Origin of the sequence: Nocardia sp. NPDC049737, assembly GCF_040674755.1 — a bacterium.
Taxonomy (GTDB): domain Bacteria; phylum Actinomycetota; class Actinomycetes; order Mycobacteriales; family Mycobacteriaceae; genus Nocardia.
In genome coordinates this window covers 1-57,671 of record NZ_JBFANH010000037.1, presented here as the reverse complement: position 1 = coordinate 57,671, position 57,671 = coordinate 1, and the positions used below count along the sequence as shown (strand labels likewise).

Annotated in this window: 47 protein-coding genes, 1 tRNA gene and 1 pseudogene (1 of these 49 running past the window's edge); 20 read left to right on the top strand and 29 right to left on the bottom strand. The window is 66.1% G+C overall.

Annotated features, from left to right (window positions below; all coding sequences use genetic code 11):
- From nirB to AB0J47_RS36000, 4 genes are all read left to right on the top strand, one after another.
- Positions 1 to 54, top strand: partial view of a nitrite reductase large subunit NirB gene (nirB, locus tag AB0J47_RS36015; RefSeq protein ID WP_364356876.1) — the end only. Its footprint begins 2,496 nt before the window's first position; only the last 54 of its 2,550 coding nucleotides appear in the window; its start codon lies beyond the left edge, outside the window; the stop codon is at positions 52 to 54.
- Positions 55 to 118: 64 nt separating this feature from the next.
- Positions 119 to 565 (top strand): nitrite reductase small subunit NirD, encoded by a 447-nt coding sequence (gene nirD, locus AB0J47_RS36010; RefSeq protein WP_364356873.1) that lies wholly within the window; start codon positions 119 to 121, stop codon positions 563 to 565.
- Between the two features lie 2 nt (positions 566 to 567).
- Positions 568 to 1,809, top strand: a complete 1,242-nt coding sequence (locus AB0J47_RS36005) for a uroporphyrinogen-III synthase (RefSeq protein WP_364356870.1) — start codon at positions 568 to 570, stop codon at positions 1,807 to 1,809.
- Positions 1,806 to 2,648, top strand: a complete 843-nt coding sequence (locus tag AB0J47_RS36000) for a CbiX/SirB N-terminal domain-containing protein (RefSeq protein WP_364356867.1) — start codon at positions 1,806 to 1,808, stop codon at positions 2,646 to 2,648. The genes AB0J47_RS36005 and AB0J47_RS36000 overlap by 4 nt, the downstream gene beginning before the upstream one ends.
- A 151-nt stretch (positions 2,649 to 2,799) precedes the next feature.
- Here the strand turns inward: AB0J47_RS36000 and AB0J47_RS35995 are convergent, their stop codons facing one another.
- Together AB0J47_RS35995 and AB0J47_RS35990 are read right to left on the bottom strand one after the other, a co-directional pair.
- Positions 2,800 to 3,144, bottom strand: a complete 345-nt coding sequence (locus tag AB0J47_RS35995; protein WP_364356864.1) for a hypothetical protein — start codon at positions 3,142 to 3,144, stop codon at positions 2,800 to 2,802.
- Positions 3,145 to 3,343: 199 nt separating this feature from the next.
- Positions 3,344 to 4,303 carry a helix-turn-helix domain-containing protein gene (locus AB0J47_RS35990; RefSeq protein WP_364356861.1) on the bottom strand — a complete coding sequence of 320 codons (960 nt, stop codon included), beginning with the start codon at positions 4,301 to 4,303 and terminating at the stop codon, positions 3,344 to 3,346.
- 128 nt (positions 4,304 to 4,431) lie between these two features.
- Between AB0J47_RS35990 and AB0J47_RS35985 the strand changes: the two genes are divergently transcribed.
- A complete protein-coding gene (locus tag AB0J47_RS35985; protein WP_364356858.1) occupies positions 4,432 to 5,343 on the top strand; it encodes an NAD-dependent epimerase in 912 nt (303 codons plus the stop codon).
- Between the two features lie 80 nt (positions 5,344 to 5,423).
- Here AB0J47_RS35985 and AB0J47_RS35980 read toward each other — a convergent pair whose 3' ends face one another.
- From AB0J47_RS35980 to AB0J47_RS35965, 4 genes are all read right to left on the bottom strand, one after another.
- Positions 5,424 to 5,693: a Txe/YoeB family addiction module toxin gene (locus tag AB0J47_RS35980; protein ID WP_364356855.1), complete on the bottom strand. Its 270-nt coding sequence runs from the start codon at positions 5,691 to 5,693 to the stop codon at positions 5,424 to 5,426.
- Between the two features lie 261 nt (positions 5,694 to 5,954).
- A complete protein-coding gene (locus AB0J47_RS35975; protein ID WP_364356852.1) occupies positions 5,955 to 6,407 on the bottom strand; it encodes a VOC family protein in 453 nt (150 codons plus the stop codon).
- A 107-nt stretch (positions 6,408 to 6,514) separates the two neighbouring features.
- Positions 6,515 to 6,934 carry a pyridoxamine 5'-phosphate oxidase family protein gene (locus AB0J47_RS35970; RefSeq protein ID WP_364356849.1) on the bottom strand — a complete coding sequence of 140 codons (420 nt, stop codon included), beginning with the start codon at positions 6,932 to 6,934 and terminating at the stop codon, positions 6,515 to 6,517.
- 422 nt (positions 6,935 to 7,356) lie between these two features.
- Entirely contained in the window at positions 7,357 to 7,803 is a 447-nt protein-coding gene (locus AB0J47_RS35965) for a cupin domain-containing protein (protein WP_364356846.1), read from the bottom strand.
- A 307-nt stretch (positions 7,804 to 8,110) separates the two neighbouring features.
- Between AB0J47_RS35965 and AB0J47_RS35960 the strand changes: the two genes are divergently transcribed.
- The gene (locus tag AB0J47_RS35960; RefSeq protein WP_364356843.1) at positions 8,111 to 9,811 is read left to right on the top strand and encodes a metallophosphoesterase; all 1,701 of its coding nucleotides are present in this window, start codon (positions 8,111 to 8,113) and stop codon (positions 9,809 to 9,811) included.
- A 3-nt stretch (positions 9,812 to 9,814) separates the two neighbouring features.
- Here AB0J47_RS35960 and AB0J47_RS35955 read toward each other — a convergent pair whose 3' ends face one another.
- The 6 genes from AB0J47_RS35955 to AB0J47_RS35930 form a co-directional block, all read right to left on the bottom strand.
- Positions 9,815 to 10,153, bottom strand: a complete 339-nt coding sequence (locus tag AB0J47_RS35955) for a TfoX/Sxy family protein (RefSeq protein WP_364356840.1) — start codon at positions 10,151 to 10,153, stop codon at positions 9,815 to 9,817.
- Positions 10,154 to 10,200: 47 nt separating this feature from the next.
- On the bottom strand, positions 10,201 to 11,187 hold the full coding sequence (locus tag AB0J47_RS35950; RefSeq protein WP_364356837.1) for an alpha/beta hydrolase family protein: 987 nt from the start codon (positions 11,185 to 11,187) through the stop codon (positions 10,201 to 10,203).
- A gap of 187 nt (positions 11,188 to 11,374) precedes the next feature.
- Complete coding sequence (gene narI / locus AB0J47_RS35945; protein WP_364356834.1) at positions 11,375 to 12,115, bottom strand: respiratory nitrate reductase subunit gamma; 741 nt, start codon at positions 12,113 to 12,115, stop codon at positions 11,375 to 11,377.
- Positions 12,112 to 12,792 carry a nitrate reductase molybdenum cofactor assembly chaperone gene (gene narJ / locus AB0J47_RS35940; RefSeq protein ID WP_364356831.1) on the bottom strand — a complete coding sequence of 227 codons (681 nt, stop codon included), beginning with the start codon at positions 12,790 to 12,792 and terminating at the stop codon, positions 12,112 to 12,114. Before narJ ends, narI begins: the two co-directional genes overlap by 4 nt.
- The gene (gene narH / locus AB0J47_RS35935; RefSeq protein WP_364356828.1) at positions 12,780 to 14,558 is read right to left on the bottom strand and encodes a nitrate reductase subunit beta; all 1,779 of its coding nucleotides are present in this window, start codon (positions 14,556 to 14,558) and stop codon (positions 12,780 to 12,782) included. Before narH ends, narJ begins: the two co-directional genes overlap by 13 nt.
- A 62-nt stretch (positions 14,559 to 14,620) precedes the next feature.
- Complete coding sequence (locus AB0J47_RS35930; protein ID WP_364356825.1) at positions 14,621 to 18,400, bottom strand: nitrate reductase subunit alpha; 3,780 nt, start codon at positions 18,398 to 18,400, stop codon at positions 14,621 to 14,623.
- Positions 18,401 to 19,337: 937 nt separating this feature from the next.
- Here AB0J47_RS35930 and AB0J47_RS35925 point away from each other — a divergent pair.
- Positions 19,338 to 20,132, top strand: coding sequence for a helix-turn-helix transcriptional regulator (locus AB0J47_RS35925; protein ID WP_364356822.1), 795 nt, complete (start codon positions 19,338 to 19,340; stop codon positions 20,130 to 20,132).
- Positions 20,133 to 20,181: 49 nt separating this feature from the next.
- On the opposite strand, the gene mtnC is transcribed toward AB0J47_RS35925, so the two are convergent.
- The 4 genes from mtnC to AB0J47_RS35905 form a co-directional block, all read right to left on the bottom strand.
- On the bottom strand, positions 20,182 to 20,865 hold the full coding sequence (gene mtnC / locus AB0J47_RS35920; protein ID WP_364356819.1) for an acireductone synthase: 684 nt from the start codon (positions 20,863 to 20,865) through the stop codon (positions 20,182 to 20,184).
- A complete protein-coding gene (locus tag AB0J47_RS35915) occupies positions 20,862 to 21,437 on the bottom strand; it encodes a cupin (RefSeq protein ID WP_364356816.1) in 576 nt (191 codons plus the stop codon). The genes mtnC and AB0J47_RS35915 overlap by 4 nt, the downstream gene beginning before the upstream one ends.
- 4 nt (positions 21,438 to 21,441) lie before the next feature.
- A complete protein-coding gene (gene mtnA, locus AB0J47_RS35910) occupies positions 21,442 to 23,136 on the bottom strand; it encodes an S-methyl-5-thioribose-1-phosphate isomerase (RefSeq protein WP_364356813.1) in 1,695 nt (564 codons plus the stop codon).
- A gap of 99 nt (positions 23,137 to 23,235) precedes the next feature.
- Positions 23,236 to 25,548, bottom strand: coding sequence for an arylsulfatase (locus tag AB0J47_RS35905; protein WP_364356810.1), 2,313 nt, complete (start codon positions 25,546 to 25,548; stop codon positions 23,236 to 23,238).
- Between the two features lie 100 nt (positions 25,549 to 25,648).
- Here AB0J47_RS35905 and AB0J47_RS35900 point away from each other — a divergent pair, with 100 nt between their 5' ends.
- Positions 25,649 to 25,879, top strand: coding sequence for a hypothetical protein (locus tag AB0J47_RS35900; protein ID WP_364356807.1), 231 nt, complete (start codon positions 25,649 to 25,651; stop codon positions 25,877 to 25,879).
- 316 nt (positions 25,880 to 26,195) lie between these two features.
- On the opposite strand, the gene AB0J47_RS35895 is transcribed toward AB0J47_RS35900, so the two are convergent.
- The 5 genes from AB0J47_RS35895 to AB0J47_RS35875 all read right to left on the bottom strand — a co-directional run bounded on the left by AB0J47_RS35895 (position 26,196) and on the right by AB0J47_RS35875 (position 30,213).
- The gene (locus AB0J47_RS35895; protein ID WP_364356804.1) at positions 26,196 to 26,378 is read right to left on the bottom strand and encodes a hypothetical protein; all 183 of its coding nucleotides are present in this window, start codon (positions 26,376 to 26,378) and stop codon (positions 26,196 to 26,198) included.
- 92 nt (positions 26,379 to 26,470) lie between these two features.
- Complete coding sequence (locus AB0J47_RS35890) at positions 26,471 to 28,255, bottom strand: NTP transferase domain-containing protein (protein WP_364356801.1); 1,785 nt, start codon at positions 28,253 to 28,255, stop codon at positions 26,471 to 26,473.
- Positions 28,256 to 28,351: 96 nt separating this feature from the next.
- Positions 28,352 to 29,092 carry a VOC family protein gene (locus AB0J47_RS35885; RefSeq protein WP_364356798.1) on the bottom strand — a complete coding sequence of 247 codons (741 nt, stop codon included), beginning with the start codon at positions 29,090 to 29,092 and terminating at the stop codon, positions 28,352 to 28,354.
- A gap of 39 nt (positions 29,093 to 29,131) precedes the next feature.
- Positions 29,132 to 29,428 (bottom strand): MGMT family protein, encoded by a 297-nt coding sequence (locus tag AB0J47_RS35880; protein WP_364356795.1) that lies wholly within the window; start codon positions 29,426 to 29,428, stop codon positions 29,132 to 29,134.
- Positions 29,428 to 30,213, bottom strand: a complete 786-nt coding sequence (locus AB0J47_RS35875) for an alpha/beta hydrolase (RefSeq protein ID WP_364356792.1) — start codon at positions 30,211 to 30,213, stop codon at positions 29,428 to 29,430. Before AB0J47_RS35875 ends, AB0J47_RS35880 begins: the two co-directional genes overlap by 1 nt.
- A 109-nt stretch (positions 30,214 to 30,322) precedes the next feature.
- Here AB0J47_RS35875 and AB0J47_RS35870 point away from each other — a divergent pair, with 109 nt between their 5' ends.
- The 4 genes from AB0J47_RS35870 (at position 30,323) to nudC (ending at position 40,923) form a co-directional block, all read left to right on the top strand.
- Positions 30,323 to 34,450, top strand: coding sequence for a PD-(D/E)XK nuclease family protein (locus tag AB0J47_RS35870; protein WP_364356915.1), 4,128 nt, complete (start codon positions 30,323 to 30,325; stop codon positions 34,448 to 34,450).
- Positions 34,447 to 38,805, top strand: a complete 4,359-nt coding sequence (locus tag AB0J47_RS35865; RefSeq protein ID WP_364356789.1) for a UvrD-helicase domain-containing protein — start codon at positions 34,447 to 34,449, stop codon at positions 38,803 to 38,805. Before AB0J47_RS35870 ends, AB0J47_RS35865 begins: the two co-directional genes overlap by 4 nt.
- 136 nt (positions 38,806 to 38,941) lie before the next feature.
- The gene (locus tag AB0J47_RS35860; protein ID WP_364356786.1) at positions 38,942 to 39,997 is read left to right on the top strand and encodes a potassium channel family protein; all 1,056 of its coding nucleotides are present in this window, start codon (positions 38,942 to 38,944) and stop codon (positions 39,995 to 39,997) included.
- 23 nt (positions 39,998 to 40,020) lie between these two features.
- Complete coding sequence (nudC, locus tag AB0J47_RS35855; protein WP_364356783.1) at positions 40,021 to 40,923, top strand: NAD(+) diphosphatase; 903 nt, start codon at positions 40,021 to 40,023, stop codon at positions 40,921 to 40,923.
- Between the two features lie 61 nt (positions 40,924 to 40,984).
- Here nudC and AB0J47_RS35850 read toward each other — a convergent pair whose 3' ends face one another.
- Positions 40,985 to 41,215, bottom strand: a complete 231-nt coding sequence (locus tag AB0J47_RS35850) for a mycoredoxin (protein WP_364356912.1) — start codon at positions 41,213 to 41,215, stop codon at positions 40,985 to 40,987.
- 117 nt (positions 41,216 to 41,332) lie between these two features.
- Between AB0J47_RS35850 and AB0J47_RS35845 the strand changes: the two genes are divergently transcribed.
- The 5 genes from AB0J47_RS35845 to AB0J47_RS35825 all read left to right on the top strand — a co-directional run bounded on the left by AB0J47_RS35845 (position 41,333) and on the right by AB0J47_RS35825 (position 45,822).
- Entirely contained in the window at positions 41,333 to 41,755 is a 423-nt protein-coding gene (locus AB0J47_RS35845) for a hypothetical protein (RefSeq protein WP_364356780.1), read from the top strand.
- A complete protein-coding gene (locus AB0J47_RS35840; protein ID WP_364356777.1) occupies positions 41,752 to 42,198 on the top strand; it encodes an EVE domain-containing protein in 447 nt (148 codons plus the stop codon). Before AB0J47_RS35845 ends, AB0J47_RS35840 begins: the two co-directional genes overlap by 4 nt.
- The gene (locus tag AB0J47_RS35835) at positions 42,191 to 42,649 is read left to right on the top strand and encodes a MarR family transcriptional regulator (protein ID WP_364356774.1); all 459 of its coding nucleotides are present in this window, start codon (positions 42,191 to 42,193) and stop codon (positions 42,647 to 42,649) included. Before AB0J47_RS35840 ends, AB0J47_RS35835 begins: the two co-directional genes overlap by 8 nt.
- 83 nt (positions 42,650 to 42,732) lie before the next feature.
- A complete protein-coding gene (locus AB0J47_RS35830) occupies positions 42,733 to 44,907 on the top strand; it encodes an ATP-dependent DNA helicase UvrD2 (RefSeq protein ID WP_364356771.1) in 2,175 nt (724 codons plus the stop codon).
- Positions 44,908 to 45,552: 645 nt separating this feature from the next.
- On the top strand, positions 45,553 to 45,822 hold the full coding sequence (locus AB0J47_RS35825; RefSeq protein WP_364356909.1) for a WhiB family transcriptional regulator: 270 nt from the start codon (positions 45,553 to 45,555) through the stop codon (positions 45,820 to 45,822).
- Positions 45,823 to 45,962: 140 nt separating this feature from the next.
- Here the strand turns inward: AB0J47_RS35825 and AB0J47_RS35820 are convergent, their stop codons facing one another.
- The 3 genes from AB0J47_RS35820 to AB0J47_RS35810 form a co-directional block, all read right to left on the bottom strand.
- Entirely contained in the window at positions 45,963 to 47,318 is a 1,356-nt protein-coding gene (locus tag AB0J47_RS35820; protein ID WP_364356768.1) for an AarF/UbiB family protein, read from the bottom strand.
- 72 nt (positions 47,319 to 47,390) lie between these two features.
- On the bottom strand, positions 47,391 to 48,254 hold the full coding sequence (locus tag AB0J47_RS35815; RefSeq protein ID WP_364356765.1) for a hypothetical protein: 864 nt from the start codon (positions 48,252 to 48,254) through the stop codon (positions 47,391 to 47,393).
- A gap of 88 nt (positions 48,255 to 48,342) precedes the next feature.
- Positions 48,343 to 49,752 carry a zinc-dependent metalloprotease gene (locus tag AB0J47_RS35810; RefSeq protein ID WP_364356762.1) on the bottom strand — a complete coding sequence of 470 codons (1,410 nt, stop codon included), beginning with the start codon at positions 49,750 to 49,752 and terminating at the stop codon, positions 48,343 to 48,345.
- 127 nt (positions 49,753 to 49,879) lie between these two features.
- Between AB0J47_RS35810 and AB0J47_RS35805 the strand changes: the two genes are divergently transcribed.
- Complete coding sequence (locus AB0J47_RS35805; protein WP_364356759.1) at positions 49,880 to 50,905, top strand: PDZ domain-containing protein; 1,026 nt, start codon at positions 49,880 to 49,882, stop codon at positions 50,903 to 50,905.
- Here the strand turns inward: AB0J47_RS35805 and AB0J47_RS35800 are convergent, their stop codons facing one another.
- A complete protein-coding gene (locus AB0J47_RS35800; protein WP_364356756.1) occupies positions 50,906 to 51,487 on the bottom strand; it encodes a PPA1309 family protein in 582 nt (193 codons plus the stop codon).
- Between the two features lie 201 nt (positions 51,488 to 51,688).
- On the opposite strand from AB0J47_RS35800, the gene AB0J47_RS35795 reads away from it, so the two are divergent.
- On the top strand, positions 51,689 to 54,691 hold the full coding sequence (locus AB0J47_RS35795; RefSeq protein WP_364356753.1) for a UPF0182 family protein: 3,003 nt from the start codon (positions 51,689 to 51,691) through the stop codon (positions 54,689 to 54,691).
- Positions 54,692 to 54,802: 111 nt separating this feature from the next.
- On the opposite strand, the gene AB0J47_RS35790 is transcribed toward AB0J47_RS35795, so the two are convergent.
- The gene (locus tag AB0J47_RS35790; protein WP_364356750.1) at positions 54,803 to 55,354 is read right to left on the bottom strand and encodes a transglycosylase family protein; all 552 of its coding nucleotides are present in this window, start codon (positions 55,352 to 55,354) and stop codon (positions 54,803 to 54,805) included.
- A 568-nt stretch (positions 55,355 to 55,922) separates the two neighbouring features.
- On the opposite strand from AB0J47_RS35790, the gene AB0J47_RS35785 reads away from it, so the two are divergent.
- Positions 55,923 to 55,996 (top strand) — tRNA-Met (locus AB0J47_RS35785).
- Here AB0J47_RS35785 and AB0J47_RS35780 read toward each other — a convergent pair.
- Complete coding sequence (locus AB0J47_RS35780) at positions 55,997 to 57,328, bottom strand: MAB_1171c family putative transporter (protein WP_364356747.1); 1,332 nt, start codon at positions 57,326 to 57,328, stop codon at positions 55,997 to 55,999.
- A 1-nt stretch (position 57,329) separates the two neighbouring features.
- Positions 57,330 to 57,671, bottom strand: a pseudogene (locus tag AB0J47_RS35775) (hypothetical protein); the annotation flags it as partial.

Below are 57,671 nucleotides of genomic sequence, written 5' to 3'. Positions count from 1 at the left end.
GTCCCTGTGTTGCTCGGCATGCCGGAAATCCCGGTTGCCACACGCGGGCAATAGCCGCTTAACCCCGAAGAAACAGGGCGCCTGTACCAATGAGTAAGGCGTTTGGAGGATGACACCGATGACCGTGATGGATACCCCCGGCATTGCCGCAACTACCACTGTGTTCACTCACCCCGTCGGCTCCGCCGACTTGCCATCCCCTTCGGGTTGGACGCAGGCGTGCCGACTCGACTACCTGATTCCCGGCCGCGGCGTCGCGGTGTTGCTGAAGGGGGGCCGCCAGGCCGCCCTGTTCCTGATGACCGACGGCACGCTCGCCGCCGTCGGCAATATCGATCCGATCGGCCGCGCGGCAGTGATGTCGCGCGGGATCGTCGGTGACCGCGGCGGTATTCCGGTCGTGGCCTCACCGCTGCTGAAGCAGGCGTTCTCGCTGCTGGACGGGCACTGCCTGGACGACAATTCGGCGACGCTGCCGGTATACGCGGTGCGTGTCGAGGACGGCATCGTTTCGGTTTCCAATGAGCCGGTCGATGCCGCTCTCGTCGCCGCGGACGGTGGATAAGCATGACGACAATCGATACGGGCGCCTGTCTGGCCGGTTTCACAGTCGGCGTCACGGCCGCCAGGCGGGCCGATGAGTTCGCCACGCTGCTCACCCGACGGGGCGCCGGTATCGTCGCCGCTCCCGCCATCCGGATCATTCCGCTGGCCGATGACACCGAACTGGAGCGGGTGACCCGCGAACTCGTGGCCGATCCGCCGCAGATCGTGGTGGCCACCACCGGCATCGGATTTCGCGGCTGGATGGAAGCGGCCGAGGGCTGGGGCATTGCCGAGGACCTGCGGATGACGCTGGCATCCACCAGGATGCTGGCGCGTGGGCCGAAGGCCAAGGGCGCTATCCGCGCCGCCGAACTGCGCGAGGAATGGTCGCCCGCGTCGGAGTCCTCCGCCGAGGTGCTCGACCACCTGCTCGCCGAAGGCGTGGAGGGTGTGCGTATCGCGGTCCAATTGCACGGCGCGACAACCGAATGGGAACCCGTACCCGACTTCTGCGAGGTATTGCGTTGTGCCGGTGCGGATGTCGTTCCGGTACCGGTGTACCGCTGGGTGCCGCCGGATGATCAGGGTCCGATGGACAATCTGATCGAGGCCATCATCACCTCCAGCCTGGACTGTGTCACCTTCACCAGCGCGCCCGCCGTGGCCTCGATGTTGATGCGCGCCAAGGAAACCGGGCTGCTGGAGGGTGTGCTGCACGCGCTGCGCGGACGGGTGCTGCCCGCCTGTGTCGGACCGATCACCGCGGCTCCGCTGGAGGAGCTGGGTGTGGCGACCTCGATGCCCGGACGGGCGCGCCTCGGTGCGCTGGCCCGGCACGTCGCCGAGGAATTGCCGCGGCGAGCCAATCGAATTCAGGCCGCCGGACACACCATCAGTGTGCGCGGGGCGTGCGTGGTGGTAGACGGTTCGGTGCGCCAGCTCGCTCCCGCGCCGATGGCCCTGATGCGATCGCTGGCGCGGCAGCCCGGCCGGGTGGTGTCCCGGGAGGATCTGCTCGCGGCGCTGCCCGGCGGCGGTGACGACACCCATGCCGTGGAGACCGCGATCGCGCGGCTGCGCGCCGGGCTCGGCACGCCGAAAGCCATTCAGACCGTGGTCAAACGGGGTTACCGGCTGGCGCTGGACGCCGCGGATTGCGCCGATGACTTTCCGCGCACCGTCGCTACCGGCCGTGCGCCGGTAGCGGGTATCGGTACCCCGGCCCGCGCGCCGAGGTACGCACAGCCTGCGGGGAGCTGGTGACGGCTCCGGCCCTGGTCCTGGTCGCACACGGCACCAGAAGTACCAGGGGTGTGCAGATGATCGCCGCGCTCGCGGAGGCGGTAGTGCAGGAGTTCACGGGGATCGCAGCCAGCGGGGCGGGTGAAATCGGCGCCGCGGTTTCGGGGCGCGACGCCGATACTTCCGCAGCTCCGGTCTGTGAACACCGCACCGTTATTCGCGGGCCGGAGACCGCCGAGAAGCCCTGGGTGCGTACCGCTTTCGTGGACGTGCTGGGTCCATCGCCGTCCGAGGTATTGCGCGATCTGACCGATGCCGAGGGGGAATCGGTTCCCGCCGTTGTGGTTCCGGCCTTCCTCGCCTCCGGATATCACGTGTATCAGGATGTGCCCCGCGAGGTCGCCGAGAGCGGCCATCCCGAGGTCGCGGTGACACCCGCGATGGGACCGGATCCGGCATTAGCCCGGATCATGGCCATGCGACTGCGCGCCGCGGGCTGGCGTCCCGGTGACGCGGTGGTCTTCGCGGCAGCCGGATCATCGGATGCCCGTGCGCGCCAGGATGTTCGACGTGCGGCAGGTATGCTGGCCGAGCATCTCGGTGTCCCGGTTCGCATCGGCTACGTCGCGACCGGAGCCCCGCGCGTCACGGAAGTCGTTGCCGAACTTCGTGAGTCGGGTGCGCAGCGTGTCTTCGTCGCCTCGTACCTGCTGGCCCACGGTCTGTTCCAGCAGCGCCTGCACGAGGCGGGAGCGGACGGTGTCGCCGAGCCGATCGGCGTCCACCCGGCGGTCGTCCGTCTGATCGCCGACCGTTACCGCGCCGCCGCACGCGAGCTGCTCCGTGCGCGTGCCATTTGACTCGGACTTTTGCTCTCGCGCACCGATTCGCACGCCGCGCACGTTTTCGCCCTGCGAATTCGTGCGTGGCGTGCGAAAAGCTGCGCAGCAGCCAGCGTCGGGTTGCCAGATGATCTTCGCCAGTGGCGTTGGGGGAGGGGGTACGGGGTGATCAGTGCGAATCGTCCAGGCGAACACGCACCGTGACTCGCCCGCGCTCGTCACGATGTGCGAGCGCGTGACCGTGACGGTCGCCGCCCTCGAGGTGTAGCGTGATCGGGGCGCCTTCATCGGTGAAGTTGCGCCACCACTTCTTTCGATCCGGGAGTGCAACTCCGATGACGATCGAATCGCCGGAACGGCGGTAGTTCACGGGCGTGCTGAAGGTTTTGCCGGAACGGCGGCCCACATAACTGATCTCGACGAAGCTCTTGCGCATGAGCGAGCCCACCAGGGGTGCATTCGTCAAGGTCAGCGTCACCGAGTTGAAGCCGTTCACGAAAGATTTCGCATTCACCGAATGCCTCCTGGTACAGCCTGGATAGCGGTCGAGCTCACTTTACCGACCATCCATGACACCGGCACTCGGCGGCGGTTGGTATATCGAGGCGGGGCCCCATCGACCGGATTCGGCTGAGCCCCAGCGCGGTTCAGCGGCATTCGCCGACGCGGGCCTGATTCGCTGATCTGGCATTCGCCGATGCCGGATGGCGGGTTCATCTCGCCGATGATGGGGTGCGGGTGAAGGAGGCGCGGTAGGCGCTCGGGGGTAGGCCTACATGGCGGATCATGTGTTGGCGCAGGGATTCCGCGGAGCCGATGCCGCTGTGGCGGGCCACCTGGTCCATGGGCAGTGTGGTGGATTCGAGGAGTTCGCGGGCGCGTTGAATGCGTTGGTGCAGTAGCCATTTCTGGGGGCTGAGGCCGGTTTCCTCGTGGAAGCGACGGGTGAGGGTGCGCACGCTGGTGCGGGCGTGGGTGGCCAGATCGTCCAGGGATAGGGGAGTGTCGAGGCGTTCCAAGGCCCAGGTGCGGGTGGCTGAGAGCGTCAGTCCGTTCTCGGGCGGCAGTGGCGAGTCGACGAATTGGGCTTGGCCGCCTGGGCGTACCGGGGTTACGACGGCGGCGCGGGCCGCGGCATTGGCGACCGTCGCACCGTAGTCGGTGCGAATCAGGTGCAGGCACAGGTCGATGCCGGCGGCGGCACCGGCGGCTGTGGTCACCGGTCCGTCCTCGATGAACAATGCGTCGGTGCGCACGGTCACCTGCGGGTACATCTCGGCGAGTTCGTCGGCCAACGCCCAGTGCGTGGTCGCGGTGCGTCCGGATAACAGCCCGGCCTGGGCCAATACGAATGCACCGCTACAGATCGACGTGACGCGCTTGCCTTGATCGACGGCCCTGCGCAGTGCGGCGATGGTGGCCGCGTCGGCGGTGCCACGACTGCCGGTGCTCGGCACGATGACAGTGTCCGCCTCGTCGAGCGCATCCAGTCCGCGCGGCACCACGACATCGAAACCGCCCAGCGCACCGGGAACAACGCCCGGTTCGGCGGTGCACACCACCATCCGGTAACCAGGCTCGCCATCGACCGTCACCCCGCCGAGCATGGTTCCGGGCATGGCGAGTTCGAAGGGCTTCACCGGCGCGACGGCGACAACGGCCACGGTCTTCATGGCTGGATCCTTGGGATAGCTGGCTGATCGGCCACTAGTCTAGCGCTCCCGCAGCGGGCAATGTTGACGGCACGCGATCGGCGACCCGCCGTTGATGCGTGAAACCTCTTGTCTCAGAAGGGAATAGCATGCCTTCGCATGTCATCATCGGTCGTGGCGCCACCGCCGCGGCAACCGCGATCCGGTTGGCCGAATCCGGCGACCAGGTGCGGATGATCAGCCGCAGCGGCACCGGCCCGCGGCATCCCGATATCGAGCTGATCGCCACCGATGCTGTGGACGCGGCCGCGCTCACTGATCTCGTCAAGGGCGCGGACACCGTATTCAATACCGCGATGCCCGCCTATCACACCTGGCCGGAGGCGGTACCGCCGCTGTTCGGGGCCATACTGTCGGCGGCGGAGCAGTCCGGTGCGAACTACGTGATGCTCGGCAATCTGTACGGCTACGGCCCGGTGGACGGTGTGGTCACCGACGACACACCGCTGGCCGCCACCGGGCCCAAGGGGCGGGTGCGCGCGCAGATGTGGCTCGATGCCAAGGCCGCGCACGATGCGGGCCGGGTGCGGGTCACCGAGGTCAGGGCGGGCCAATTCCTCGGCCGCGGTGCGGTATCGCTGTTCTCGCTGCTGGTGCAGCCGAAAGTGGTTGCGGACCAACTCGCTCTGGTACCGCAGGACCTGGACCTGCCGCACTCCTACACCGCGATCGGTGACGCGGCCGCCGCACTCGTAGCGGTCGCGCGTAGCGAAAACGCTTGGGGACGTGCCTGGCTCGCCCCGACGATCACCAGCACCCTGCGTGCCGCGGCCGAGCGCTTCGCCGCCGCAGCGGATGCCCCCCATCCGCGACTCGAGGTGATGAGCGACCGCGAATTGACTCTGCTCGGCCACACCGACCCGTTCTGGGCCGAATTGTTCGAGACCTACCACATGTCGCATCGCGAGTTCACCGTCGACGACACCACCACCCGGGAGATCTTCGGACTCACCGCGAGCAACCTCGACGATGTGTTCGCGGAGGTGGTTTCGGCATCCTGATCGGGCCTACGACGGCGGTCGGCGGCGACATTCCGGAGTGCGTCGAATGCGGCGGGCTTCGAAGCCTTGTGGTTCAGCCATCAGTCTTCGTAGTGTGAACCGACTTGTACCACAACGATTTCGGTGTCTGTCACGTAGTAGATCAACCGATGCTCTTGGGTAATTCGCCGTGACCAGTGCCCAGCAAGGAGATGGCGTAGCGGCTCGGGTTTGCCGATCCCCTCGAACGGGTCGCGGAGTGTGGCGTCGATGATTTTGTTCGCGCCGTTCAGCATGGCCCGGTTGGTGGTCAGCCAGTCCGTGTAGGACTTACAGCCTCGAGCGGTGAACGTGAGTTTCCGGTCGGCCATAGGCTCAGTCCTGGTCGGGGTCGATGAGTTCGTGTGCCTCGGTGCGTCCCGCGCGGGCATCCTCGGCGGACTGGAATAGCTTCACGCCGCCATGGGTGCGCAGAACGTATAGCGTTTCCATCAGCGAGTTGTAGTCGCTTTCGGCTATGAGTACGGCGTTCTCGCCGCTCTCGAGTGCGCAGGCGCGGCACACCCCATCCCCTTGCCTTAGCCGGGCACCCCGTATGTTGGGTGCCCGGCTGTCAGACGGGGTGCCCGGTCTCAGGCGTTGTCGTACGCGTCCTGCAGAACCTTGATATCGAGCTTGGACATGGACTGCAGCGCCGCGGCGGCGGCGCCGGTCTTGGTGGGGTTCGCACCGTCCATGAGGGTGAGCAGGGTTGCGGGGACGACCTGCCAGGACAGGCCGTAGCGGTCGGTGAGCCAGCCGCACGGCCCTGGCGCGCCGCCATCGATCAGGGCGTCCCACAGGCGATCGACCTCGGCCTGGGTATCCACGATCACCTGGATCGATGCGGCATCCGTGAATGGATGTCCGGGACCGCCGTTCATCAGGGTGTACGGGTGACCGTCGAGTTCGATCGAGACAATGAACGCCGAGCCATCGGGGTGGCGATTGACATCCACGATGCGAGAGTTGGGGATCAGCGCGGTGTAGCGGGTGGCGGCTTCCTCGGCGTCGCTGTCGAACCAGAAGAAAGTGTTGACCGACATGATGGGCTCCTTGGCTTGGTTATGACCTGCTGTCACCCTTCGGTCGGAGCTGCCTCGACGTCTTCGACATATCTTCGCGAAATTTCTGAAGAAATTTTTCGCGCGGGTCAAACGCTCGCGACGGCGATGAACCGATCGGGCGTGATCGTGATCAGCACCCGCGCGCGTTCCACCTCACCCAGCACCGGCCCACTGCCGTACTTCTCCCAGATGCGCTGGGTCCACACGCGATCCGCGTCGATGGTGAGTTCGGCATCCCCGATCACCCGTACCTGGCGATTCGGCCGCTGCCCACCATCGCGCGACCCCACAACCTCCCGATCGATCACCAAACCGACCCTCGGATTCGCCCGGATCCGCCGCAAATGCGGCCGTTCCGCCCAACTGGTCAGCCGAAAGGCCCGCTGATCCCACAGGAACCACATCGGCGTGACATGCGGATATCCGGCCGCATCGATGGTGGCCAGGTGCGCGACGATATCGCTGGCCAGCAACCCGGCAATCTCGGCTCGACGTAACGACCGCATCCGGTTCCCCTCGATTCGAACTTATGTTCGATTCTACCTCGCGGCCCCGGGTGCGGGCGACTCAGTCGTTTCAGTACTCTCGGTAGAAATCGGCCAGGGTGTGGAACGCGGCCTTCGGTTCCCATGGCAGGTCCGGATAGATAGCGCCGCCACGGGTCGCCACCGTGGCAATCGTGTTGTTGCGCAACGAATTCGTGCTGCGCGGGGTCCCGCCGCACCCGATGATGTGCTCATCGAAATCGTCGACGAGGTGTACCTGCCGCTAGTGCGGCAGCGGTCGCCGAGCTGACCAGGTCTTGTCTCGAAGTGGCGGGGCATGCATCGAGCCGAGTCGAATGGCGGTACCGCACACTGTCCGGAACCACCTTCCGGCTCGGCTCGACGCCGGATGGTGGCCTCGGAGAGTGACTTCGAGACAGGCCCTAGGCGCAATCGGGGGCGTCGGCGTCTTCGAAGAGCGGCTTGCCGGTGGGCGGGGCGTAAACGACGTCGAGGACGAGCGGGTCGGGGCCGAGATTGCGGCCGATGTGCACGTTCCAGGCGCCCTCGGGTTCATAGATGAAATCGCCGGTGTGGAAGACCGGAGCCACGCAGTCGGGGCCTGGGTGGGTGAGGGTGCCTGAGCGGACGAAGCCGAAGACCGGACCGTAGTGATAGTGCCAGCCGGTGGAACCGCCTGGGGCGATGGTGATTTCGCGGACAACGAGGTCGGTGCCCGCGACGAACGGCAGCAGGCCCGCGGGGATCTGTGCCTGGGCGAGGGTGACCGCGGTGATATCGGTACCGGGCGTCGCATGTGCGGTCGCGGCACCGAATACAGAACCGCCCAGGACGACCGCCGCGACCGCCGCACGCGTATATGGCGTCATCGCCGCAGCTTAGTCCCCGAAGAAGCCGTCAGAAAGGGCGAGATGACCACTGTCGCTGGGGCATTCGTTCGTTTTGTGTGAATTGCCCGGCTATCGTGTCGCACGGGCCGGGGCTCGACCGGCGCTGCGCCGACACATCCGGGCGCCCTTTGTCGTAGCCAGGCACCCTTAGTGTTGGGTGCCTGGCTATCCGGCGGGGTGCCGGTCTCGGGCGTTGCCGTACTCCAGACCAGAGTTCATGAACTGTTCGTAGGTGGGAAGCGGTGTCGGGTTGCGTGATATGCCGGGGCCGTAGAGCATCGGTGCCGTGCCGTCGAATCCGATGAACCCCGCTGGCGATCTGCCGGATACCGGAATTCCCGCTGCCAAGGCCGCCCATATGACCATGGACGAGCAGCACGAGTGGCATCGGAACTATCTACGGCGACACACGGTTTCCCGGCGCAATGTGCTGCGTGGTACTGCAGCGGCCGCCGCGGTCGCGGCGGTGGGTACCTCACCGTTCGGTAGGCGCGCCTACGCCGAGGACGTGCAACTCGCGGTCGGCGGTCGACGTGTCGGATACGGGCCGGATGCGACGAGTCAGCTCCGCTTCGCCGGTCAGCTCTCCCGGCCACCGGCCGGTACCAAGGTCTTCCTGGACCACGGCCCGACGCCCGCGCTCGGCGGCACCGTCGAGGCCGAGGTGCGCAATCTGCTCACCCAGGTCCCTTCCGCCGACGGCGGTGTCCTCGCGGCCGAACAGTTCTACGTGCACGCCCCGGTCGACGGCCTACCCGGACGCGTGCCGCATTTCTATCGCTGGCGCACCTCCGACGGGTTCACCGGCGATATCCGTGCCGCCGCGCCCGCGATGCCGAGTGCGCGCAGTGCGATCCTGCCTTTCCGTTTCACCATGATGGGCGATCAGGGCACCGACGAGACTCCGGCGCTGCCGCAGGGCACCGTGCCCGGCGATTACGACGACAAGTACTACAAGTCCGATAACGATCCGAACGCACCACACGCGAGCAATGTGCTGCGCCAAATCGCCGCCGCCAAACCGGATTTCCACATTCTCGCCGGTGATATCGCCTATGCCGACCCGTCCGGCGGCGGCAGGCCGAACGAATTCGTCGCCAACGGTGCGAAGCTCGAAACCGGTTTCGACAAGTACAACCCCTACGTCTGGGATGTCTACTTCGGGGCCATCGAACGCAGTGCCGCCGAGACGCCGTGGATGTTCGCCACCGGCAACCACGATATGGAAGCGACCTACGGGCAGCACGGCTACGGCGGACATCTGGCGCGGCTGGACTTTCCGGGCAACGGTCCGGCGGGCTGCCCGTCGGCGTACTCGTTCACCTACGGCAATGTCGCGGTGCTCTCGCTCGACGCCAATGACGTCAGCTATGAGATCAAGGCCAATACCGGGTATTCCGGTGGGGCGCAGACGAGTTGGGTGGAGCGCACTCTCGCCGCCTACCGCGCGGACCCGAATATCGACTTCCTGGTGTGCTTCTTCCACCACTGCGCGTACTCGACCACCGACTCCCATGCCAGCGACGGCGGCGTGCGCGACGCATGGGCCGGGCTGTTCGACCGGTATCAGGTGGATCTGGTGCTGCAGGGCCACAATCATGTCTACGAACGCACCGATCCGATCCGCGGTGGCGCCGCGACCAGGATCGCCGGGGACAATTCGATCGTCTATCCCGACACCGACGGCACGGTCTACTACACCGTCGGCGGTGGCGGTCGCCCACGCTACGACTTCCAACCCGGTTCGCAGGAAACCTTCCGCGGCCACGAATTACCGGACACCACGGTCCCGAACAGCTATGTCTGGACCACATCGGGCGGCAAACAGGACGAGGCGGCCCCCTGGTCGCGGGTGCGGTTCCGCAACTACTCATTCCTGCGCGTGGACGTCCGCCCCGGCATCTTCGCCAGCGAAATGGATGTGGTCGCGGTGGATGAATACGGTCGGGAATTCGACAAACTCACCTTCCGCCGCCTGGTCCACTGACCGCTATTTCCCCTTCGGCGGAAGCGAACGCGCGTAGCTGACGCCGCGGTCGACCCATTCATCGAGCGCTTCGTCGTCGGCGACGGCCGCGCCGTCGACCCGCAGCCAGTTGTTCATTTCGCGACCGCCCATCACCATCGCGCCGACGTATTCGCGGGCGAGCAGGGTGGTGCTCTCCTGCGGGTCGACGCGGACGAGCAGACCGCCCTGCCTGCTCGCCGCGACCGCCATATTGCCGTTGATCAGGAAGGCGAGGCCGCCGAACATCTTCTTCTCGCTCACCTCCGGCGTCGGGTCGATCAGCTCCCGTATCCGGTCGGCGAGCACCTTGTCATATGCCATACCGCATTGTCGACCGGGGCACCGACAAGTTCGTGACGAAACGTTTATTACGCGCCCAAGGCGGCGGCGAACAGCGGCCATGACTGGTGGACGTCGTCCTGCCAGTACGCCCAAGCGTGTGTAGCCGCTGGACGCAGATTCAGGGTGGCGGGAACACCTGCCGCGGCCAGCCGGTCCACGAAGGGGCGAGTGCAGCCGTCGATGACGGTCTCCATGCCACCGCCGACCAGCATGCGATCGAGCAGGCGGATCGGATTACCGTCGATGCCGACATCGCCGAGGTTTTCGTGCGGTCCGGGTGCGCCAGTGCCCGACGAGACGTAGAGCGCCAAGCCGCGCAGCCGATCGACGTGCAGCATGGGATCGTTCTCGGTCCAGGCCGGATTGTCCGGGGCGCCCCACATGTTGTCCGCATTCGCGCCGAAGACCGCGAGTTCGGCGTGCACATAGGCATTGGCGGCGGGGTCACTGGTGCGCGGGCAGCCGCTGTAGGCACCTACCGCCTGATACAGGCCGGGTGCGTTGATGGCCAGATTCAGTGCCGAGGTCGCCGACATCGACACGCCCGCAATGGCATTGCGTCCGGTCATTCCGAATCGCGAACCCAGCAGCGGCGGCAATTCCTGGGTCAGGAAGGTCGTCCATTTATTGCGGCCAAGGACCGGATCGTCGTTGAGCCAATCGGTGTAGTAGCTCGCGCGCCCACTCATCGGCACGATCACATTGACGTTCTTGTCCGCGAAGAAGTCGGCGACATCCGTGCGGGTCGTCCACGGGCCGCCGTCCTCGCCGCCATCGACCGCATTGAGCAGGTACAGCGCGGGCGCACCCGGACCGGGATGCGACATCCACAGCGTGATAGGCCGATTCATCGCCGCCGAATGGACTACGACCTCGAGCTGTCGGCCGCCCAGCGGCCGGACATCGAGAATCTGGGAGTCGGAATCGGCTCCGGCGGTTACGGGGATGGTCGCGGCGCAGACCGCTAGCAGGAAAACCAAGCATCGCGTAAGGGAGCGAAGCGAGCGAACCATCGGCACAGCGGAGCGAAGCGAGCGAACCATCGGCACAGGGCGGTACATGGGTCGAATTCCTATCACGGCTGGTGGCGCGTCCTTGGTATTCGCCGGGTGTGTTTGCTGGCAAATAACACAGCCCCGCTCGCCCGATGAGGGCGGACGGGGCTGTGGGGCATCGGGTGAGAGGACCCGAACTCGTGGGTCAGCGCCAGGTTTCGGGCGTGACGGGGGCGTCCCAGGCGCGCGCGTAGCGACGCTTGTCCGGTGCGTTGGATTCCTTGGCGCGGTACACAATGTACGGCCGGGTCAGGTAGCCGACGGGCGCACTGAACATATGGACCAAGCGGGTGTAGGGCCAGATGGCGATGAGTGTCAACACGACGAGACCGTGCAGCTGGAAGGTCCACGGAGTGCCGACCATCAGCTCGGGCTGCGGATGAACCGTGAAAAGGCTACGGAACCACGGGGATACGGTCTCCCGATAATTGTAGGTGCCCCACAGCAGATTGCTGCCCCAGGTATTGAGCAGACCGGTGACCAGGGCGGCCGCCAGCAGCGCATACATGAGCTGGTCATTGCGTGTGGTGGCCTTGCGCACGGCGGGGACAGTGATCCGGCGGTAGAGCAGGATGCCGACGCCGAGGATGACCGCGAGTCCGGCGACCGAACCCGCCGCGACCGCGACCACGTGGTAGGTGTGCTCGGAGATGCCGACGGCATCGGTCCAGGATTCCGGAATCAGCACACCGAGTACATGTCCGCCGATGACGCCGAGCATGCCGAAGTGGAACAGCGGGCTGCCCAAGCGCAGCAGTCGGCTCTCGTAGATCTGGGACGACCGTGTGGTCCAACCAAATTGGTCGTTGCGGTAGCGCCACAGGTGGCCCAGCACGAACGAGGTGAAGGCCACATAGGGCAGCGTCATCCAGAAGGCAGTGGTCATCGGCGGGCTTCCGATCCGTCGAACAGCGATGGGTCCATGGCGAAGGGGTCGAGACCAACCTCTTCCTCGGGCGGTCCCTGGGCGGCGAGTTCGGCTATGCGACGCCGATCGGCAGTGGTCAGCGGCGGCAGGGTGCCAACGACCGCCGCCAGCACCGCGGCGTGCGGGGATTGGTTGTCCAGCAGGGAAAGTCGCAGGAGTTCGATCACCGGAACGTGTTCGCCGAGTAGGCGTTCACCGCCGATCGGGTCGACGGTCGCGGCGAATTCCAGCAGCACCGGCAGGTGGTCGGGCAATTCCTCGTCACCGAGTTCGACACCGGCGTGCCGGTAGGCGTGCTTGAACCGCAACAGCGCCATACCGCGTTTGCGGGTGTCACCGTAGGCGTAGAACGTCAGGTGCATGCTGGAACGGCGGCGCATATCGAAGGTTTCGACGTACTGCTGGGCCAGCGTGAGCGGTGGGGTGGCGCGCAGATGGTGGATGAACTCCAGCAGCGGCGCACCTACCGCATCCGGCAATTGCGTTGCGGCATCATCGATCTGGTCGACGGTCGCCAACATCTGCTCACTCGGATAGTCGAGCAGCAGCGCGGCGATCCGCCACACCAGACGGCAATCGCGCTCGGATAGCTGAGCGACGGGTTCGGGCCTGCGGCGCACCTTCAGTAGTGCCATCGTGCGCCTCCGGGTGTCAGCGGATTCATTTGGTCGCTCCGGTCGGCGTCGACCGAACCGTTCGTCGAGCCATTCGTGGTCAGTGCCGAATCTTTTGTGGCCGAACCATTTGTGGCCGCACCGCTTTTCGCCGAACCATTGGTGCCGTGCCCGTTGGCCCCGTTGCCGTTGCGCGTGGTGGGCAGCAGGCCGTCGGTGCTGCGCCCATCCCAGTTCAACAGGTTGATCCGATTCGACTTCTCCTCCGGCGTAGCGCCATTGGTATCGGTCAGATGGAACTTCTCCACCATCGTGTCGAATGCCGTCATACCCGGCCCGCCATCGGTATCCAGGCTGCATCCGGTCGCCAGCGAATCCAGTTCGTGTGCCTGCGAAGTCGCGCCGTGCGGAATCACATACCGGTGTTCGTATTTCGCGATGGCCAGCAGCCGGTACATCGCCTCGATCTCCTCCGGCTCCAACCGCACCGACGGTGCGATCGACGGATCCGGCTCCACACCGAGATTCACCGACCGCATGAACGACCGCATGGCCGCGAGCCGCTGCAGTGCGGCCCGCACCGGCCCGATCTCACCGGCGGTGAACAATTCGGCCAGGTATTCGACCGGAATGCGCAGCGCGTCGATGGCGCCGAACAGATTCGACGCGTCCTCGGCATCGTGGCCGGTCTCGGACAGCACATCCACCACCGGCGACAGTGGCGGCACGTACCAAACCATCGGCATGGTCCGGTATTCCGGATGCAACGGCAACGCGATCTGGTAATCGACGATCAATTTATAGACCGGCGAATTCTGCGCGGCGTCGATCCATTCCGGCGAGATCCCGGCCCGCTCGGCCTCCGCGATAACCCGCGGATCATGCGGATTGAGGAACACTCCGAGCTGCGAGGGATACAGATCCTTGGTTTCGGTGACCGAGGCCGCCGCCTCCACGGCATCCGCGTCGTACAGCATGACGCCGATGTAGCGCAGCCGACCGACGCAGGTCTCCGAACAGACCGTCGGAATACCGACTTCCACGCGCGGGTAGCAGAACGTGCACTTCTCCGCCTTGCCCGTCTTGTGGTTGAAGTAGATCTTCTTGTACGGGCAGCCGCTGACGCACTGTCGCCAGCCACGGCATTTGTCCTGGTCGACGAGCACAATGCCGTCCTCGGACCGTTTGTAGATCGCACCCGACGGGCACGAGGCCACACATGACGGATTGAGGCAGTGCTCGCAGATCCGCGGCAGGTAGAACATGAAGGTCTGTTCGAACTCCAGCTTCACCTGGTCCGACAGCTTGGCCAGCAGCGGGTCCTTACCGACCTGCTCCGGTCCGGAGCCCAGGTCGTCATCCCAGTTGGCGCCCCAGGTGATCTTCGTATCCTGGCCGGTGATCAGCGATTTCGGCCGCGCGACCGGACTGGTGTCCATGGCGGGCGCGGACAGCAGGTTGTCGTAGTCGTAGCTCCACGGCTCGTAATAGTCCGAAACCGTGGGCAGATCCGGATTGGCGAAGATATTGAGCAGCCGCTTCAGGCGGGAACCGGACTTGAGGGTCAGCTTGCCGCGCTTGTTGAGCGTCCAGCCGCCCTTCCACTTCTCCTGGTCCTGGTACTGCCGTGGATAACCCTGTCCGGGACGGGTTTCCACATTGTTGAACCACATGTACTCGGTGCCACCGCGGTTGGTCCACGCCTGCTTGCAGGTGACGCTGCAGGTGTGACAACCGATGCACTTGTCCAGGTTCATCACCATGGCCATCTGTGCCATGACACGCATGTCAGTACTCCACTTCTTGGTTGCGCCCATCGAGCGGAGCGTCGTGACCTCGTCGGATCATGTCAGTACTCCACCTCTTGGTTGCGCCGTCGAATGGTCGTAACCTCGTCGCGCTGATTTCCGGTGGGCCCGTGGTAGTTCAGCGCGAAGGACTGCTGCGCATAACCGCCGATGAGATGCGATGGCTTGATCATGATGCGAGTCAGCGCGTTGTGAATGCCGCCGCGCTTACCCTTGCCCGGCTGCTTATCCGGTGCGCCCCAATCGAATCCGCCCGGCGCACCCTCGATGCGCGGCACATCCACCGCCCGGTCCTGGGCGTGGTACATGAACACCGTGCCCTCGGGCATCCGGTGGCTGACAATGGCTCGCGCGACAACCACGCCATTGCGGTTGACCGCCTCGATCCAATCATTGTCCGACACACCGATTTTCGCGGCATCCCTATCGGACATCCAGATCGACTGCCCACCGCGCGAGAGCGTCAGCATGTGCAGGTTGTCCTGGTATGCCGAGTGGATGGACCACTTGGAATGCGGGGTCAGGTACCGAACGGTGACGCCGTTGTCACCGACGGACCCCACCCCTGGCTCGCTGAACAGCGCGCTCATATCGAGCGGTGGCCGGAATACCGGCAGTTGCTCGCCGAGTTCGGCCATCCAGTCGTGATCGAGGTAGAAGTGCTGGCGCCCGGTCAGGGTGTGCCACGGCTTGAGTCGTTCGGTATTGATGGTGAACGGCGAATACCGCCGTCCGCCGGTCTCGCTGCCCGACCACTCGGGCGAGGTGATTACCGGTACCGGCCGAGATTGGGTGTCCGCGAAGGTGATTCGCTTACCCTCGTGCTCAGCGGCGAGATCGGCCAACTCGGTTCCGGTGCGCCGCTCCAGCGCTTGGAAGCCTTCGACCGCAAGCCGGCCGTTGGTGGTGCCCGACAGCGAGAGAATCGCCTCGGCCGCGTGGGTGTCCTTGGCCAGCGACGGACGCCCCTGGGCCACACCGGAAACCACGGTGCCGTTCACCCCGGCGAGGTAGGCCACCTCTTCGTTCGGGTGCGTGGTGACGCCCTTGGTGGTGACACCGAGCGTATCGATCAGCGGTCCGAGCGCGGCCATCTTCTCCGCGACTTTCGGATAGTCCCGCTCGACCACGACCAGCTTCGGCATGGTCTTACCCGGAATCGGCTCGCACTCACCGGCTTTCCAGTCCAGTACGCGGCCACCGGCCTGCGCCAGCGCATCCGGCGAATCGTGCTGCAGCGGTACCGCGACGATATCTTTGCGCTTGCCCAGATGCTTCTCGGCCATCCAGGAGAATCCGCGCGCGATCCGGTGGAACGCCTCGAAGTCCGTCTTGGCCTCCCACGGCGGGGAGATCGCGGGGGAGAAGGCGTGCACGAACGGGTGCATATCGGTGGAGGACAGATCGTGCTTCTCGTACCAGGTTGCCGCGGGCAGCACGATATCGGAGAACAGCGTGGTGCTGGTCATCCGGAAGTCCAGCGACAAAAGCAGATCCAGCTTTCCGCTCGGTGCCTCCTCGCGCCAGACCAGCTCCTGCGGCCGCACACCGGCGGCATCGGTGGTCTGCAGATTGGAGTCCGCGCCGAGCAGGTGCTTGTGGAAGTACTCGTTGCCCTTACCGGAGGAGCCGAGCAGATTCGCCCGCCACACGGTCAGGCAGCGCGGAAAGTTCTCCGGCGCATCGGGGTCCTCACAGGCGAAGCGCAGGTCACCGGATTTCAGCCCGTCCACCACATGTTCGGGTGCGGTCTTGCCGGCGGCCTCGGCCTCGTCCACCAGATCCAGCGGATTGCGGTCGAAGGTCGGATAACTCGGCATCCAACCGAGGCGGCTGGCCAGCGCGATATTGTCCGCAGCGGTGCGGCCCGCGAATTTCCCGGTGCCCAGCGGTGAGGCGAAGGACTGCGCGGTGAACGGGTCGTAGCGCCACTGGTCATTGCTGAGGTACCAGAACACCGTGCCCTGCATCTGACGCGGCGGTCGCTGCCAGTCCAGCCCGAAAGCAAGGGTGGACCAACCGGTTACCGGACGACACTTCTCCTGGCCGACATAATGCGCCCAACCGCCGCCGTTGACGCCCTGACAGCCGGTGAGCAGGGTCAGCGTGAAGAAGGAGCGGTAGATCTGGTCGGAGTGGAACCAGTGATTGGTGCCCGCACCCATCAGGATCATCGAGCGGCCGCCGGATTTATCGGCGTTATCGGCGAATTCGCGGGCGATCCGCTGCGCCTGTGCGGCCGGTACGCCGGTAATTACTTCCTGCCAGGCCGGGGTGTAGGGCTCCGCGGCATCGTCGTAGCCGGTCGGCCAGGTGCCGGGCAGCCCGTCGCGTCCCACGCCGTACTGCGCGAGCAACAGATCGAACACCGTGGTGACCCGCCTACCCGCGACGGTGATCGTCGGCACGCCGCGCACCAGCACGCCCGCGGTATCGGTATCGAAGCGCGGCAGCTGCACCGCGACCGGGCGCTGGTCGGCGCGGTCGTGCAGGGTCAGCAGCGGATCGACGCCCTCGAGGTCCAGATTCCACTTGCCCGCATCACCCTCGGTGAAGCGATGTCCGAGTGAACCATTGGGTACCACCGGATTGCCCTGCGCATCGAGCAACACCATTTTGTGCTCGGCGGTCTCGTCGGTGTGGCCGAGGTCTGCGGCGGTGAGGAATTTGCCTGGCAGCGCACCGTCGTGGTGGTAGTTGCCATTGGCGTCCCAGCCCTCCGGATCGTCGAGGCATACCAGGAACGGCAGGTCGGTGTAGCGCTTGACGTAGTCGAGGAACCGGGGCGTGCTGCGCTCGACGAAGAATTCCTTGAGGATCACATGACCCATCGACATGGCAAGGGCCGCATCGGTTCCCGGTCGCGCGGGCACCCATTCATCGGCGAACTTGGTGTTGTCCGCATAGTCGGGCGAGACCACCACGACCTTCTGACCGCGGTAGCGCGCCTCGGTCATGTAGTGCGCGTCCGGGGTCCGGGTCACCGGCACATTCGAACCCCACATGATGAGGTAGCCCGCGTCGAACCAGTCGGCCGATTCCGGCACATCGGTCTGATCGCCGAAGACCTGCGGGGAGGCCACCGGCAGGTCGGCGTACCAGTCGTAGAACGACAGCATCGAGCCGCCGAGCATCGAAATGAATCGTGCGCCGACGGCATGGCTGACCATCGACATGGCCGGAATGGGGGAGAATCCGGCCACCCGGTCGGGCCCGTATTTCTTGATCGTGTGCACGTGTGCGGCGGCCGCGATTTCGGCGGCCTCCCACCATTCCGCGCGCACGAATCCGCCCTTGCCGCGAGCGGACTTGTAGCGCTTGGCCTTTTCCGGATCCTCGACAACCGCTTCCCAGGCCAGTACCGGATCCTTGAGCCGCTCCTTCGCCTCGCGGTACAGCTCGAGCAGCACGCCGCGCACATACGGATAGCGCACCCGCGCGGGGGAGTAGGTGTACCAGGAGAAGGACGCGCCACGCGGGCAGCCGCGCGGTTCGTATTCGGGCTTGTCCGCACCGACCGAGGGATAGTCCGTCTGCTGCGACTCCCAGGTGATCACGCCGTCCTTGACGTAGATCTTCCAGGAGCAGGACCCGGTGCAGTTGACCCCGTGCGTGGAGCGCACCACCTTGTCGTGCGACCAGCGGTCCCGATAGAACTCGTCGGCACTGCGCCCGCCCACCTGGTGCAGGCTGCGCTGATCCGCCGAGACCTCGCCCCGGTGGAAATATTTGCCGAGACGCAGCAATGCGTCACTCGCGTCGGTAGATTGCCGATCGGCCGAATCGGAGGACGCGGAAGCCTGAGTGCGCGAATTAACCACGACGCCCCCTTCGAGCTGTGAAATCGGGCTGTTGCACCGACTGTAAGGAGGTCGCGACGCACGTCCAAACGAATCTCTCACAGCCCGCACCGATCGATCGTGAGGTGTGAGGTCGACGCAACGTGGCGGTCACCGCGCGATTGCCGCGAAATGCCGAAGACATCGATGTGACCAGGGCTGATCCGCCCTGACCGGCCGAAATGCGGCTTGCGGATGGTGTTTCGGGGACTAGCCGGTGATGCTTTGGAAACCACTGGTTCTCAGGCGGTTTACATTTGTTAACACATCCGGCGGGGGCTCGAGAGGTCGATTCCGCACCCGCGCGCTGTGCTCGAACCGCCTCGCGCAAAGTCATTCTGCGGGCTGCGGATCCATTCGCTGTCGGTTTGCCAATGGTTTCGACGATGGGGATCTCGCCCGATTATTCTTCGGCGCATGGAGCGCTTCGAGGGGCCATCGAGTACCGCAGCGGCGGCTGTGCGTAGGTCGCGGTGCCCGCCGCGGCGCTCGGGGTGGCCGTCGCATCCCGCTTCACACGGTCCGGCCTTAGTGCGGCGTCCCGCCCGGTGTGCCGCATCGAGAAGTGGGCGAGCTAGCGCCTTGTCCAGATAGCCTGCTCCGTCACCCGCTTCGGCCGCTCGCCGAGCGTAGTCGTGCGGCGGTCGATGCGGCGCGGGCGACCACCATTCGGCTGCGTCCGGAACCCTCCGAACCAGGGCTCGATACGGCGGAAGTTATCTGGAGGCGGCACCAGCTTCGCGGCTGTGGCGTGAATGTTATTGGTGCTCTACGACATTCGCGCTGGGTGTGGCGGTCGGCAAACGGACACGGGGTCGGAAATTAGAGCAAACACGTCGTTTAATATTGGATCGGCTCGCCTTCTGTGCAGACTGCCAACTTTGTTGATACATCTACAGTTTCATGGGAGTGTATTGCTGTGCCAAGCAGGTCGACCGATGGCGCCGACGGGGCTCGAGTGCGCCCGCCCACGTTCGGGGGCGAGTTGCGCAGACTGCGCGACGATCGACGCATTTCTCGGGAAAAGCTGGCATTCGCCGCGGGCGTGAGCACTAGCTATATCACCCACCTGGAGGCCGGCGACCGCGAACATCCCACCAGGACGGTGGTGAATGCGCTGGTCGGATATCTGGATCGGATCGCGCCGCTCACCGATGCCGAACGCAGACTGTTTTTCGATCTGGCCGGATTGGGCGTGGACCGATTTCCCTCCGTACTCGAACTGCGCAATGAGATCGGCGCGGATATGCGCGATGGACTGCGCCTGCACGAGCCGAATGCGGCGGGCTATGTCGATACCCGGTGGAATGTGCTGTCCTGTAATGACTCCTACGCGGCAGCATTTCCCGGTCTGATCGACGATGTGAATGTGCTGCGCTGGTTCTTCGGCAACGAGCTGTCCAAACAGGTCATGGTCGAATGGGAGCGCGAGGCCGCGCTCACCGTCGACTGGCTGCGCGGACTGATCGGTCAGTCCGGCGATACCGCCTGGTCCATCGAATTCCTCGACGAACTCGGCGCGTATCCGGACTTCCGCAGAATGTGGGCCGCGGGCGGCACCACCTACGGTCGGGATCGGCCCATGCATCTGCGGAATCTGGGGTCCGGGGAGTGCCATCGCCTCGATGTCCAACTGTTCCGGGTGGATTCGGGTAATCATCCCGGCAGGATCCAATTCTTCCTCGGCATCCCGAGTCGGTGTGTCGATCACTGACCAGCACGGCGGCCTAGCGTGGTCCTCCCGTTGATCGGCGCGCAGACTCTCAGAATAGAGTCAGTTCCGCGAACGATGAGATCCAATGATGCGGCGGGCGTGCGGGATTCGGCTCGCCGGGCCGGTGGACACCGGTCACCGACCAGCCCGCGGTGACGGCGGCATCGAGTTCGTCGGGATGGTCGGACAGGAACAGGATGCGATCGGCGGGCGAGCCGATGGCGCCGGCGATCTTTTCATAGGAGGCGGGTTCGCGTTTCGGGCCCGCGCTGGACAGGTCGAAATAGCCGCTGATCAGTGCGGCCAGCTCGCCGCCGCGGGCGAAGGTGAACCAATCCTTTTGGTTGCGTACCGATCCCGAGGAGTAGACGTAAAGCCGAACACCAGCGGTGTGCCAGGCGGCGAGGGCGGGCGCGACGTCCGGGAAGAACTCCCCGTGCAGCGCGCCGTTGCGGAAACCCTCGGCACAGATGATGCCCTGCGCGGCCTTGAGCGGTTCGGCCTTCATATCGGAGCCGAGCCAGTCGCGCAGGATCGCGGCGATCTCGTCGGTGTCGGCATCGGGGCGGCCGGCGAGTTCGCGGGTGGCCGCGATAATGGGCTCGGCCGCAGCCGTGCGGTTTTCGGCCAGCCATACGGGCAGGCGGGCGCGGGTGTAGCCGTAGAGGTCCTCGCGCACCGAACTGGTCGGGCTGGTGGTGCCCTCGATATCGACGACGATGGTGGTGATCACGAGGCCGTCAGCAGCTGATCGAGGGTCGGGAAACCGGAGCTGATGGGGTCACCGGTGAAATCGCCGACCCAGCCGTCTTCCTCCTCGAAGAAGCGGATGGCGATGAAATCGGGCCGAGTGCCCATATCGAACCAGTGCAGCGTGCCCGCTGGGACCGAAAGCAGGTCCCCGCCTTCGCATACCGTCGCCACCACCTCGTCACCGAGATGCAGATAGAAGCACCCGCGTCCGGCCGCGAAGAACCGCACCTCGTCCTCGGCATGCCGATGCTCGTTGAGGAACTTCTCCCGCGCGCCCTCGGCGATCTGCGGCCACTCCGGATTCGCGTCGTCCGGATGGATGCGGGCGATATCGATATGCTTGTAGCGGCCGGAGGCATTCAATTCGGCCACGCGCTCGTCGTATTCGGCGAGTAATTTGTCCGACGCGGTCTCGGTGGCCTTGTCCAGCACCGGCCAGCGGTCGAAAGTAATACCGCGGACAGCCAATTCGGCTCCGATCACCGCATCGTCGATGGTGCGCAGCAGTACCCTGTCGGCATCGTCGGCGGCCATAACCTGCAACAACGTCATGATGTCAGTCCAATCTCGCGGATCTCGTTCGGATTGCACGCTGATCGTTTCGAGCGACCTGCAAGCAATCGCTGGCGGTGAAGGCCTGCTGATGGCCGGTGCGGGTCACCAGCTCGCACAGGGCCTCGAGGCATTCGGCGCGGTCGCGTGCCTGGGAAAGATTGTCTCCCCATGTGGTGACCCCATGACCGGCGATAGCCAATACTGGTGCCGCAGCGGGGTTTGCGAGTAAATATGCCTCGATATCCGCGCCGATACGCGCGACGTCGGACCAATTCGGGAAGACGGGCAGGTCGAGGACGGTCGGATAGGTGCCATCCGGCTCCTTGGCCACCAGCCCTTTGATGAGTTCGTAGTCGGTGATTCGCAGGGTGGTCAGTGCGTCGGGGGAGCCGGAGCGCGTCGCGGCGGTTGTCGCGTAGGGCGGATGAATGTGGACAACGGCGCCAGCATCGGTGGTTCGGTATACCGCCGTGTGAATTGTGGTCTCAGCCGAGGGCTTCCGCTGCTGATTCGGCGTCGGCGCGGAATCGGCAATGTGGACGGTCACCATATCCGCGCTGGTCAATTCGCCCTTGGACAAACCGCTGCCGGTGATCACCGCGGTATCGCCGGTCCGCACCGAGATATTGCCCGCCGTGCCCGGCATCCAGCCCCGCCCGTACAACTCGCGGGCTACCTCGGCGATGGCCGCACCTTCGGTGTTCGCGCCATACACGACACCCATCTCGGTGACAACCGCCGTCACCAACTCCGCAGGCGTCACATCGAAGGCCGGATTGAACACCTCGGTACCGACGGGAGCCGTTGTGACACCACCGAATCCGGTCACCTCGGCCGCGGCCCGCTGTTCGACGACGATATCGGCACCGGTCGCCATCTTCGGATCACGCGTCGACTCGGGTGCGACCACAATGAACGGAATGCCATGGTGATGGGCCGCGATCGCGAGCCCGTAGGTGCCGACCTTGTTCGCGACATCGCCATTGGCGCTCACCCGGTCCGCGCCGACCAGCACACAGTCGACCTGACCGGTCGCCATCGCCCAGGCAGCGGCCGAATCGATGGTGAGCCGATGCGGTATACCAGCCTCGGCCAGCTCCCAGGCCGTCAGCCGGGCACCCTGCAATAGCGGTCGGGTCTCGTCGACCAGGACGTTCTCGATCGCACCGCGCTCGGACAGCACCCGCATCGCCCCGATTGCGGTGCCGAAGGCGCTGGTCGCCAGCCGCCCCGTGTTGCAGTGCGTGAGCACCCGCAGCGGCCGGTCCGGGCACAGCCGCTGCACGAGATCGGCGGCATGGGTGGCGGCGGCCCGGTTGACCCTGCCATCTTCGGCCAGCATGGCCAGGGTTTCAGCGAGTACCGCATCCGCACCGAACGGCACCTTGGTCAGCACCCGCCGCACACCCCAGCCCAGATTGACCGCGGTGGGCCGGGCGTCCGCGATCCGCGCGGCGTCCGCCTCGGCGCGCGCGACATCTACGACACCATCGGTGGTATGCGCGGCGGTGGCGATGACCACGCCGAACGCACCGGCGATGCCGATCGCGGGGGCACCGCGGATGGCTAGTGTCTTGATCGCGTCGATGACCTGGTCGACCGTGCTGAGCCGCAGCTCGCGCACCTCGTGCGGCAGTTCGCGCTGGTCGATGGTGACCAGCGCACCGTCGTCCCAGATCAGGGAACTGTCGTCCATCAGGTGCGTCCTTCGGTCGTGCGGAGTGGGGTGTTGTCCCTGGTCAACGGTATCGGACGGGCGGTGCCGCCGGAAATCCGAGTCGTCGGAGCAGCTGGCTCATTCCGCGATGAACTCCGCCTCGCGCTCGACCGCGTCGATGGTCTGCTGGCGCACCTGGATCGGGCCGGGGGTGTAGGTGATCGCGCGCAGGTCGCCGGTGAAGCGGAAGGCGCCGCGGCGTTCGCGCAGCTCCCAGGAGACCGGGCCGCGGGCATCGACGCCGACGGAGATACCGGTCCACGGTGACATGCCGACGAGTTGCACCTGATCGCGCAATTCCGGACCGGGTACGCCATCGATCTCGATGACGAAATCCGAGCGCAACCGGGGACGAACGATGGCGCGCACTGTGATCCGCTGGACACCCGCCGCGAGCGGCTCGCTCGTCACGGCGTTGTAGACGCCATAGCTGTTGAGCCCGAATACGACTCGGCCGTCCTCGAGGTAGAGCACATAGCCGCCGAGCGGATCACCGTGCGCGACGAGCACACCCTCGTCACCGGGGTGGTACCCGCCGATTTCGGCTTCGATCGTGAAGTCGCGGTAGGCGATCAGTCGCTGCGAGCGATAGCGCTCCAGAGTCGGTGTGCCCGGCAGCAGTCGTACCGGCGCGGAGAAACGCCGCTCTTCCGGTCGGCGCTGTGCGAGATCCTGACGGGTGACAAGCGGAAAAACCGTATTCGCCCAGGCGGATTCGTCCCAAGCGGCGGCGAGTTCGGCGACTTTATCCGGGAACTGCTCCGAAAGATCGTGCAGTTCGGTCGGATCCGTGCGAACGTCGAACAGCTGCCACTGCGGCGCATCGATATCGGTGCCGGGCTCATAGAGCGAGAGCAGTTTCCAGCCGTCGCGGTAGAAACCCCGATTGCCGACCATTTCCGAGTACTGCTCGGTGTGCTTGGAAATCGCCCGCGGATCGCGCAGCGTCTCGACCGCGGAAATGCCATCGAAATCCTTGGCGGGCAAGCCGTTACGCACACTCGGTCGCCGCAGCCCAGCCAGCTCCAGCAGGGTGGGCGCGAGATCGGTGACGTAGGTGTACTCGTGCCGGATGCCGTCATCGGCCGCGGTGCGCGGCAGTCCTCTCGGCCAGGACAGCAGGAATGGTACCCGTACCCCGCCCGCGAAGGTCTGGCCCTTGTAGAAGCGGAATGGCGTATTGGAGGCCTGGCCCCAGCCGCGCGGATAGTGCACACCCAGTTTCGCGGTGCCGATCAACTCCTCGTCATGCGGTACGTCACCGACCCAGTCCGGATCGGTGATATGGGCGAATTCGGCGAAATAGGTGCGGGTGCCCTCCGGTCCGCCCTCCGCGGTGCCGCCGTTATCCGAGGTGAACACAACGATGGTGTTGTCGAGTTCGCCCAATTGCTCGAGGGTGTCGAGGATGCGGCCCAGGCTCTGGTCGATGCTGTCGACCATGCCCGCGTAAACCTCCATATACCTGGCAAAGCGCCGTTGCTCCTCGGGTGTGAGCGAATCCCATTCCGCGGCTTCGTATCCCGGTTCGGTATTGCGCGGCTTCTGCTTTGTCCCTTCCGGGAAAAGGCCTGCGGCAAGCTGATCGGCGAAGCGGGTCTGTCGCAGTTTGTCCCAGCCCTCGCGGTAGCGGCCGCGGTACTTGGCCAGATCCTCCGGCTTGGCCTGCAACGGTCCGTGCATGGCGACATGGGCAAAATACAGGAAGAACGGTTTGGCTGCATCGTGTGCGCGCAGATCCTTGATATAGCTGATCGCCTTATCGGTCAGATCGTCGGTGAGGTAGTACCCCTCGGGATATTCCTCGATATCGACCACCGAGGAGTCCGAAACCAGCTGATTCGGATAGTAGAAGGAGTTCAGTCCTTCCAGCGAACCGTAGTAGCGGTCGAAGCCGCGCTGGGTCGGCCACGAATCCCGATGTGCCGCAGGGTTCATCGTGGCATCGCGGACCAGATGCCATTTGCCGACCGCATAGGTGGCATAGCCGTTGGCGCGCAGTATTTCCGGCAGGGTCAGCACATCGTCGGCGAGTTCCAGACGCAGACCGGGATATCCGGGATCGGCATTCGCGACGAAGCCGAAACCGGCACGGTGCGCATTGATTCCGGTCAGCAGCGAGGCGCGCGAGGGCGAGCACAGCGGGGTGGTGTGGTAATTGGTGAGCCGAAGACCATTGGCGGCCAGCCGATCCAGAGTCGGGGTCTCGATCTCGGAGCCGAACGGGCCGATATCGCTGTATCCCATGTCATCGATGAGCACCACGATGATGTTGGGCGCACCCTCGGGGGCGGTGGGCGGATAGGTCCATTCGGGTGTGGAGTCAGCGGTGGTGCGCCCGATGGCGCCGGTGAAACCTTCATAACCGCGAGCATGGGATCCGACAGGCATCATGGCAGTCAAAGCCGCCACCCGCCGAGGTCACCAGCCTTTGGCGCACCGTGCGCCTAAACGCTGACCGCATGGTGGGGCGGCTGTTAATTTCGCCAGCGTGTTCGCCGACCTACGCACCGATCACGGCGTCGCCTGCCTGTTCATCAGCCGCGACCACGCGGTGGTCCACCAGGTCGCCGACCGCGTCGGGGTCCTACGCGAGGGCGCTGTCGTCGAAACCGGCCCCGTCGCAGACGTATTCGCCGCTCCCCGCGCCGACTACACACGCCACCTCCTGAAGGCAGTCCGCAGCCCCGATTCCGCCGTCACCCGGCGCTACTGCGCCTGACCCCTCCACCCGAGTTCGCCGAACGTAGTCATGCGATGAGTGCGCACAATTCATGTGGCAAAAGGTCACTTTCCGGGGTGGGCGTCCTTGAGTGCAATTCGAGCCGCGTATGGGCGTTCGATGGGCACTTCGAATTTTATTGGTTGGTCGGCCGAAATGTATGACGCAAATAATGTGCCGGACGATACGGAACTCGGTCCTGGACCGGCCTGAATCGTTCGCAGTCGATCCCGGACGGGAAGCCGAAGTGGAACGAAGCGGGCCACGCACAGCCGGGCCGCCGGCCCACATGGAGGAACCGGCGGCCCGTTTCAGATCAGTGCTGTCCGGTTCGGCGCTGGTCAGCGCCTCGCCGCTCTGAACCCTGGCCTCGCTGATCGCTGTCGCGATCGCTGATCGGGCCGGATCGGTTCATGCCCTGGTCCTGGCGCTGCTGTTGCTGCTGCCGTTCCATCTGCTTGGGCATTTTCTTAGGCGTTTTCTTCGACTTTTCAGCCATCTCCACTCGGTCCTTTCCGAAGTGATGTTGTATTCGCCTAACCATCACACAATAGCGAGCGGACATCTTCAGTGGAAGAAGAAATCGATTCTTTACACCCGGAGCGGGAGGAATTCGACGAGGTCGTCGTCGGTGGCCTCGGCGGGCACGACGACCAGGCCGTCACGGTCGACGAGGCCGCCCAGATGGGTGGTGCGGATCTGCGGATCGCCCAGCCAACCGCCGTAGGGGGCCAGACGCGCCGGGACGATGCGGGGGACGGGTCCGGAGATCGCGCTCGCATTGCGCAGTGGCCCGATCAGTGGTCGCAGCCGATGGCTGCCGGTTCGGCCCTCGACGAGTGCGGGCGACAGCGCCATAAGTACGGCAACCGCCGCGAAGGGATTTCCTGGCAGGCCGAGAACAGTGGTACCGCTGGACAATTCGGCGACAATAGTGGAACCGCCCGGACGTAATTTCAAGCGGTGCACCAGGATTCGAGCCTCGGCGCGGGCGATCGCCGCGCGCAGCTGGTCTGCCGCGCCACCGCCGGTCGCACCGACGATTACCAGCAGATCGCAATCGTCCGCCGCACCGAGCACTTCGTCGAAGCCGCGCGGAGTATCGCGCAGGTGCACCTGATCGACCGCACGAATTCCGTACCCGGACAGCACATCCGGCAGAATCGGCCCGATCGAGTCGCGGGTCTGACCGGTCTGCAGCGGGCCGGTGCTGCGGATCTCGTCACCGGTCATGATGATGCGGGCCCGCACCGGGCCGCGCACCACCGCCTCGGTCACCTCCACACTGGCGGCGGCGGAAATCAGCCCGGCCGTGACCGGTGTGCCCTCGGGAGCGACGAGGTCGCCAGGGGCCCGGTCCTCGCCGCGGCGGCGGATATCGTCGCGCGCCGGGGAATCCTCATGCTGGTACAGCATTTTGTCATCCTCGATCCGCGCGAATTCGTCACGGAGCACCCGCGTGGTGCCGTCGGGCACATGTGCCCCGGTGGCGATCCGCACCGCCTCACCGGGCAGCAGCCCGACCGGCCGCCGACCGCCCGCGAAGCCGACATCACGCCGCAGACGCCACGGTCCGTCACCGGCTACCGCGTATCCGTCCATCGCGGAGACGTCGAAGCGTGGCAGCGATCCGACCGCCGTCAGCGGCGCGGCGAGCGCGGCGCCGCGCACCGAACCCAATTCGGCTCGGTACTCGGTGAGCCGAGAGATATTGGTGCGCAGGATATCCCGTGCCTCGTCCAGCGGCAGCGGCGTTGCGGAAACCGCAGCCGCAGATGCGGGACGATACTCACCGACGGCACCGGCGTCCCAAGCCATCCGGGCCGTTCGCACCTGCTCCTCGGTATCGCAATCGGCGATACCGGCCATGGTGACGGTGACCGTATCGGCCGGGATCAGCGCCTTCATCGGTTGATTGATCAGCGAATCCAGCCGCTGCAATGCAGCCGCCAGCGCCGTCCGTCGCCACACGCCGATCAGATACTGCGGCCGACCGGATTCGTCGGCCGCGAAGACCGCATCCGCACCGGATTCGGAGCCGTGCCGGATCAACTCCGTCACCGTCACCTGCGACAGGAACGGCAGATCCGCCGCGAGCACCACCACCAGCGGGGCGGCGGTCGGGCCGAGCGCGCGGAACCCGGCCCCCACCGCGGCGACCGGACCCGAACCCGGCGGCACCTCCCGCACCTGCACGATCCGCGCGTCCAATTCGGGCCGACGCGGTCCGACCACCACGGTCCGCGCACACCGCGCAACCGCGGCCAGGGCCGCATCGAGCATGGATCGACCGCCGATCACGATGGCGGGCTTATCAACGCCCCCCATGCGGCTGGCGCGTCCGCCCGCGAGCACGATCGCGTCGGCGGTGGTCACCGGTCAGCGCCTGGCGCGAGAGAGGGCATGGCCGACATGCTAATTCGTCGGGTGTATAGATCCGGGGAGGGCGGTCTGGTTCCAGCGGTCGCAGGTCTAAATCGTCGAATAGTCCGGGGCCGGTCGGCGCAGGCAGAACTCGTTCGTCTCCGGATCGGCGAGCACCACCCCGGGCGCGCCGTCCGCATCGACCGGGGTCGCGCCGGCCGCACGTAGTCGGGCCACCTCGGCGGCCGGATCGTCGGTGGGGAAGGACGCCAGGTCCAGGCGCACTCGATTGCGGCCGCTCTTCACATTCGGCGTATGGACGAACTCCAGCCACGAACCGAGCCCCGTCGCCGAGCGCAGGCCGACCACCGGCGCGCCGCCGGAGGCGAGCGGCCAGCCGGAGGCAGTGGACCAGAACTCGGCCAGCCGCGCCGGATCGTGGGTATCGATCACGATGGCGGCGACCGCGCCGGTATCCACATACTCCTCGCGCGGCTCCAGCACGCAGAACTCGTTGCCCTCCGGATCGGCGAGCACCACCCACGGCACCGCGCCCTGGCCGATATCGACGTGACGAGCGCCGAGCGCCAGTGCGCGGTCGACTTGCACCCGCTGATGATCGAGCGAGCGACTGGCCAGATCCAGATGCATCCGGTTCTTGCTGTCCTTGGCGCGCGCGGTGGGCAAGAAGGTCAGGGCCAGATCGAGGCCCTCCGGATCCGGGGCCGCCACATCGACCTCGTCGGGGCGGTCGACCGTCACCGACCAACCCAGCAACTCGGCCCAGAAATTCGCGACGAACCGGGGCCGGTCTGCGTCGAAGACGACACACGCCAGGCGGGTGGACATGATTCAACGTTAACCGCCGATCGAGGGTGGCGGGGGCGTTTACGGGAGCGGAAAACGCGCGGCGCGCAGGTCCACTCGGCCCTCGCGGATCGGCACACCCTCGGCGGCCAGCAGGTGCAACTGCCGATCGGCCAGATGCGCGGCGGGCTTACCGCCCGCGCCTATCACCCGATGCCACGGCAGATCGGCGGAGTCGGTGCGCATGATCCAGCCGACCGTGCGCGGGGTGGACAATCCGGCCGCCGCGGCGATATCGCCGTAGGTGACCACTCGGCCCGGCGGCACGGCCGCGACCAGCGCGCGCACCCGTTCGACCTCGGCATCGGTGGTGGGCATTACAGGACCGATCGGATCAGCGCCGCGGTCTCGGCCGGGCGGGCCTGGGCGACCATGTGATCGCAGTCCCATTCGAGCACGGTCAGATTCGCGCCCATGTGCGCCGTGAGTGCGCCGCGGAACTCCGGAGTGACGAAGGGCGGCACCACCTTCATGGCCTGCACCAGGATCGTCGGCAGATCGACCGGCGGTAGCACATAATGCCTGGCCAGCTGACCCCAGTAGGAGTTGATGGCGGGCAGACTGATCCGCCAACCGACCCGGCCGTCGGCGGTTGGCATCAGATGTTCGGTGAGTTCGGCCTCGAGCAGGCGCGGCTGCACCTCGCCCCAGCCGGTCGCGATCTTGTCCTGGCGGGCGTGCTCGACCGTGTCGTAGTCCGGTGAGGCCAGGCTGGACAATGCGATATCCATCAGGCGCTCCGCCGCCAGCGCGATCGCCGAATCGAGCAGGATCAGCTTGCGCACCAGGTGCGGATGGTGGTGGGCGAGGTGCAGCGCGCAGGCGCCGCCGAAGGAGTGCGCGACGACGACCACCGGTTCGTCGGTCTCCGCGGTGAGCAGTTCGACCAGATCCTCGACGATGGTCTCGAAGTTCCACGGTGGCAATGCGGTCGAGCGCCCATGTCCGCGCAGGTCGGGGGCGATGAGGCGGACCTCGGGCAGATGTCGGGTGGCAAGCTCCTCCCAGCGTTTGCCGTGGCCGGTGACACCGTGCAGGGCCAAGACCTTCGGCCCGTCGTCAGGTCCGAACCGGTACACATTGAGAGGCGACACAGGTCTCATATTGGCGCATCTGGAAATCCGTCGCAGATCCAGGCGTTGTGTCCGACCTCACCGATCGGTGAATCGCCCGCGTGGCGTGTCGGAGGTGTCTGTTGCAATAGCCCGCGTGGTGCGATCGGATAGCGCGGTGCGACTTGTTCGCCGGAATGTGGCGGCACCCCCGGCTCGGACCTGGGGTGCCGATGTTCGCGCGCTGTTCGACGCCGTGGCGGCGGTCGGCCCGATTCGACCGGACTGGCGGCCGTGGCAGGTGCTCGGTGGACCGGGAACCGGCAAGACCGCACTGCTGATCGATCTGGCCGCCGAGCGCATCGCGGCGGGCGCGGATCCGGAATCGGTGCTGGTACTGACCCATTCGAAGCAGGCGGCGAGCACGGTGCGCGACGCCATTACCGCGCGGTTGACCGATCCGAACTCCGCCGAGGGCGGGGTGCCCGGCGCAACCAGGGAACCCCTGGTGCGCACATTGCATTCCTACGCTTTCTCGGTGCTACGCAGACATGCGAGCGCACACGGCAATCCGCCGCCGCGTTTGCTGACCGGTGCCGAGCAGGATGCCGAACTGCGCGAAATGCTGCGCGGCGACCTGATCGATATCGCGGCCGGGGCGAGCGGACTGTGGCCGCAACGACTGCAACCAGCACTGGGCCTCGGCGGATTCGCCGAACAGTTGCGCGATCTCATGCTGCGGGCCACCGAACGCGGACTCGGACCCGAGGATCTGGTGCGGCTCGGCCGCGAGCACGGTCGGCCGGAATGGGTGGCGGCGGGCAAATTCGCGGTCCGGTACGAGCAGTCGATGCTGCTGCGCTGGTCGGTCGGGGTGGAAGCACCCGAGGCGACCGCGCCCGCGCTGGATGCGGCCGAGCTCGTCGGAGCCGCACTGGATGCGCTGGCCGGTGATGCCGAACTTCTTGCCGCGGAACGCAATCGGATCCGATACCTGCTGGTCGACGATGCCCAACATCTGGATCCGCAGGCCGCACTGCTGGTGCGGGTGATGGGCACGGCCGCGCATACGGCGGTCGTGGCGGGCGATCCGGACCAGGGGGTATTCGCCTTCCGCGGCGCGGATTCGCGCTTCGTCGCGGACCTGGCCGCACCCGATGGACAGCGAATCATCCTGCGGGACAACCACCGATCCGGCGGCGCGGTGGAACTGGCCGTCGCGCGGATCGCGGCCAAGTTGCCCGGAAGTGCGCCACAACGCTTTTCGGCACCCGATCACACGGTGGCGCCGAAGGACGACGACACCGAGGTGCGCGTGCGGGTGCTGGCCACTCCCGCGAAGGAAGCAGCCCTGATCGCCGACCATTTGCGCCGCGCCCATCTCACCGATGGTGTGCCGTGGTCGCGCATGGCGGTGATCGTCCGCTCGGTGCCATTGTCACTGGCTCCGCTGCGCCGCGCCCTATTGGCGGCCGGAGTGCCCGTACAACAGCCCGCACTGGACGCGCCATTGGCCCGGCGTCGCGGCGCGGCCTGGATGCTGCTCGCATTGCGCGCGGTACTCGCGGAGGATGCGCAGCGTCGTGGGCGTCGGCGTGCGGCCGAGGCGATGTTCTCGGCCGAAGACGCATTGGATCTGCTGGCAGGGCCGCTCGGCGGTGCCGATCAAATAACTCTGCGTCGGTTGCGTCGTGGTATTCGGCGCAGTGTGCTGGAGTCCGCACGCAGCGAAGCCAAGGCCGCACAGGCGCGTGCGAGTTCCGTGACGGGCGATGAACCCGATTGGACCGCAGAGGGTTTCCCACCGGAGGAGGAAGCGTTTCCGCTGGAGCAGGAAGGCTTCGAGTCAAGAGCGGACAGCTCTGAACGGAACGTGACGACGTCCGAACGGAATATCAGCCGAGTCGAGCGGATTACCGACGATGCCGATTGGTACGGCATCGAGCCGGAATTCAGTAGCCGAGATTTGGAATGGCAGAGTGACCAGTCCGGATCGGACATCGACGATTCCGCTCCGGATAGTGATGACCCTGGACACGGGGGAGCGGTACATCGACGTGCAGATGTCTCCGAACGGGGCCGGGGCGAGTCCGAGTTGGCCGCAGAGGGCGCTGGGCGTGGCGTGGATGCCGCCGCCGAGCGAGGCGCTGATGACGCTGAACCGAGCACGAACCAGGCTGAACTGGGCGCACATGCCTCGGAGCGGGACATCGACCAGACCCGGCGGAGCATGGATGGCGCCGAGTGGGACGTCGACGATGCGGGGCGAAGTACGGATGGCGCTGAGCTGGGTGCGGGCGAGGCCGAACGGAACTCACTGCGAACCGATCGGGGAGACACAGTCGCTTCCGCACGGAGCAGCGGCGACCAGGAAGGGGACTCTTCGGCACCTGAACCGGACGACAGCGATTCGGAATGGCGCGGGTATGTCGATAAATCCTCGGCGGAGGTGTTGCGTGACCTGCTGGTCGGCCGCGCAGATCGCCGAATCGTGGAGCGGCTCACCGATGTCGAGGCGGCACCGCTGAAGCGGGTGTTCGACGCGCTCGATCGGGCAGTCAAGACTCGGCGGCGTGGTGCCGGTCTCGAGGATGTGCTGTGGGCGCTGTGGACCGGGTCGCGGTTGGAGCGCCGGTGGGTGGCGCAGTCCGAACGCGGTGGGGCGGCGGGTATGCAGGCCGATCGCGATCTGGATGCCGCCGTCGGATTATTCGATGCCGCAGCCGCTTATGTGGATCGACTGCCGCGCGCGAGCGTTGAGGGTTTTGTCGAATTCCTTGTGCAGCAGGAGATTCCGCATGACACTCGATCGCTGACTGCGCCACGGGAGGCGGTCGCACTGCTCAGCGCGCACGCATCCGCGGGCCGGGAGTGGGATGTGGTCGCGGTTGCCGCTGTGCAGGAAGGTATTTGGCCGAATCCGCGCCCGCGCGGCACCCTGCTGCAGACCGAGGATCTGGTCGACCTCACTGCGGGCATTGTCGACGCGGGTGCGGTGGTGAGCCGGGCGGCCCCGATCATGGCCGAGGAGCGCAGACTGCTGCTGGTCGCGTGCAGCCGGGCTCGGCGCTCGCTACTGGTCACCGCCGTGGAGTCGGTGTCAGGCGAACGCGATCTTGTGCCGTCCCGATTCCTCGCTGAACTTCTCGGCCACGACGATGACAGCGAACCCGGCGCGCTTCCGGTCGCCGATCCGGGCCGCGCCCTGGTCATGCATGCGCTGGTGGCCGAATTGCGCGGTGTGGTCTGCGATTCCGAGGCCGAACTGGAACGCAGACGTCGCGCCGCCCACCAACTGGCCCGGCTGGCTCACGCCGGTGTGCCGGGTACGCATCCCGACGAATGGTATGGCACAGCCGATCTCAGTTCGTCGCGTTCGCTCTGGGATGACGACGACACCGCCGTCGCCCTGTCCCCGTCCACCGTCGAACTGCTGCGCACCTGCCCGCTGCGCTGGGCGCTGGAACGTCACGGCGGCACCGACGGCGATAACCCGCACGCCGTCAAGGGCAATCTGGTCCACACCCTCGTCCAGGCGCTGGCGGGCAAGGTGCCCGAATCGCAGGTCCGCGCCGCACTGGACAAGGCGTGGCAGGCCATCGATCCCGGCACCGGCTGGCATTCCCGCCAGGAACTGCGCCGTACCGAGGCCATGCTGGAGACCTTCATGGCCTGGGTGCGCAATACCCGGGGTGAATTGACCCAGGCCGGTGTGGAGGTCCCGGTCGACTGCGTACTGCCACCGCGCACGGAAGACGAACCTGCCGTGCGGATCCGCGGCCGAGTCGACCGACTGGAGCGCGATGCCTTCGGCCGGTTCGTCATCGTCGATGTGAAGACCGGGAAGTCGCCGGTCACCAAACAGGCCGCCGCCGACCACGCCCAGCTCGCCACCTATCAGGTGGCCGCCGCCGCGGGCGCACTCGACATCACCATTGGCGAGTCCACCTCCGAATCCGGCCGCGCGCAGGATGAATCTGCCGCAGGCGAATCGGGCCCGTACATCAGCGAGACCGGCTCTGGCGAACCGCTCGGCACCACAAGCGAACCCGGCGGTGCGCGGCTGGTCTACGTCGCCAAGCCCAGCAGCAGGGAGGGCGCCACGCAGCGCATGCAACCTCCGCTGGATGCCGAGGCGCTCGACAAATGGCGTGGCACGATTCATGATGCCGCTGCCGCAACCCAGGGCCCGAGCTACCTCGCCATGCGCAACGATGGCTGCAGGCACTGTTCGGTCGCGGGTAGCTGCCCCGTCCAGGACACCGGAAGGCAGGTGACCGACGAGTGAGCGTATCGCCGAACCGGCTCGCGGAGGCGCTCGGCCTGCCACCACCTACCGGGGAGCAGGCCGCGGTGATCGCGGCCCCACCGGGACCGACCCTGGTCGTCGCCGGTGCGGGTGCGGGCAAAACCGAGACCATGGCCGCCCGCGTGGTGTGGATGGTCGCCAACCGCTTGGTGCTGCCCGACGAGGTACTCGGCCTGACCTTCACCCGAAAAGCCGCCCAGCAGTTGACCTCCCGCATCCGCACCCGGCTGGCCCGGCTGGCCGGTTCACCGCTGCTGCGCGACATCGACACCGGTGGTGAGCTGCGCGCCCAACTTTCCGGCGCGGAACCCGAGATCAGCACCTACCACTCGTACGCGGGCCGCCTGCTCACCCAGCACGGCCTGCTGCTGCCGGTGGAACCCGCCGCGACGCTGCTGACCGAAACCCAGCTGTGGCAGCTCGCCCACCAGGTGGTCCGCAACTGGGACGGCGACCTCGACACCGACCGCACCCCGGTCTCGGTGACCGAGGCCGTTCTCGCGCTGTCCGGCCAACTCGCCGAACATCTGGTGGAACCCGAACAACTCGCCGAGGCCCACACCGAACTCGAAAAACTGGTCCACACCCTGCCCGCGGGGCCACGCCAACGCGGCGGACCGAGCCAGGCCCTGCAGAACATCGTCCAGGTGCAGCGCGAACGTGTCGCCCTGCTGCCCCTGGTCAAACAGCTCGCCGAGGCCTTACGCCGCCGCGGCGCACTGGATTTCGGTGCGCAGATGTCGCTGGCCGCCCGTCTCGCAGCCGAACATCCCGAAGTCGCCGACGCCGAACGCGCCCGCTTCCGCCTGGTCCTACTCGACGAATACCAGGACACCGGCCACGCCCAACGCATCCTGCTCGCCTCGCTTTTCGGCGGATTTTCTGCGCAACCGCAGGCCAGGCGCTCACCCAAGGCCACCGGCCCATCGAAGTCCACCGCTGACACCGGGGTCGACCGGCCCCCGTCGTCCCATACGCCGATCGACCCCGACGTTCGCCGGGAACCTCGCTCCGACGACGGTGAGTTCGATGCCGGTGGGGGCGAGTTCGGCTCCGAACGCGGTGCGTTCAATCCTGGCGGAAGCGACCCCGGCCCTTATCGGAGTGTGCCCGACGGTGGCGCAAGCGGCTCCGGCTCCCATCGGGCCGACTCCGAGGATCGCCGCAGTGACGGCGATGCGACGCGCGGGCGTCGGTCGGATGCCGAGCAAAGGGCAACCAGTCGTGGCGAACAGCGACTGGCGGTAACCGCGGTCGGCGATCCGATGCAGTCCATTTACGGCTGGCGCGGTGCGTCGGCAGCCAACTTGCCCAGGTTCGCCACCGATTTCCCGAGCGCTCCAGGCATTCCCGCGCCGATCCTGCCGCTACTGACCAGCTGGCGGAACCCGCCGGAGGCATTGGCTTTGGCGAATCTGGTCGCCGAGCCATTGCGTCGCAATGCCATCGATAGCGGCGGCGTAACCGTTGACGCACTGCGCGCGAAACCCGATGCCGAACCGGGCATTGTCGCACTGGCACTCACCGAAACCGTTGCCGACGAACGGAATTGGGTGGCCGTCCGGATCGCGGCGGAATGGTCGGCCAAACGCGAAGCAGGGGAGCCGTCGCCGACCTCGGCCGTACTGGTGCGTCGCAATGCCGATGCCGCCCCCCTTGCCGAAGCGCTACGCGAACAAGGCCTTCCGGTGGAAATCGTCGGCCTCGGCGGTCTGCTCGCCACCCCTGAGGTCGCCGATATCGTCGCGACGCTGCGGCTGATCGCCGAACCCGGTGCGGGCAGCGCCGCCATGCGCATACTCACCGGTGCCCGCTGGCGCGTCGGCGTCGCCGATCTCGCCGCACTCGCTCGCCGCGCCAGAGATCTGTCGATCGGCCGTCTGCACGGCAATGAAGTCAACGAGATCACCGATTCGACCGCACTGGCCGAGGCGCTGCGCGAGGTGGCTCCCGAACCGGCCGAACAGGCGGGCCTGGCCGATGCGATCGCCGATCCCGGTCCGCCGGAACAGTATTCGTTGTCCGGATTCAAACGCATCGTCGCATTGGGCCGAGAACTCGCCGCATTGCGCGAGCGCAGCGGTCAGCCGCTCGCCGAACTGGTCTCGGATGTGGAGCGCACCATCGGCGTCGGCGTGGAAACCCAGGCCCGCCGCGCCATGCTCGGCGCCGGTGCCGGACGCGAACATCTGGACGCCTTCGCCGAGGTAGTCGCCGGTTACGCCAGCGATTCAGGCGCCTCGCTCGGCGGCCTGCTCGCCTTCCTCGCCGCCGCCGAATCCGTCGAAAACGGCCTCGAACCGGGCGAAGTCGAGGTCGCACGGGATCGCGTCCAGGTGCTGACCGTGCACGCGGCCAAGGGGCTGGAATGGGAGATCGTCGCAGTACCGCATGTGACCCGCGGCGTCTTCCCTTCCGGTGCGGCCTCGGGCACCTGGCTCGGCGCGCTCGCCGAACTCCCAACCTCCCTGCGCGGTGACCGCAGACAGGACGATGCCGCCGAGGGCGTCCCCGTACTCGATCTCGCCGACCTCTACGACCGCGCCGATCTGGAACGAGCGATCAAGTCCCACAAGGAATCCCTGGACCGCCGCCGCATCGACGAAGACCGCCGCCTGTTCTACGTCGCTCTCACCAGAACCGAACGCGTCCTGTTCGTCTCCGCCCACCACTGGGCCGAAACCGGCACGACCTCGAAGGGGCCGTCGGATTTCCTCCTGGAACTCAAACTCGCCAGCGAAACCCCCGACAGCCCGGCCCATGGCGCGGTCACCATCGACCGCTGGGACGATGCCCCCGACGTCGACGCCGTCAACCCCTTCACCGATAACCCCGCAACCGCCGAATGGCCCCGCGACCCTCTCGGCAACCGCCGCGACCCCGTCGAACAGGGTGCGGCCCTTGTCCGCGCCGCCCTCGCCGAACTCGCGGCACAGCCCGCGGCGACGAATCGTGCGGGCCCGCCGGCAACCCGCGACAAGGCAAATGCCGCAGCCGATTTCGTGGACCGCGCGCCCCATGATCTCGACATGACACCGACTGTAGACCCTGCCACCGACAACTTGGCCGACCCGAGAACAACGGTCGACCATCCTGCCGCGGTCGCGCTGTCGGCCGATCCGTATGCCGACGTTCCCCCGCCCGACTACCCCGACGCACCCGCACCGTTCGACGACTACGAACCACCCGCGAGCGCCCCCGGTGCGCCGAATCCGTATGGCCAGCCCGAATTCCCGTCGCCCACACCCGACTTCGAGCCACCCCTCGACGACTTCGAGCCGCCGTCAGACGGCTTCGCGCGGACGCTCGACGACTTCGAGCCGCCGTCAGACGGCTTCGCGCGGACGCTCGACGACTTCGAGCCGCCGTCAGACAGCTTTGCACCGCCCTTCGACGACTTCGAGCCGCCGTCAGACGGCTTTGCACCGCCCTTCGACGACTTCGAGCCGCCGTCAGACGGCTTTGCACCGCCCTTCGACGACTTCGAGCCGCCGTCAGACGGCTTCGCGCCGCCGTTCGACAACTTCGAGCCCCCCCCGGACGAGTTCGGCTCGCCGACCTCCGAACCCGCACCGCCGCACGACCATTCCGCCGACCACGCGCCCGATCCCGCCGATCCCGACGGCTGGTCCGCCGACGTCGACGCCCTCCTCGCCGAATTCGAAGCCGACCAAGCCATCGCCCAGGAAGTCGAACTCCCCGGCCAGATCGCCGCAACCGCCCTCGTCGAAATGCGCGCCGACCCAACCCAACTCGCCGCTCGCCTGCGCCGCCCACTGCCCTTCCCGCCGAATCCACTGGCCCGCCGCGGCACCGCATTCCACGCCTGGGTGCAGCGCTGGTTCGCCGCCGACCGGCTGCTCGGCTTCGATGAACTTCCCGGCGCGGCCGACAACACTGCCGCCGACGCGGGCCTGGACACCGAGCTGGTCACCATGCAGGAGTCCTTCCTCAACTCGCCATGGGCCCATCGCAGCCCGCTCGAAGTGGAGATCCCCTTCGAAACCTCGATCGCTGGCACGGTCATCCGGGGCCGGATGGACGCGGTCTTCGCCGAACCCGGCGGCGGCTGGATCGTGGTCGACTGGAAAACCGGTGCCGAACCCGCAACCGCCGACGAGCCGGCGGTCGCCATGCAGCTGGCCGTCTACCGACTGGCCTGGGCCAGGCTTATGGCGGCGCGCGACCACGGCACCGAAGCGGAAATGCTCCAACGGATCGGCGCCGCATTCCATTACGTGCGCACCGGACGCACCATCGCGCCCGCCGAACTTCCCGGCCCGGACGAACTGGCCGAGCTGATCCGGAATGCGGCGCCGACGCCCCCGGAATGATCGGAGAGATTCACCAACCGTTCGCGTCGGGGTCAGGCGTGGCTGCCGGGACCCGGTAGGCTGCCGTGCGTGCCGGAGGGACAAGCAACGCCGGAGACGGCCGAGGCCGTGGCGAGTACAGGGGCGGGTGCCTGCGGTGTTCGGTGATCGCGCACGCAGTGTCGGACTGTCGAGTCGTCCGGATTTCGCGCTGGTCGGGGTGCTGCGTATTCCCGAAATCCAGAACAGCCCATGGGCTTCGCTGGTGCGCCGGGTGCTCTTCGCTATCGGCTTGCTGTTCGCCGCGGCGCTGGTGGTGTATTTCGGTCGCGCTGGGTACCACGACAATTCCGGTGACGAGCTGTCGTTCCTCGACGCCTTCTACTACGCGACGGTATCGCTGTCGACCACTGGTTACGGCGATATCGCGCCGGTGACCGCCGAGGCCAGGCTGGCCAATATCGTCATCATCACGCCGCTACGCGTGCTCTTCCTCATCGTGCTCGTCGGTACCACTATCGGCGTGCTCACCGAGCGCTCCCGGCAGGCATTCAAGATCCAGCGTTGGAGGCGCAGCGTGCGTAATCACACCGTGGTCGTCGGATACGGGACGAAGGGCCGCACCGCGATCGACGCCATGCTCGGCGACGGCGTACAGCCCGCCGATATCGTCGTGGTCGATACCGATGCGGTCGCGCTGGAGGGCGCGGCGAATGCGGGTCTGGTGACGGTGCACGGTTCGGCCACCCAATCCGATGTGCTCCGGTTGGCCGGTGTGCAGCGGGCCGCCTCGGTCGTGGTCGCCGCCAACCGGGACGACACCGCCGTCCTGGTGAGTCTCACGGCGCGCGAACTCAATAGGAGCGCCAAGATCGTGGTCGCCATCCGGGAGGCCGAGAACACCCACTTGCTGCGCCAGTCCGGTGCGGATTCGGTGGTCGTCTCCTCCGAGACCGCGGGCCGGTTGCTCGGCATCGCCACCACCACCCCGACCGTGGTGGAGATGATCGAGGATCTGCTGACCCCCGAACAGGGCTTCGCGGTCGCCGAACGCGATGTGGAACCGTCGGAGGTCGGCGGCTCCCCGCGCCATCTCGGCGATATCGTGCTCGGCGTGGTGCGCGGCGGTGAGTTGATCCGGGTCGGCGAGGCCGAGGTGGACGCGCTGGAAGCGACCGACAAGCTGCTCTACATCCGGCACGCAGGCCGGTAATACCGGCGCGATAGTCTCGGACCGTGGCCTCTGGATTTCAGCTCAATGGTGTTCCACTGCTTTCGCGTTCAGTGCTCGACCGGGCCGAGGAGATCCGGGCCGACGAACAGACGCTGAAGGAGGGCTGGGCCGAGGCCGAGTTGCTCCGTATCAACAAGCGCGGGCAGTTCCGCTTCGACGACGGTGCGCTGGTACTGGAACCGGCGATCGAACTGTCTGCCGAGCCGAATCCGGCCGCGGTGTTCCTCGGCATCCACGGCGGCAAACACGTGTGGGCCGTGCGTGATGCCGAACTGCAGGACACGCTGACCGATCTGCGTGCCATGGCGGGCGGTCTCGACGATCTCACCGCCGACTTGCTCACCTCTGCCATGGCCCTGCTGAACTGGCATGACAAGGCCGGATTCAATGCCGCCGACGGCACGGCATCCACTGCGACCAAGGGCGGTTGGTCGCGGGTCACCGAGAACGGCCATGAGGAGTTCCCTCGGATCGATCCGGCCGTCATCTGCCTGATCCACGACGGCGGCGAGCGGGTTCTGCTGGCCCGCCAGCACACCTGGCCGAAGACGCTGTTCTCGCTGCTCGCCGGATTCGTGGAGGCAGGGGAGTCGTTGGAGCGATGCGTCGAGCGCGAGATGCGCGAGGAAGTCGGACTCGACGTGCGCGATATCACCTACCTGGGCAGTCAGCCGTGGCCGTTCCCGCGCTCGCTCATGCTTGGCTTCGCCGCCATCGCCGATCCCGATCAGCCGCTGATTTTTTCGGATGGCGAGATCGCCGAGGCCTACTGGTTCACTCGGGCCGAGGTGCGCGAGGCGCTGGCCGTCGGTGACTGGTCCGCCCAGAACCAGGGCGCACGGTTACTGCTGCCGGGCTCGATTTCCATCGCACGCACGATCGTGGAGTCCTGGGCCGCGCTCTGATCGAAGACATACGAAAGCTCCGTGCGGGCTACTCGGTCCGCACGGAACGATCGCAGCCTGATCAGGCCAGCGCGGCCAATGCCTGTTTGACCGCGGCCAGCGACGGATTCGTCGCCGTTGACCCATCCGCGAACTTCACCGTCGGCACCACATGGTTGCCGCCGTTCACACTGCCGACGAATTCGGCCGATGCGGGATCGTCTTCGATATCGATCTCGACATAGCTGATGCCGGACTCGTCCAACTGCTTCTTCAGCCGTCGGCAGTAGCCGCACCAGGTGGTCGAGTACATCGTCAGAGCGGGAGTCACGTCAGTCACGGACGGTTCAACATTTGACGGCCTGATCCTGTTCCACCGGACTCAGAAACCGGGCTTGCACAGGGTTTAGTAAGCGCGCATACTAAATTCATGACAACGATCGCCACCGCACAGGCCACGTCGACCGCGGCGCCCGCCGCCTTCTTCGCCAAGTGGGCGGATATGGCCACCTGGCCGGAATGGAACAACGACACCGAATGGGTCCGTCTGGACGGGCCGTTCGCGCAGGGTGCCACCGGCGCTTTGAAGCCGAAGGGCGGTCCCAAGGTGCCGTTCATCGTCGAGCGGCTTTCCGAGAGCGAGTTCGTCGATGTCTCCAAGCTCATCGGCGCCCGCCTGATCTTCGACCACCAGGTCGCCACCGGCCCCGCGCGAACAACGGTGACGGTGACCGTCTCGATCGAGGGACCGCTGAGCTGGTTCTGGACCAAGGTGATGGGCGCGGACATCGCCGAATCGGTGGAGCCCGATCTGCGTGCGCTCGTCGCCGCGGCGGAGGCGGTGCTCGTATGAAGTACTGGCTGGGGGTGGTCTCCCGGGAACATGTGCGCCGCGGTGTCGAACTCGGCATCGCCCAGGTCAACCATGGCAAGCGGACGCCGCTCGAACGCATGCGTCCCGGCGATGGGTTCCTCTATTACTCGCCGCGCGAGGGTATGCGCAGCGGTGCGCAGATCCGATCCTTCACCGCTATCGGCACCATCGACGACCGGCCGGTCTGGCAGGCGGATCCGCAGGATGGTGGCTGCTTCCAGCCGTGGCGGCGCGCGGTGCACTATCGGACCGATGCTCGCGAGGCTCCCATCGACGAACTGCGCGGTGAACTGGATCTCACGAGTGCGCCGAATTGGGGAATGGTGCTGCGCCGTGGACTGGTCGAACTGACCGCGCACGATTTCGCCGTGATCGCACAGGCGATGATCGACGAACCAGTGGTCAAGGAGGCAGATGAGTGAGGACCGAGGCCTGCGCAGCCGATTCGCCGAGGCGGACGAAAGTCCCGGCCTCTTGCTCTGGCAGGTGACCAACCGGTGGCAGGCCGCTCAGCGCGCGGCCCTCGCTTCCTACGACCTCACCCACGTGCAGTTCGTCCTACTGGCCGCGCTGACCTACCTCGCCGCGGGACGCGACGAACCGGTCATGCAACGCGATCTGGCCGCCCACGCCGCCACCGACCCGATGATGACCTCCCAGGTGTTGCGCGCACTCGAGCAGAAGGGGCTGCTCGAGCGACGTGACCATCCGCACGACCGCAGGGCCAAGGCCCTCGTACCCACCGAAGCCGGTGTGGCACTGGCGAATCGGGCGATAATCGCGGTCGAGAACTGTGACCACGAATTCTTCGCCCCGCTCGACGGCGATACGAGCGCGTTCGCCAGTGCACTGCGTCGCCTACGCGATCGCTAGCCGCGCGACCGAGCCCGCGAAACGGCGGAGTCCGATCCGGACCGGATCCCTTGCGCGACCACTTGTCGGCGGGCACTGCCATGATGTGTGTCGTGTCGGCAACCAGTACGAGCGAGCCCACCCGCCCGGAGTTGGACTCGCTGGACCCCGAACAAGCCGCGGCCGTCCGCGCGCCCCGGGGCCCGGTCTGTGTGCTCGCCGGTGCCGGTACCGGCAAAACCAGAACCATCACCCACCGCATCGCGCATCTGGTTTCCGCCGGACACGTCAAGGCCGACCAGGTGCTCGCGGTGACATTCACCGCGCGCGCGGCGGGGGAGATGCGCAACCGTCTGCGTGCGCTCGGTCTCGGCGGCGAGGCCAATCAGGTGCAGGCGCGCACCTTTCACGCGGCCGCGCTACGCCAGCTCAAATACTTCTGGCCGCAGATCGTCGGCGATGTGCCGTGGCAGTTGCTCGATCGCAAATTTCCGGTCGTGGCACAGGCCGCGCATCAGGCCGGATTGTCCTCGCACACCGAAGCCGTGCGCGATCTGCTCACCGAAATCGAATGGGCGAAGGCCACTCTCATCGCACCGGAAGACTATCCGGCGGCCGTGGCCAAACACCGCCGCGAGCCGCCGTATGACCCGATGCGGGTCGCGGCCGCCTACAGCGGCTACGAGAAGTTGAAGGCAACACCGGACGGACTACTGCTCGACTTCGACGATCTGCTGCTGCACACCGCCGCCGCGCTGGAGGACTACGCGTCGGTGGCCGACGAATTCCGCGGGCGCTACCGCAGTTTCGTGGTCGACGAGTATCAGGACGTCACGCCATTGCAGCAGCGGGTGCTCGACGCCTGGCTCGGCGACCGCGACGATTTGACCGTGGTCGGCGACGCGAATCAGACGATCTACTCCTTCACCGGTGCTACCCCGAGTTATCTGCTCGACTTCTCCCGCCGCTTTCCCGAGGCGACGGTGGTCCGGCTGGAACGCGACTATCGCTCGACGCCGCAGGTGGTCTCACTGGCCAACCGGGTGATCGGCGCCGCGCGCGGTCGCATCGCGGGCACCCGGCTGCAACTGGTCGGCCAGCGCGACGACGGCCCGGAACCGGTATTCGCCGAATTCGACGACGGTCCGGCCGAGGCTCATGCGGTCGCGCGGTCTATCAAGAAACTGGTCGCCGCGGGCACGCCCCCTGCCGAGATCGCGGTGCTCTATCGGATCAACGCGCAGTCCGAGGCCTATGAACAGGCGCTGACCGAACTCGGCATTCCCTACCAGGTCCGCGGTGGCGAGGGGTTTTTCGCCCGAAATGAGGTCAGGCAAGCCATATCCGCACTGCGCCAGGTAGCCGCTCGCGAGGATCTACCCGACCAGTCCCGCAGTGGTAAGGCCTTGGTTACCTTGGTGCGCGCCGCACTCGCGCCCGTCGGACTTACCGCAACCGAACCCGCGGGAGCCCAGGCGCGTGAGCGTTGGGAATCGTTGATGGCGCTGGTGCGCCTGACCGAAGAGTTGGTCGACCACGAGGACGCACTCGACCTGATCGGCTTGCTGCGCGAGTTGGCAGCACGCGCCGAGGCCAGGCACCCGCCCACCGTCCAGGGCGTAACCCTCGCATCGTTGCATGCGGCGAAGGGCTTGGAGTGGGATGCGGTATTCCTGGTCGGCGTCGCCGACGGCACGCTGCCGATCGCGCATGTGCTCGGCGACGACGGCTCGGTTGCCGATCAGGCGGCGCTCGAAGAGGAACGGCGACTGCTCTACGTGGGCGTGACCAGGGCACGCGAGTATCTGCAATTGTCCTGGGCGCTCTCGCGCGGCGGGGGCAGTAGGCGCACGCGCCGGCGCTCGCGATTCCTCAACGGCCTGGTGCCCGACGACTCGCCGGCCTCGCGAATCGCCGCACCTGTTGCCGACAGTGCCTCGAATGGTGCGCGCCCGACCTGTCGGGTATGTGCCAAACCGTTGATCGGCACCTACGCCACTATGCTCGGCCGCTGCCGCCGTTGCCCGGCCGAACTGGACGCCGAGCTACTCGCGGCGCTACAGGCGTGGCGCGAGGAGAAAGCGCAGGATCTGCGGGTGCGCGAGTTCGTGATCTTCACCGACACGACACTCACCGCGATCGCCGAGCAACTGCCCGCCGATGACAACGCACTCGCCGCCATACCCGGAATCGGGGCGAAGAAGCTCGAGCAGTACGGGGCCGAGGTGTTGTCGATAGTGGCATCACGGCTGCGGTCAAGCCCACAAAACCGCAGGTAGAAAATAGGTTGTCGCAATGAGCGGCAACACATATGGTGGGATTCACGCACCGGGAGGTCATCTCGGCGCGCAGAGTTACCGACACGAGTACAGGAGGGAGGCAGACCGATGAATGGCAATACGAACTTCAGCGCCACTGGCGTTGCGGTGAATGCTGCGCCCGTCATGTCGGCCTCCCGGGGGATCCTCGCTGCTTTGCAGGGGATCGGTCTGTCCGGTGTCGGCGTATTCGGGGATCAAGGCAAAGCCATGAGCATGCATTCCCCGAGTCGCGTCGTCATTCAGGACAAGCCCAGCGCGGGCTGGCACCCGGCCTCTGCCATTACGGCAGAAGCTGGCGTCTTCGCAGCTGAGGCCGGATATGCACCGGCAGATCTGCGGGCAGCACGCCTCCGCCGCACCGCACACCCAGCGACCGTGATCAGGATTCGACAGAGATGTCGAACTAGGTAGGGAACACCCCCGACCTCCTGGCCACGGATCGCCCGAAGCGAAACCGTGGCCAGTATTTTTTACCGGCCCTTCAGCCACCACCGGCCTCGGTTTCGCGGAACGAACGAACGTACCGCTGCAAACGAGCTGAAGGAGAACGACGTGTTCACCGCAGAGAGGCCACAAGCCACTACTGACGTGACATGCCGAACCGTGGCACGGCCCACCCGCCCCCGGGAGGTCACAAAGGTCCTGCCTTGTCGAGCCGGAGACCCCGATCTCTGGTTCGCCGAGAGCCCGGTCCAGTTGGAGCAGGCCAAGGCGCTGTGTGCGTCCTGCCCGATCCGAAAGGGCTGCCTGACCGCAGCCATGGATCGGGGCGAGCCGTGGGGTGTCTGGGGCGGTGAGATCTTCGACCAGGGTGTCGTGATCGCCCGCAAGCGCCCGCGTGGACGTCCACGCAAGGTCGCGATCTCGGCATGAGATCTGTGATTCCCCTCCCTCCGGTCGCTGAGGCCTATCCGGTTACGGGCAGGGCCCAGGAACGAGAAAGCAAACAAGCCGCTCACCGTAAGATCCGGTGGGCGGCTCGTTTGCGTTCTCGGCCAATCTCTTTCGAGTTTTCAGCTAGCGGAGCGCTCCTCGCGGAAGCCCGGCATCCAGGCCCGCACCAGTTGCATGAACGGCAGTTCCGCATCGAGCTGGGCCAGGATGCCGACCGAACCGCCGAGCACACGGAAGATCATCACGTACTGCGCGGGCAACTGCAGTGCCCGCGCGGTTTTCATATCCGGACTGCCGATCTCGGAGGCCTTACCTGCCACCCGCTGCATCCACTTGCGGGTGAAGTGGAACGAATCGGTCTGGATCGGGTCGGTGAACGGCCGCAGGTAGTCGGCGATTTCCTTATCGGTAACGGTCCGCCCCGGAATCACCCACCCGCTGTCGTACATGAGCTCGACCAATTCATCGAAGCGTTCGTCCAGTTCGAGGGCCAGCATCCGGCCGAGGACCTCCGGGAACCCGTCCGGCATGGGCGCGCAGGCGCCGAAATCGATGACGGCCAGTTTGCCGTCGGGCAGCATCATGAAGTTGCCGGGATGCGGATCAGCGTGCAGCAGACCGGCGGTCTCCGGCGAGGAGAAGTGGAATTTGCCCATCAGTCCGGCGACCCGGTTGCGCAGCGCACGCGTGCCCTCCGGATCTTCGGCCCCCTGCTTGATGATCTGTGAGACCGGGATGCCGTTCAGCCATTCGGTCACGATCACCTTCGGCGCGCTGGCCACCACCTTCGGCACCACGATCTCAGGATGTCCGTCGAAGGCCTTGGCGAAGGCGCGCTGATTGGCGGCCTCGTTGCGGTAGTCGAGTTCCTCCTCGGTGCGATCGGTGATCTCGGCCAGCAGCGGCTTCACATCCGCGCCCGGGATCACCGAGGCGATCAGACCGGTCATCCGCGACAGTGTCTTGAGGTCGGCGCGCAGCGCCTCGTCGGCGCCTGGATACTGCACCTTCACCGCGACGGTCCGGCCGTCCGACCACACCGCCTTGTGCACCTGGCCGATGCTCGCCGATGCGGCCGGGGTGTCGTCGAAGGATTTGAATCGCTGCCGCCACTGGGTGCCGAGCTGCTGGTCCAGGACCCGGTGTACGGTCTCGGCGGGCATCGGCGGCGCGGCGGCCTGCAGTTTGGTGAGTGCCTCGCGGTAATGTTCGCCGAATTCCTCGGGTACCGCGGCCTCCATGACGCTCAGCGCCTGACCGAACTTCATCGCGCCACCCTTGAGCTCACCGAGCACGGTGAACAACTGCTCGGCGGCCTTCTGGTTCAACTGGGCGTTGATCTCCCCCTTATCGCCACCGGCCAGCTTCTTACCGAACCCGACGGCGGCTCGTCCGGCGATACCCAGCGGAATCTTGGCTAACTTGGCATTGCGGGACGAGCGACGGCGCACGATCTCAGACACGTAACCCATCATGGCGGACAGACCCGTGCGATCGCCACGACAATCTTGATGTCTTTGCTTGGCGGCCTGTAAGAATTGACACTCTCATCCGGCGGGAGCAGCGAAAATACGGCGGCATCCGCAGCCGTCGTGCTGCGGCCATTCCCGGCGCGAGATCCGGTGCGTATCGAGTTCGAGTTCGATCGTGGCGTTCATCGTGTCGAGCTGACGCTCGGGAGAACAGAGCATGATCGCCTCGAGTTCGCCGAGCAGCAATGCCGCCGTCGCCAGGATTCCGGCCGGTGAGGCGTGCCCGACCCGGCCGAGCAATTGGCTCGCCAACTGCGGCCACTCCGGGTCGTACTCGCAGCGGGTCAGATCGAGACAGCGCAGGCAGCTCGTCAGACCGGGAAACACCAGCGGCCCGACCACGCCCTTGCCGTCGCGAATGCGCACCTGCAGATGTGGAATCCCGTGCAGCACCAGCTCATTGGCCAGGCGCGGTTCGATGACGAGCGCATCGGCCAGCACCACGAGCTCACCGTGCCAATCCAGCACCGAATCGTCGGGGCGGTAACCGCGCGAGCGGATCGGCCGCAGCCCGAGCCGCCGTAACCCGGCCGCGACCGCATCCGATAGCGGCCCGAGCCCGTGCACCCGCACCGAACGCACCCGCCCCAACCGCGGATCCGGATGCAGCAGCAGGCCCGCGTCATCGATGCGATTCAGCAGCTCCGTTGCGTCCGCGGGTTCGATCCCACATTCCCCGGCCCGCCAGATGACCTGCGGGCGACTGTGCATACCGTCCAGCAGCCGCAGGAATGCCAGCACGGTGTCGGTATCCAATGCGGTCCGATCCAGCAGCAGCGCACGCTCTGGATCCCACCCCAATTGCACGACCCCGGACGACCGAACCAATACGGTCACCCGCGGCGCCAGCATCGGCCCGCCCATCCGCCTCGTCGTCATGGCAGCAGTATGCGGATGGGGCTATCGACGAATCAGCGCGAATCCTGCGGTAGTCCACAGGAATTCGCGTTTATCAACAGGACACCTCTCAGGACGCGTCGGTGTCCTTGCCGAGGTCCGGCCCGGATTCGCCGTCACCCTTGGCGGCCTCGCGTTCGGCCTTTTCGCGTGCCTCGGTTTCGGCCAACTGGGCCAGTGGATCCTCGAAGGCGTCCACGCCGCCGCCGATCACCGAATCGATGAAGCCCGCGGGGGAGTCCAGATCATCGGAGTTCGGCAGCAGATCCGGATGCGCCCAGACGGCGTCCCTGGCGTCGATCCCCGCATCGGCGGTGAGCCGCCGCCACAGCGCCGCCGCCTCGCGCAGCTTGCGGGGCCGCAGCTCGAGTCCGACCAGCGTCGCGAAGGTCTGCTCGGCCGGACCACCGGTGGCGCGGCGGCGGATCAGCGTTTCGGCGAGTGCACCGGCACCCGGTAGACGGTCACCGATCGCCTCGGTGACCACGACCTGCACCCAGCCCTCGATCAGGGCGAGCAGCGTTTCCAGCCGCTCCAGGGCCTGCTTCTGTTCCGGGGTGGTCTGCGGTTCGAACGTGCCCTGGGACAGGATCTCCTCGAGTTTCGAGGGATCGGTCAGCGACATCGGGTCGATATTCTGGGCCGCCGACTCCAGTGCGGAGAAGTCCATCTTGATGCCGCGCGCATAGTCCTCGACCGCGCCGAGCACCTGCTGACGCAGCCACGGCACATGTCCGAACAGGCGCTGGTGGGCGGCTTCGCGGGCCGCGAGAAAGACCAGGATCTCGCTTTCGGGCTGCTCGAGTCCGGCGCTGAACTCCGAGATTGCCGCTGGCAGCAGCGCGGCGGTGCCGGTCGGGCCGAGCGGCAGCCCGATATCGGTGGAGGTCAGCACCTCCTTGGCGAGTTGGCCGAGCGCCTGCCCGAGCTGCGAGCCGAAGGCGAGCCCGCCCATCTGCCCGAGCATGCCGACCATCGGACCGGCGAATTCGCGTGCCTCCTCCGGCAACTGCGCGGTCCACATGCCGGAGATCTGTTCGGCCACCGGATCGCACAACCGCTTCCAGGTCGGCAGCGTTTCCTCGATCCAGTCGTTGGCGGTCCAGGCCGCGGTTCTGCTGGCGCCCGCGGGCAGCGTGGTAGCGCCGTCGAGCCACAGTTCGGCCAGATGCGCGGCATCGGCAACGGCCTTGACCGTGCTATCGGAGACCGGCGTCATACTCGCCCCGAGCTGCTGACGGGCCAACCGCTTGGCGACGTCGTAGTTGACCGGGCCGGATTGCGCCGAACTGGGCTGGCCCATCCCGCTGAGCATCTGGCCGAGTGACGTGAGCATCTGGCCGAGCTGGGCCGGATCGAAACCGCCCGCGCCCGCCCCGCCGAGGCCGAACGGATCGTTCGCCCCGGCACCGCTCGGCTCGTCGCCGCGCCTGCGGTCGTCGTCATCGCGGTTCGAGAATCCGAAGGGGAGGTCACTCATACTGCAAACCTTACGCGCGCGGTGTAGGGGGTCGATGTTCGCGCGGCGCGAAATCTCCGGCACGCGTACGCCGGTAAATACGCGCCTCGCACGACCGGGCGCGGCGGCGATCATTACTGTGGTCCAGGTGAATCGTCGGATCCTGACCCTGGTGGCCGCCCTGATCCCGGTGCTCGTCCTCGGCGTGGTGGGCAGCCTGCTCACTGTGCCCTTCGTCGCACTCGGGCCGGGACCCACGTTCAATACCCTCGGCTCGGTCGATGGCAAGCAGGTTGTCGACGTCCGCGGCGCCGAAGTAGACCCGGTGACCGGTCATCTGAATATGACAACGGTCTCGGTCCGCGACGAACTCAATATCTTCGAGGCGTTCGGATTCTGGGTCAGTGGTGAGCACGGACTGGTCCCGCGCGCCGAGGTATATCCGCCCGGTGTGCCGCGCGAGGAGATCGATAAGTCCAACCAGGAGGACTTCAAGGATTCCGAGGGCAATGCCGAGGTGGCGGCGCTGCACTTGCTGAACCTGCCGACGGTGGTGCTGGTGCGAAAGGTCTCCGACGACGGCCCGGCCAAAGAGACGCTTAAGGCGGGCGACGAACTGGTCAGCGTCAACGGCGCACCGATCGCCACGCCCAAGGATGTCGTTACCGCGGTGTCCTCGCAGGCGCCGGGCAGTCAGATCACCGTGACCTACCGTCGGGAGAACACCGAACAAACCGCGACCATCACCCTGGCCGCCCGCCCCGACGACGCGAACAAGGGCTACCTCGGCCTGACCCCGACCGAGGGCGCGCGCCCGCCCATGCGGGTCTCGTTCAACCTCGCCGATATCGGTGGACCGTCGGCCGGTCTCATGTTCAGCCTCGCGCTGATCGACAAGCTCACGCCCGGTGAACTCGACGGTGGCAAGTTCGTCGCCGGTACCGGAACCATTGATCAGGACGGCAAGGTCGGTCCGATCGGCGGCATCCAGTACAAGATGATGGCCGCGCGCGATGCGGGTGCGCAGACCTTCCTGGTCCCGGCGGCCAACTGCAATGAGGCAAAACAGCGTACGCCCGACGGACTGCGCCTGGTGAAGGTCGAAAACCTCAGCGGCGCAGTGCAATCACTCAACGACATCAACGCTGGTCGGGAGACCGTCTCCTGCGGCTGATCACTCCATCGTGTGGTGCAGTGCCTCGACCAGGTTGGGCGCCAGATTCGGATAGGTGCGCAGGTCGAGATCGCCGAAGTCGTCGGCATCGTCCTCGGGCTTGACCTGCAGCAGGCACAGCTCCGCGCCGGTGCGCAGTACCGCGGCGAACAGCCGGGCCGTGCGTCGCCCCGGATGGGTCTCGGCCGCGGCGCGCGCGGCGGCGTCGGCGGCCTCGTGATCGGCGAGTAGCGGGGTGAGCGCATCGTCGAGAGTGCTCTCGGCATCCGGCGGCAGCACGACGATCTCCTGGACGAGCACACAGCCGCTCACGCCATCGGGCCAGCTGGTGGTGGCGAGGAATTCGTCGAGCGCCATCGATCCGCCGGTGATGTCCGCCGGGAACGACTCCTGCGCAATGGGAGTGAGCTCGCTGCCCTGATCCAGCTGATCGAGCAATCCGGGCTCGGCCGCGACCAGATCGACGGTCGGCACCAGCGCGAACATCTGCGGCGGTCTGCCCCAGCCCTCGGCATCGACGAATTCCGCCACTTCACGGACGGAACGGGCGAGGACGAGTTCGGCGTGCAGGTCTGCGGTCACATCGATATCCAATCAAACACTCGGAATCGATAGCTCGGTGCGTGCGTAATCGCAGACCAATCGCAACCCACCGGTCTGTACCCTCTCAGATTCCGTAGAGTGGGCCGAAACGGTCCGCTTTGGACCACCTGCAACATCGGACTGCGGTGTCACGGCCGAGAACATCGGTGCGCGCGCCGCCGGACCTTGGAGAGTGGCATCGTGGGCATGCGGCCCCCCACCGGCTTACCTTCGTTGTCCCGACGCAGCCGAGTGCTGCTGGTGGCGGCCATCATTCTGGCGGCGCTGCTGCTGCTGGGACCGCGGCTGACCGACACCTATACGAACTGGTTGTGGTTCGGCGAGGTCGGTTTCCGCAACGTCTATCTCACCGTGCTGCGCACGCGGATCCTGTTGTTCATCGTCGTCGCGTTGTTCGTCGGTCTTGTCGTGTGGTTGGCGCTGCTGCTGGCGTACCGGACCAGGCCGGTATTCATACCAGTGGCGGGTCCGAACGATCCGATCGCGCGCTACCGCACCACCGTGATGAGCCGGCTCAAGTTGTTCGGGATCGGCATTCCGCTGGTGCTCGGCGTGCTCTCCGGTTTGGTGGCGCAGTCGAATTGGGTCACCGTGCAGTTGTTCCTCAATGGCGATTCGTTCGGCCAGAAGGATCCGCAGTTCGGCCTGGATGTCGGGTTCTACGCCTTCGACCTGCCGTTCTACCGGATGGTGCTGAACTGGTTGTTCGTCGCGGTGGTGATCGCATTCTTCGCCAGCCTGGTGACGCACTACGTCTTCGGCGGCCTGCGTCTGACCGGGCGCGAGGGCACGCTGACCAGGCCCGCGCGCATCCAGCTCGCGGTGATCGCCGGAATCTTCGTGCTGCTCAAGGCGATTGCCTACTGGTTCGACCGCTACGAGCTGCTGTCGAGCAGTCGTAAGGAGCCGACCTTCACCGGTGGCTCCTACACCGATATCAACGCGGTACTGCCCGCGAAGCTGATCCTGCTGTCCATCGCGGTGATCTGCGCGATCGCCTTCTTCGCCGGTATCGTGCTGCGCGATCTGCGGGTGCCCGCGATGGCGGCCGCGCTGCTCGTGCTCTCCTCGGTCCTGGTGGGCGCGGTGTGGCCGCTGGTGGTCGAGCAGTTCTCGGTGCGCCCGAACGCCGCCGACAAAGAGAGTGAATACATCGAACGCAATATCGCCGCGACCAGGCAGGCGTTCGGCATCACCTCGGACAAGATCGAGTACAAGGACTACAAGGGCGACAGTTCGAAGAGTCCGCTGGAAGTTCCGGTGGATGCGGCGACGATCGGCAATGCCCGCCTGCTCGACCCGAATATCCTGTCGCCCACGTTCACTCAGCTCAAGCAGCTGAAGAACTTCTATGGCTTCCCGGAGTCGCTGGACATCGACCGCTACAACCTCAACGGCGATATCCAGGACTACATTGTGGCCGCCCGTGAACTGCACCCGTCGGCGCTGAGCGGTAACCAGACCGACTGGATCAACAAGCACACCGTCTACACCCACGGCAACGGCTTCGTCGCGGCGCCCGCCAACCGGGTCAACCGGCCGCAGTACGAGGACCCCAATGCCAACACCGGCGGCAGTAGCGACAGCGGATATCCCATCTTCCTGGTCAGCGACCTGTTCAACTCGACCGACCAGCAGCAGATCAAGGTCGACCAGCCGCGCATCTACTACGGCGAGCTGATCTCGCAGTCCAATCCGGACTACGCGATCGTAGGCGCCTCCAACGGTCAGCACCCGCGCGAATACGATTCCGACACAGCGCAATTCACCTACAGCGGCAAGGGTGGCGTCTCGATCGGGAACTGGTTCAACCGGTTGGCCTTCGCGGCCAAGTACACCGAGCGCAATCTGCTGTTCTCCTCGGCCATCGGCGACGACTCCAAGATCATCTTCAACCGCAGCCCGCGCGAGCGGGTGCAGAAGGTGGCGCCCTGGCTGACCACCGACGGCAATGCCTATCCGGCGGTCGTCAACGGCCGGATCCAGTGGATCGTCGACGCGTACACCACGCTGGACAACTACCCGTACGCGCAGACCACCTCGCTGGAGGGGGCTGTCGAGGACAGCATCGATAAGAAGACCGGAAGGCTCTTGCCGCGCAAGGAGGTCAGCTACATCCGCAACTCGGTGAAGGCCACCGTCGACGCCTACGACGGCACGGTGACCCTCTACGAGGTGGACCCGACCGACCCGGTGCTCAAGGCCTGGCGCGGTGTGTTCCCTGGCGCGGTCAAGCCGGAGAGCGAGATCTCACCGGAACTGCGCGCGCACTTCCGCTATCCCGAGGATCTGTTCAAGGTGCAGCGCGAAATGCTGACCAAGTACCACGTGGACAATCCGCGAGAGTTCTTCACCAACAACGCTTTCTGGTCGGTGCCGAGCGATCCGACCACCGAGGGTGGCACCTTCAATCAGCCGCCGTACTACGTGCTGCTGGGTGATGCGTCGGCGAACAATAAGCCGGTATTCAATCTGACCAGCGCCATGGTCGGCTACAACCGGCAGTTCCTGTCCGCCTATATTTCGGTGCGCTCGGATCCGGACGGCTACGGCAAATTCACGATCTTGCAATTGCCGACCGATACGCAAACACAGGGTCCGCAACAAACGCAGAACAGTATGACGACGGCACCGGAAGTCTCCAGTCAGAAAACACTGCTGTCGAACTCGAACAAGATCAGATATGGCAATCTGCTGACATTGCCGATCGCGGACGGCGGAATCCTTTATGTGGAGCCGTTTTACAACGAGCGAAATACCGGCGCGGGCAGCTCCACCTTCCCGCAGCTGCTGCGGGTGCTGGTGAGTTATCGCGATGTGGCGGGCAGTGTCAAGGTCGGCTTCGCCTCCACCCTGGCCGATGCGCTGAACCAGGTGCTGCCGGGGACAGGTTCGCTGGCCACGCCGTTCGGCGGTGATCCCGCGAGCAGGCCGAAACCGGGTACCGCGCCACCGACGGATCACGGCGCCACGCCGCCGACGCAGGGCGCGACACCGCCGTCACAGGGCACCACGCCGCCGCCCGCGACTGGTTCCGGCGCCAAGGATGCCGCGGCCGCGGAGCTGAGTAAGAAGATCGAGAATGTGCGAAATGCCATGAAGTCCGGGAGCTTCCAGGACTTCGGCAAGGCACTGGAGGAACTGGACGCCGCGGTGAAGGCGTATCAGGACGCCGGTCGCTGATCCGACGAGAACGGCCCCGTCACCCGGAAATCCGGGTGACGGGGCCGTTCTCATTGACGTCGAACCGACGTCCACCTCGGCGCCGTTGCCGAGTGACGTCGGATTCCTACGTCAGCGACCGAACGAGTCGATCAGTGCACCGTTCTGGTCCAGCAGCTGCTGGTACTGGCCTTCGAGGCCGTTCTGCTTGGCCAGCTGGTAGCCCGCGGACCGGGCCTGCTCGATGGCGGACTTGACGCTGGAGACGGGGGCAGGGGCAGCCTCGGGAGCGGCGGGCTCCGGCTCGACGACAGCCGGTGCCGGGCTCGGCGCTGATTCTCCGGTGCGCAGGTACTGACCGCAGACCGGCCAGGCGCCCGCACCCTGGGTGGCGAGCACATTCTCGGCCACCCGGATCTGCTCGTCCTTGCTGGCGCTATTGGCGGAACCGTGGCCACCGTTGGCCGCCCAGGTGCTCTGCGAGAACTGCAGACCGCCGTAGTAGCCATTTCCGGTGTTGATACCCCAGTTGCCACCGCTTTCACACTGCGCGACGCCATCCCAATTGTGGGTCGGGGCGGCCGCTGCGGTGCCGGTGGAAAGACCGAACGGGACGGCAACGATTGCGCCGGTGACAGCGGCATAGCCGAGGGCGCGGGTGCTGAGCTTTCGGTGCTTCGACATGTTGTATTCCCTCCCTGCGCCCACCGCCCCCGGTAATGCAAAATGCCGAGTCCCTGTCCCCAGGTGTGTCGGGGATCCTCGGACCGCGGGACAGGGTCGCCGGTGTTCGGCGGTTCGAGTTCGAGCCCATCACGTTTGATCCGGGCCGTGGCTCGACGGTAACGAAGAAATCTCAGCAGATCACATCTTGATAACTTCCCCATTGTATGAAGCGAATAACGTGTATATCGATGTTTGCGCAGGTCGCAAATGCCATAAGAATGGATTCCGGTCGGTCGGTTATAGCACCGTTATGTGTTCGGGATCACTGCGAAATAGTGACTCAGGTCACGTTTGAAGCCCTTGGGTGAGTGGCCTGTTGCATTTGAAACGGCTTTCGCCGCTGCGCTCGCTCGGGTTCGGTGGATGGATTCGGTAGCTGCCCGCCGCCGCCCGTCGGAGCCGTCTGCGCAACCTCGCCCGACCTGCCCCGCCACGGGCTATCCGGCCCGGCTGACCAGGGTAAACCCCCTGGAAGATAAGCGATTTGCCTTCCGTGCATAGACGTGTGTAATGTTGTGTTTACCGACGCGGGGTGGAGCAGCTCGGTAGCTCGCTGGGCTCATAACCCAGAGGTCGCAGGTTCAAATCCTGTCCCCGCTACTAGGGAAACGGCCCGGAACTCAAATGTTCCGGGCCGTTTTTCATTTGGTGCTCGAGCGCGCGTTGGGAATCGTTGCAAGGCTCCTTATCCAGGGCCGATGACCGAGCCGAGGTCGGGGAGGATGCCGCACCGCGTCCGTGCGCTGGCGGATACACATATGTACGCGATGGCGACTTTGTCATGCCGCGGACGTGCCGCCATGCCTTGGCGAGTGCGAGTAGTTGGCGCAGTTCCGTGGTGAGGTCGCGTGCCCCCGGCTGGATTTGGTGCCGGCGCGTGAGCCGGCTAGCTCTCGGGGGGCGCCCGGCAGCTTTGGTGGCGATGGCATCGGCGATGCGGCGGGCATGGGTATGTGGGTCGTCGCCGGTGGCGGCGAGATCGTCGGGGCTGTCGCTGTAGCGCTCGAGATGTAGCAGGCTGTCGAGGATCTCGACCATCATGCGGTGCAGACGGATGGCTGGGTCTGTTCGGCCGTTGTGGTCGCGTCGCGTCTGCAGGACGATTTCGGGTACGGCTGCGGTGAGATCGGCCCACATCGGCCGCAGGCGGCGGCAGTATCGGCCGGTGCGGTCGCATCCGATGTGGGTGAGCAGGGTGCTGATCAGCGGCACGGTGATCGTGGCGGGAGCGGCGACGGCCGAGAGAAGGAAGCCGCCCCATGCTTCCCAGTGCATCTCGGGATCGAATGACGGTCGGCCTGTCATGAGACTGGTGATGGTCCCGAGCGGGTATCCGACCGCTATCGCCCCGAGGCCCGCTATGGTGCCCAGGACCGCTGTGTACAGTGCACGTTCCTGCCAGGTGGTGTCGCCTGCGGTGCGCATCTCGCGCACACTCACCCGGGCTAGGAGCAGGGCTGTAGCGCCGAGCGGCGGGGAGAACGCGAGACAGACCACGACAGCGGGCCAGCCGAGGGTTTGGTCGATCAACTGGTTGGCGTGGCGGGCGGGTGTGCCTGCGATCAGGATGACGGTGCTGGCGGTGATCGTGACGAGGTAGTAGCGCCGCTGCCTGCGCCATGTGTGGGCGGGGTCGGCGCCTGCCCACAACTTGGCGAGGCCGTAGATATTCGACATGGTCAACAGGGTTGCTCCCAGTGAGAGCTGTCGGGCGATGTTCACCACTTCGGTGTCGTCGCCGGGCAGTAGCCAGGCCAGTGACTGTTCGAACCAAGCGTCCCGTAACAGGTTTTCGGCGAGAGCGGCGGCGAGTCCGCGGTTGATGAGTCGGTCGACGGTGCTGTCGCGCAGCAGCCACCACCGACCGGCGAGCACCATCGTGAGGCCTGTCAGGACGGGCCAGGTGATCAGACCCGGGATCGGGGAGGTCATCTCATCGGTGCCGGTTTCGGAAGAACGTCGAGCGGAACCGGCTCGCCGACCGCTTCGGCAGCATCGCTTCGACCAGTAGCAGGTCGGCGAAGGTTTCGGCGGTGCGCTCGCGCTCACTGCCGTAGTCTTGGCGCCGAAGTACGCTGCGGATGGTTTCCAGCGACAGCGAGGGCATCAATTCGCGCAACGACAGATCAGCCACGGCGGCCCCGGGACCGCTCGCGGTCCCGTGGCCGAGCAGCATGTGACCGATCTCGTGGGCGATGATGTGATCGGCATGCCATTCGGAGTCGGCTCCGTACATGATCACGTCGTCGCTTTCCCGGGCAATCCACAGGCCACT

Excerpts from the sequence above, each read along its gene's own strand:
- nirD (WP_364356873.1), top strand. The coding sequence starts at position 119 with ATGACCGTGATGGATACCCCCGGCATTGCCGCAACTACCACTGTGTTC.
- AB0J47_RS36005 (WP_364356870.1), top strand. The coding sequence starts at position 568 with ATGACGACAATCGATACGGGCGCCTGTCTGGCCGGTTTCACAGTCGGC.
- AB0J47_RS35990 (WP_364356861.1), bottom strand. The coding sequence starts at position 4,303 with ATGAAGACCGTGGCCGTTGTCGCCGTCGCGCCGGTGAAGCCCTTCGAA.
- AB0J47_RS35985 (WP_364356858.1), top strand. The coding sequence starts at position 4,432 with ATGCCTTCGCATGTCATCATCGGTCGTGGCGCCACCGCCGCGGCAACC.
- AB0J47_RS35980 (WP_364356855.1), bottom strand. The coding sequence starts at position 5,693 with ATGGCCGACCGGAAACTCACGTTCACCGCTCGAGGCTGTAAGTCCTAC.
- AB0J47_RS35975 (WP_364356852.1), bottom strand. The coding sequence starts at position 6,407 with ATGTCGGTCAACACTTTCTTCTGGTTCGACAGCGACGCCGAGGAAGCC.
- AB0J47_RS35970 (WP_364356849.1), bottom strand. The coding sequence starts at position 6,934 with ATGCGGTCGTTACGTCGAGCCGAGATTGCCGGGTTGCTGGCCAGCGAT.
- AB0J47_RS35965 (WP_364356846.1), bottom strand. The coding sequence starts at position 7,803 with ATGACGCCATATACGCGTGCGGCGGTCGCGGCGGTCGTCCTGGGCGGT.
- AB0J47_RS35955 (WP_364356840.1), bottom strand. The coding sequence starts at position 10,153 with ATGGCATATGACAAGGTGCTCGCCGACCGGATACGGGAGCTGATCGAC.
- AB0J47_RS35950 (WP_364356837.1), bottom strand. The coding sequence starts at position 11,187 with ATGGTTCGCTCGCTTCGCTCCCTTACGCGATGCTTGGTTTTCCTGCTA.
- narI (WP_364356834.1), bottom strand. The coding sequence starts at position 12,115 with ATGACCACTGCCTTCTGGATGACGCTGCCCTATGTGGCCTTCACCTCG.
- narJ (WP_364356831.1), bottom strand. The coding sequence starts at position 12,792 with ATGGCACTACTGAAGGTGCGCCGCAGGCCCGAACCCGTCGCTCAGCTA.
- narH (WP_364356828.1), bottom strand. The coding sequence starts at position 14,558 with ATGCGTGTCATGGCACAGATGGCCATGGTGATGAACCTGGACAAGTGC.
- AB0J47_RS35915 (WP_364356816.1), bottom strand. The coding sequence starts at position 21,437 with ATGACGTTGTTGCAGGTTATGGCCGCCGACGATGCCGACAGGGTACTG.
- mtnA (WP_364356813.1), bottom strand. The coding sequence starts at position 23,136 with ATGGACGACAGTTCCCTGATCTGGGACGACGGTGCGCTGGTCACCATC.
- AB0J47_RS35905 (WP_364356810.1), bottom strand. The coding sequence starts at position 25,548 with ATGCCTGTCGGATCCCATGCTCGCGGTTATGAAGGTTTCACCGGCGCC.
- AB0J47_RS35895 (WP_364356804.1), bottom strand. The coding sequence starts at position 26,378 with ATGGCTGAAAAGTCGAAGAAAACGCCTAAGAAAATGCCCAAGCAGATG.
- AB0J47_RS35885 (WP_364356798.1), bottom strand. The coding sequence starts at position 29,092 with ATGTCCACCCGCCTGGCGTGTGTCGTCTTCGACGCAGACCGGCCCCGG.
- AB0J47_RS35880 (WP_364356795.1), bottom strand. The coding sequence starts at position 29,428 with ATGCCCACCACCGATGCCGAGGTCGAACGGGTGCGCGCGCTGGTCGCG.
- AB0J47_RS35875 (WP_364356792.1), bottom strand. The coding sequence starts at position 30,213 with ATGAGACCTGTGTCGCCTCTCAATGTGTACCGGTTCGGACCTGACGAC.
- AB0J47_RS35850 (WP_364356912.1), bottom strand. The coding sequence starts at position 41,215 with ATGTACTCGACCACCTGGTGCGGCTACTGCCGACGGCTGAAGAAGCAG.
- AB0J47_RS35845 (WP_364356780.1), top strand. The coding sequence starts at position 41,333 with ATGACAACGATCGCCACCGCACAGGCCACGTCGACCGCGGCGCCCGCC.
- AB0J47_RS35840 (WP_364356777.1), top strand. The coding sequence starts at position 41,752 with ATGAAGTACTGGCTGGGGGTGGTCTCCCGGGAACATGTGCGCCGCGGT.
- AB0J47_RS35835 (WP_364356774.1), top strand. The coding sequence starts at position 42,191 with ATGAGTGAGGACCGAGGCCTGCGCAGCCGATTCGCCGAGGCGGACGAA.
- AB0J47_RS35830 (WP_364356771.1), top strand. The coding sequence starts at position 42,733 with ATGTGTGTCGTGTCGGCAACCAGTACGAGCGAGCCCACCCGCCCGGAG.
- AB0J47_RS35820 (WP_364356768.1), bottom strand. The coding sequence starts at position 47,318 with ATGATGGGTTACGTGTCTGAGATCGTGCGCCGTCGCTCGTCCCGCAAT.
- AB0J47_RS35815 (WP_364356765.1), bottom strand. The coding sequence starts at position 48,254 with ATGACGACGAGGCGGATGGGCGGGCCGATGCTGGCGCCGCGGGTGACC.
- AB0J47_RS35810 (WP_364356762.1), bottom strand. The coding sequence starts at position 49,752 with ATGAGTGACCTCCCCTTCGGATTCTCGAACCGCGATGACGACGACCGC.
- AB0J47_RS35790 (WP_364356750.1), bottom strand. The coding sequence starts at position 55,354 with ATGTCGAAGCACCGAAAGCTCAGCACCCGCGCCCTCGGCTATGCCGCT.
- AB0J47_RS35780 (WP_364356747.1), bottom strand. The coding sequence starts at position 57,328 with ATGACCTCCCCGATCCCGGGTCTGATCACCTGGCCCGTCCTGACAGGC.